The sequence below is a fragment of the Paraburkholderia sp. Cpub6 genome (assembly GCF_014201065.1).
Taxonomy (GTDB): Bacteria; Pseudomonadota; Gammaproteobacteria; order Burkholderiales; family Burkholderiaceae; genus Paraburkholderia; species Paraburkholderia tuberum.
The window spans coordinates 113949-171619 of the sequence record NZ_JACHDM010000011.1 but is presented as its reverse complement, the minus strand read 5'-3'; the positions used below and the strand labels follow the sequence as shown (position 1 = coordinate 171619).

49 protein-coding genes and 1 pseudogene (2 of these 50 cut by a window edge) are annotated in these 57671 nt (G+C 62.4%); 26 read left to right on the top strand and 24 right to left on the bottom strand.

All coding sequences use genetic code 11. The features are described 5' to 3' along the window. Positions 1–788: the 3' portion of a polyphosphate kinase 2 gene (gene ppk2 / locus HDG33_RS20095; protein ID WP_184032393.1), read on the top strand. The gene continues 28 nt to the left of window position 1, outside the view; 788 of the gene's 816 nt are visible here — the last part of the coding sequence; its start codon lies off the left edge, out of view; it ends in the stop codon at positions 786–788. A 27-nt stretch (positions 789–815) separates the two neighbouring features. On the opposite strand, the gene HDG33_RS20090 is transcribed toward ppk2, so the two are convergent. From HDG33_RS20090 to HDG33_RS20075, 4 genes are all read right to left on the bottom strand, one after another. Then, entirely contained in the window at positions 816–2600 is a 1785-nt protein-coding gene (locus tag HDG33_RS20090; RefSeq protein ID WP_184032391.1) for an acyl-CoA dehydrogenase family protein, read from the bottom strand. Positions 2601–2617: 17 nt separating this feature from the next. Continuing rightward, positions 2618–4498, bottom strand: a complete 1881-nt coding sequence (locus HDG33_RS20085) for a feruloyl-CoA synthase (RefSeq protein ID WP_184032389.1) — start codon at positions 4496–4498, stop codon at positions 2618–2620. A gap of 72 nt (positions 4499–4570) precedes the next feature. Continuing rightward, on the bottom strand, positions 4571–6022 hold the full coding sequence (locus HDG33_RS20080; RefSeq protein ID WP_184032387.1) for an aldehyde dehydrogenase: 1452 nt from the start codon (positions 6020–6022) through the stop codon (positions 4571–4573). A gap of 38 nt (positions 6023–6060) precedes the next feature. Further along, complete coding sequence (locus HDG33_RS20075; RefSeq protein WP_090810398.1) at positions 6061–6888, bottom strand: p-hydroxycinnamoyl CoA hydratase/lyase; 828 nt, start codon at positions 6886–6888, stop codon at positions 6061–6063. A gap of 214 nt (positions 6889–7102) precedes the next feature. Here HDG33_RS20075 and HDG33_RS20070 point away from each other — a divergent pair, with 214 nt between their 5' ends. Both HDG33_RS20070 and HDG33_RS20065 read left to right on the top strand, forming a co-directional pair. Further along, the gene (locus HDG33_RS20070) at positions 7103–7516 is read left to right on the top strand and encodes a MarR family transcriptional regulator (RefSeq protein WP_311539611.1); all 414 of its coding nucleotides are present in this window, start codon (positions 7103–7105) and stop codon (positions 7514–7516) included. A 33-nt stretch (positions 7517–7549) separates the two neighbouring features. Further along, entirely contained in the window at positions 7550–8449 is a 900-nt protein-coding gene (locus HDG33_RS20065) for an amidohydrolase family protein (RefSeq protein WP_184032373.1), read from the top strand. A 58-nt stretch (positions 8450–8507) separates the two neighbouring features. On the opposite strand, the gene mhpT is transcribed toward HDG33_RS20065, so the two are convergent. Continuing rightward, positions 8508–9737 carry a 3-(3-hydroxy-phenyl)propionate transporter MhpT gene (gene mhpT / locus HDG33_RS20060; RefSeq protein WP_184032365.1) on the bottom strand — a complete coding sequence of 410 codons (1230 nt, stop codon included), beginning with the start codon at positions 9735–9737 and terminating at the stop codon, positions 8508–8510. Positions 9738–9959: 222 nt separating this feature from the next. Here mhpT and HDG33_RS20055 point away from each other — a divergent pair, with 222 nt between their 5' ends. The 3 genes from HDG33_RS20055 to HDG33_RS20045 all read left to right on the top strand — a co-directional run bounded on the left by HDG33_RS20055 (position 9960) and on the right by HDG33_RS20045 (position 11750). Continuing rightward, positions 9960–10445 carry a MarR family winged helix-turn-helix transcriptional regulator gene (locus HDG33_RS20055; RefSeq protein WP_090808939.1) on the top strand — a complete coding sequence of 162 codons (486 nt, stop codon included), beginning with the start codon at positions 9960–9962 and terminating at the stop codon, positions 10443–10445. 254 nt (positions 10446–10699) lie between these two features. Further along, a complete protein-coding gene (locus HDG33_RS20050; RefSeq protein ID WP_184032364.1) occupies positions 10700–11278 on the top strand; it encodes a DJ-1/PfpI family protein in 579 nt (192 codons plus the stop codon). 133 nt (positions 11279–11411) lie between these two features. Next, a complete protein-coding gene (locus HDG33_RS20045; RefSeq protein WP_184032362.1) occupies positions 11412–11750 on the top strand; it encodes a ribbon-helix-helix domain-containing protein in 339 nt (112 codons plus the stop codon). 66 nt (positions 11751–11816) lie between these two features. Here the strand turns inward: HDG33_RS20045 and HDG33_RS20040 are convergent, their stop codons facing one another. Continuing rightward, positions 11817–13055, bottom strand: coding sequence for an MFS transporter (locus HDG33_RS20040; protein WP_184032360.1), 1239 nt, complete (start codon positions 13053–13055; stop codon positions 11817–11819). 417 nt (positions 13056–13472) lie between these two features. On the opposite strand from HDG33_RS20040, the gene HDG33_RS20035 reads away from it, so the two are divergent. From HDG33_RS20035 to HDG33_RS20000, 8 genes are all read left to right on the top strand, one after another. After that, on the top strand, positions 13473–14264 hold the full coding sequence (locus HDG33_RS20035; protein ID WP_184032358.1) for a hypothetical protein: 792 nt from the start codon (positions 13473–13475) through the stop codon (positions 14262–14264). A 12-nt stretch (positions 14265–14276) separates the two neighbouring features. Then, positions 14277–14645, top strand: a complete 369-nt coding sequence (locus HDG33_RS20030; RefSeq protein WP_184032352.1) for a hypothetical protein — start codon at positions 14277–14279, stop codon at positions 14643–14645. A gap of 521 nt (positions 14646–15166) precedes the next feature. Further along, complete coding sequence (gene ptsP, locus HDG33_RS20025) at positions 15167–17713, top strand: phosphoenolpyruvate--protein phosphotransferase (protein WP_184032345.1); 2547 nt, start codon at positions 15167–15169, stop codon at positions 17711–17713. A 22-nt stretch (positions 17714–17735) separates the two neighbouring features. Then, complete coding sequence (gene ptsG, locus HDG33_RS20020) at positions 17736–19520, top strand: PTS glucose transporter subunit IIBC (protein ID WP_184032343.1); 1785 nt, start codon at positions 17736–17738, stop codon at positions 19518–19520. A 98-nt stretch (positions 19521–19618) separates the two neighbouring features. Beyond that, positions 19619–21208: an aspartate:alanine exchanger family transporter gene (locus HDG33_RS20015; RefSeq protein WP_184032341.1), complete on the top strand. Its 1590-nt coding sequence runs from the start codon at positions 19619–19621 to the stop codon at positions 21206–21208. Between the two features lie 185 nt (positions 21209–21393). Further along, positions 21394–22707 carry a cytochrome c gene (locus HDG33_RS20010; RefSeq protein ID WP_184032339.1) on the top strand — a complete coding sequence of 438 codons (1314 nt, stop codon included), beginning with the start codon at positions 21394–21396 and terminating at the stop codon, positions 22705–22707. Next, positions 22704–23186: a (2Fe-2S)-binding protein gene (locus HDG33_RS20005; RefSeq protein WP_184032337.1), complete on the top strand. Its 483-nt coding sequence runs from the start codon at positions 22704–22706 to the stop codon at positions 23184–23186. Before HDG33_RS20010 ends, HDG33_RS20005 begins: the two co-directional genes overlap by 4 nt. After that, positions 23183–25483, top strand: a complete 2301-nt coding sequence (locus HDG33_RS20000; RefSeq protein WP_184032335.1) for a molybdopterin cofactor-binding domain-containing protein — start codon at positions 23183–23185, stop codon at positions 25481–25483. Before HDG33_RS20005 ends, HDG33_RS20000 begins: the two co-directional genes overlap by 4 nt. A gap of 111 nt (positions 25484–25594) precedes the next feature. Here HDG33_RS20000 and HDG33_RS19995 read toward each other — a convergent pair whose 3' ends face one another. The 3 genes from HDG33_RS19995 to HDG33_RS19985 form a co-directional block, all read right to left on the bottom strand. Then, positions 25595–26068: a carboxypeptidase regulatory-like domain-containing protein gene (locus HDG33_RS19995; RefSeq protein ID WP_184032333.1), complete on the bottom strand. Its 474-nt coding sequence runs from the start codon at positions 26066–26068 to the stop codon at positions 25595–25597. Positions 26069–26198: 130 nt separating this feature from the next. Beyond that, positions 26199–27701 carry a Na+/H+ antiporter NhaC family protein gene (locus HDG33_RS19990; RefSeq protein WP_184032326.1) on the bottom strand — a complete coding sequence of 501 codons (1503 nt, stop codon included), beginning with the start codon at positions 27699–27701 and terminating at the stop codon, positions 26199–26201. A 250-nt stretch (positions 27702–27951) separates the two neighbouring features. Continuing rightward, positions 27952–28620, bottom strand: a complete 669-nt coding sequence (locus tag HDG33_RS19985; protein WP_184032547.1) for a hypothetical protein — start codon at positions 28618–28620, stop codon at positions 27952–27954. Positions 28621–29553: 933 nt separating this feature from the next. Here HDG33_RS19985 and HDG33_RS19980 point away from each other — a divergent pair. Both HDG33_RS19980 and HDG33_RS37505 read left to right on the top strand, forming a co-directional pair. Then, positions 29554–29991 (top strand): response regulator, encoded by a 438-nt coding sequence (locus HDG33_RS19980; RefSeq protein ID WP_184032319.1) that lies wholly within the window; start codon positions 29554–29556, stop codon positions 29989–29991. An 88-nt stretch (positions 29992–30079) separates the two neighbouring features. Further along, entirely contained in the window at positions 30080–30634 is a 555-nt protein-coding gene (locus tag HDG33_RS37505) for a hypothetical protein (protein WP_260330521.1), read from the top strand. Between the two features lie 282 nt (positions 30635–30916). Here the strand turns inward: HDG33_RS37505 and HDG33_RS19970 are convergent, their stop codons facing one another. Then, positions 30917–32038, bottom strand: coding sequence for a sensor histidine kinase KdpD (locus HDG33_RS19970; protein WP_184032317.1), 1122 nt, complete (start codon positions 32036–32038; stop codon positions 30917–30919). 174 nt (positions 32039–32212) lie between these two features. On the opposite strand from HDG33_RS19970, the gene HDG33_RS19965 reads away from it, so the two are divergent. Beyond that, positions 32213–32497: a hypothetical protein gene (locus tag HDG33_RS19965; RefSeq protein WP_184032559.1), complete on the top strand. Its 285-nt coding sequence runs from the start codon at positions 32213–32215 to the stop codon at positions 32495–32497. Positions 32498–32703: 206 nt separating this feature from the next. Here HDG33_RS19965 and HDG33_RS19960 read toward each other — a convergent pair whose 3' ends face one another. From HDG33_RS19960 to HDG33_RS37495, 4 genes and pseudogenes are all read right to left on the bottom strand, one after another. Further along, positions 32704–32919: a hypothetical protein gene (locus HDG33_RS19960; RefSeq protein ID WP_018424494.1), complete on the bottom strand. Its 216-nt coding sequence runs from the start codon at positions 32917–32919 to the stop codon at positions 32704–32706. A 62-nt stretch (positions 32920–32981) separates the two neighbouring features. Further along, positions 32982–33221: a hypothetical protein gene (locus tag HDG33_RS19955; protein ID WP_184032315.1), complete on the bottom strand. Its 240-nt coding sequence runs from the start codon at positions 33219–33221 to the stop codon at positions 32982–32984. Positions 33222–33714: 493 nt separating this feature from the next. Beyond that, positions 33715–33986 (bottom strand): annotated as a pseudogene (locus tag HDG33_RS38330) (translation initiation factor IF-1). 370 nt (positions 33987–34356) lie between these two features. Next, complete coding sequence (locus HDG33_RS37495) at positions 34357–34644, bottom strand: hypothetical protein (RefSeq protein ID WP_260330520.1); 288 nt, start codon at positions 34642–34644, stop codon at positions 34357–34359. Between the two features lie 377 nt (positions 34645–35021). Here HDG33_RS37495 and HDG33_RS37490 point away from each other — a divergent pair, with 377 nt between their 5' ends. Beyond that, positions 35022–35465 carry a hypothetical protein gene (locus tag HDG33_RS37490; RefSeq protein WP_260330519.1) on the top strand — a complete coding sequence of 148 codons (444 nt, stop codon included), beginning with the start codon at positions 35022–35024 and terminating at the stop codon, positions 35463–35465. A 444-nt stretch (positions 35466–35909) separates the two neighbouring features. Here the strand turns inward: HDG33_RS37490 and HDG33_RS19940 are convergent, their stop codons facing one another. The 6 genes from HDG33_RS19940 to HDG33_RS19915 all read right to left on the bottom strand — a co-directional run bounded on the left by HDG33_RS19940 (position 35910) and on the right by HDG33_RS19915 (position 41216). Beyond that, entirely contained in the window at positions 35910–36134 is a 225-nt protein-coding gene (locus HDG33_RS19940; RefSeq protein WP_184032310.1) for a hypothetical protein, read from the bottom strand. Between the two features lie 276 nt (positions 36135–36410). Then, complete coding sequence (locus HDG33_RS19935; protein ID WP_012428559.1) at positions 36411–36614, bottom strand: cold-shock protein; 204 nt, start codon at positions 36612–36614, stop codon at positions 36411–36413. 436 nt (positions 36615–37050) lie between these two features. After that, complete coding sequence (locus tag HDG33_RS19930) at positions 37051–38166, bottom strand: dihydrolipoamide acetyltransferase family protein (protein WP_184032304.1); 1116 nt, start codon at positions 38164–38166, stop codon at positions 37051–37053. Positions 38167–38173: 7 nt separating this feature from the next. Further along, positions 38174–39151 (bottom strand): alpha-ketoacid dehydrogenase subunit beta, encoded by a 978-nt coding sequence (locus tag HDG33_RS19925; RefSeq protein WP_090808901.1) that lies wholly within the window; start codon positions 39149–39151, stop codon positions 38174–38176. Beyond that, positions 39144–40232 carry a pyruvate dehydrogenase (acetyl-transferring) E1 component subunit alpha gene (gene pdhA, locus HDG33_RS19920; protein WP_184032302.1) on the bottom strand — a complete coding sequence of 363 codons (1089 nt, stop codon included), beginning with the start codon at positions 40230–40232 and terminating at the stop codon, positions 39144–39146. Before pdhA ends, HDG33_RS19925 begins: the two co-directional genes overlap by 8 nt. Before the next feature lie 324 nt (positions 40233–40556). Continuing rightward, on the bottom strand, positions 40557–41216 hold the full coding sequence (locus HDG33_RS19915) for a TetR/AcrR family transcriptional regulator (RefSeq protein ID WP_311548353.1): 660 nt from the start codon (positions 41214–41216) through the stop codon (positions 40557–40559). Between the two features lie 87 nt (positions 41217–41303). Here HDG33_RS19915 and HDG33_RS19910 point away from each other — a divergent pair, with 87 nt between their 5' ends. From HDG33_RS19910 to HDG33_RS19900, 3 genes are read left to right on the top strand one after another with little or no spacing between them, the layout of a single operon-like run. Further along, a complete protein-coding gene (locus HDG33_RS19910) occupies positions 41304–44453 on the top strand; it encodes a multidrug efflux RND transporter permease subunit (RefSeq protein ID WP_184032300.1) in 3150 nt (1049 codons plus the stop codon). An 18-nt stretch (positions 44454–44471) separates the two neighbouring features. Continuing rightward, complete coding sequence (locus HDG33_RS19905) at positions 44472–45611, top strand: efflux RND transporter periplasmic adaptor subunit (RefSeq protein ID WP_260330517.1); 1140 nt, start codon at positions 44472–44474, stop codon at positions 45609–45611. Between the two features lie 29 nt (positions 45612–45640). After that, the gene (locus HDG33_RS19900) at positions 45641–47149 is read left to right on the top strand and encodes an efflux transporter outer membrane subunit (RefSeq protein WP_184032296.1); all 1509 of its coding nucleotides are present in this window, start codon (positions 45641–45643) and stop codon (positions 47147–47149) included. A gap of 238 nt (positions 47150–47387) precedes the next feature. Here HDG33_RS19900 and HDG33_RS19895 read toward each other — a convergent pair whose 3' ends face one another. Both HDG33_RS19895 and HDG33_RS19890 read right to left on the bottom strand, forming a co-directional pair. Further along, on the bottom strand, positions 47388–48494 hold the full coding sequence (locus HDG33_RS19895) for a lactonase family protein (RefSeq protein WP_409259041.1): 1107 nt from the start codon (positions 48492–48494) through the stop codon (positions 47388–47390). A gap of 66 nt (positions 48495–48560) precedes the next feature. Continuing rightward, positions 48561–50117: a methyl-accepting chemotaxis protein gene (locus tag HDG33_RS19890; RefSeq protein WP_184032539.1), complete on the bottom strand. Its 1557-nt coding sequence runs from the start codon at positions 50115–50117 to the stop codon at positions 48561–48563. Between the two features lie 494 nt (positions 50118–50611). On the opposite strand from HDG33_RS19890, the gene HDG33_RS19885 reads away from it, so the two are divergent. Next, on the top strand, positions 50612–50956 hold the full coding sequence (locus tag HDG33_RS19885; protein ID WP_184032291.1) for a BON domain-containing protein: 345 nt from the start codon (positions 50612–50614) through the stop codon (positions 50954–50956). A 270-nt stretch (positions 50957–51226) separates the two neighbouring features. On the opposite strand, the gene HDG33_RS19880 is transcribed toward HDG33_RS19885, so the two are convergent. Beyond that, positions 51227–52180 carry an SDR family NAD(P)-dependent oxidoreductase gene (locus HDG33_RS19880; RefSeq protein ID WP_409259040.1) on the bottom strand — a complete coding sequence of 318 codons (954 nt, stop codon included), beginning with the start codon at positions 52178–52180 and terminating at the stop codon, positions 51227–51229. A gap of 22 nt (positions 52181–52202) precedes the next feature. Then, the gene (locus HDG33_RS19875; RefSeq protein ID WP_260330516.1) at positions 52203–53342 is read right to left on the bottom strand and encodes a phosphotransferase; all 1140 of its coding nucleotides are present in this window, start codon (positions 53340–53342) and stop codon (positions 52203–52205) included. Positions 53343–53454: 112 nt separating this feature from the next. On the opposite strand from HDG33_RS19875, the gene HDG33_RS19870 reads away from it, so the two are divergent. The 4 genes from HDG33_RS19870 to HDG33_RS19855 all read left to right on the top strand — a co-directional run. Further along, on the top strand, positions 53455–53952 hold the full coding sequence (locus HDG33_RS19870) for a MarR family winged helix-turn-helix transcriptional regulator (protein ID WP_184032284.1): 498 nt from the start codon (positions 53455–53457) through the stop codon (positions 53950–53952). Positions 53953–54244: 292 nt separating this feature from the next. After that, complete coding sequence (locus HDG33_RS19865) at positions 54245–55489, top strand: acyl-CoA reductase (RefSeq protein ID WP_260330515.1); 1245 nt, start codon at positions 54245–54247, stop codon at positions 55487–55489. Beyond that, positions 55489–56874, top strand: coding sequence for a hypothetical protein (locus HDG33_RS19860; RefSeq protein WP_184032280.1), 1386 nt, complete (start codon positions 55489–55491; stop codon positions 56872–56874). The genes HDG33_RS19865 and HDG33_RS19860 overlap by 1 nt, the downstream gene beginning before the upstream one ends. 36 nt (positions 56875–56910) lie before the next feature. Beyond that, on the top strand, positions 56911–57671 hold the 5' portion of the coding sequence (locus tag HDG33_RS19855; protein ID WP_184032277.1) for an oxidoreductase. 91 nt of this gene lie beyond the right edge of the window; the window shows 761 of its 852 coding nt (coding positions 1–761); the start codon lies at positions 56911–56913; its stop codon lies beyond the right edge, outside the window.

Genomic DNA, 57671 nt, shown 5'->3' with positions numbered 1-57671 from the left:
AGCCCGAGCAGGACAGGGCGCTGTCGTACAAGGAATATCGCAAGGCGCTTTTCGATCTGCATGTCGAGCTCGTCAAGCTGCAGGAATGGGTCGTGCAAACGGGAAGCAAGGTCTGCGTCGTCTTCGAGGGACGTGACGGCGCGGGCAAAGGCGGCACGATCAAGGCGATGACCGAGCGCGTCAGTCCGCGCGTCTTCCGCGTCGTTGCATTGCCCGCGCCTAGCGAACGTGAAAAAAGCCAGATGTATATGCAGCGCTACGTGCCGCACTTGCCGGCCGCGGGCGAGATCGTCATTTTCGACCGCAGCTGGTACAACCGCGCGGGCGTCGAGCGCGTGATGGGTTTCTGCTCCGAGGAGGACGTGCAGACGTTCTTCAAGGCCGTGCCGCTCGTCGAGCGGGCGATCGTCGAATCCGGGATCATCCTGCTCAAGTACTGGCTCGAGGTCAGCCCCGAGGAACAGACCCGACGTCTCGAGGCACGCATCCACGACGGTCGCAAGATCTGGAAACTGACCGGGATGGACCTGAAATCCTATAGCCGATGGTATGACTACTCGCGTGCCCGCGATGAGATGCTCGCGGCGTCGGACACCGACTATGCTTCGTGGTTCATAGCGAATTCAAACGACAAGCGGCGCGCGCGACTGAACATCATCAGCGACATGCTTCAGAGGATTCCGTACAAGCAGCCTGCCCGCAAGAAGGTCTCGCTGCCGAAACGGCAAAAGCCCGACGGATACAAGGAACCAGACTATCCGTTTAAATACGTGGCCGAACGGTATTGATCAGGCAGGTGTTGCTCAAGCTGACTTTCAAACGTACGGCAGCGTTGCCTCGCAACCGGCTTCAACGAGGCTGCGGCGATAAGCGAAGGCCGCGAGCGGGTAGTCGAAGAAGAAGCGGCCCGTCTCCCGCTTCTCCACATAGAACGTTTCCGCCTCGCATTGCGGCGTCGCAATTCGCAGCGTGCGCGCCCATGCGAACGCCAGCAGCATCCAGCCAAGCATCGCGAGATAGTCGTCCGCGACCCGGTATGCCGTCTCCGGGTCTTGCGCGTGGCGTGCCTTGATCGACCGTGTCGTGCTCTCCACTGTCTGTGCGAGCTCTGCGAGCTTCGCGCCGGCGGCACGAACCGGCGGATCGGACTCCTGGCACAGCCGCGCTTCCGCGCGCACGTGGCGAAGCAGCACATCGAACGCCACCGCCCCATCGGGCAGCACCTTCCGAATCAGCAGATCGATCGCCTGAATTTCGTTGGTGCCTTCGTACAACATCGACACGCGACTATCGCGCAACGTCTGTTCAATGCCGTACTCGTGGATGTAGCCGTAGCCGCCGAACACCTGCAGCGCGTTCGATGCAGCGCCAAAACCGTTGGCCGTAAAAAACGCCTTTGCAATCGGAGTCAACAGCGATGCGAGCTGCGCCGCCTGTTCCCGTTCGGCGGCATCGGCATGACGTGCGGCGATGTCGAGCCAATGCGCGGTCCAGTAACCGATCGCGCGCTCGCCTTCGACGATCGCGCGCAGCTCCATCAGAATCCGCCGCATGGCCGGATGAAACGCAATCGGCGCAGCCTTCCCCGCTGCGACGTTCGCGCCGGGCGGCACGCTCGCTGCACGCATCTGCGCGCGTTCCTGCGCGTAAGCGTGCGCGCGTTGCCACGCGGTGTGCGCATGCCCGAGGCCCTGCATCGCAACCTGCAGCCGCGCCGCGTTCATCATCACGAACAGGCACGCGAGACCGCGATGCGCTTCGCCGACGAGCCAACCGAATGCGCGTTCGAAGCGCATCGTGCAGGTCGGGCTGCCTTTCAGGCCCATTTTCTTTTCGATGCCTTCGCAATAGACACCATTGCACGAACGCCCACCGTCGCCGTCTTCCAGCCATTCCGGCACGACGAACAGCGACAACCCTTTCGTACCGGGCGGCGCATCGGGCACTCGAGCGAGCACCAGATGAACGATGTTCTCCGTCAGATCGTGCGCGCCGCCGCTGATAAAGATCTTGCTGCCGTCGATGAAATACCCGTCGGTGCCCGGTGCTTCAGTCGCGCGCGAACGGATCAGGCCGACATCGCTGCCGGCCTGGGGCTCGGTCAGACACATCGTCGATAGCCACTCACCACTCGCGACTTTCGGCAGCAATGCCTTTTTCACGCGTTCGCTGCCATACGTCTGCAAGCATGCCGTCGCGCCGTGCGTGAGCCCGGGCGACATCAACCATGCATGGTTGGCGCCCGCGAGCATTTCCTGAAGTGCGACGTCGAGAAGCTGCGGCAGGCCCTGTCCGCCGTGCCCGGTGTCGAGCGATAACGTCGGCCAACCCGCTTCGACGAATTCCGCGTAGGACTCGCGAAAGCCCGCGGGCGTCGTCACCTTGCCCGCGTCGAAACGACATCCTTCGAGATCGGCGCTCGCGTTGAGCGGCGCGATGCGCTCCTCGACGAAACGCGCCGCTTCCTCGAGCACCTGCTGCGCGGTCTGCGAGTCGAGGTCTTGCCAGTCGGGCACGTCGCGCCACCACGAAGCGGCGTCGAGCCACTCGTCCATCACGAAGCGCATGTCGCGTAGCGGCGCCTGATAAGTCAACGTCATTTGTTCCTGTCCCTGGACTAGCTGCCTCTGCGCGCATGGATCACGGTCGCGTCGGCGGCGTCGGCTTCGTGCATCGCTTCCACGAGCGCGGCCCGGTGCTGGAGCACGGCGCGCTGATTGATCGAGCCTTTGTCGGTGATCTCGCCGAGGTCGAGCGACGGCGGCACGCTCAGCAGGTGCATGCGGGCAATGAACGAGGCACTGCCTGTCGCACTCCGATTCAGCCGCGCGACGAGCTCGCTGAAGAAGTCGCGCACGGCGGCCGTGTTGAGCACGTCCTCGGCGCTCGCATCCGCGGGCGAACCCGCCAATGAGCGACACGCGTCGAGGCGCGGAAAAATCATCGCGCCCACTTCGTCGCGATTCATCCCCGTAATGACGGCATCCTGAACGTAGGGCGCCCCTTCGCTGATGATGCGCGCGCGCATCGGCCCGACGCTGACGAACGTTCCCGACGCAAGCTTGAAGTCCTCCGCAATGCGGCCATCGAACATCAGGCCCAGTTCGGGACGTTGCGGGTCGACGAAACGCACGGCGTCTCCTGTGCGGTAGTAGCCTTCATCGTCGAACACGCTGCTCTGAAGCGCCGGCGATGCTCGCCAGTAACCGCCCATCACGTGAGGGCCGCGAAAGCGCGCTTCGAATTTGCCATCGACGGGCGCGACCTTGGCCTGGCACCCGGGCGGCGGCAAGCCGATATAGCCGGCGCACGATACCGGTCCCGTCGTGAACAGACACGACGGCGCGGTCTCAGTCATGCCGAGCCCGGCCATGATGCGGATGCGTTCTCCGCAATGTTCGAGCGTTACGCGCTCGAGACGCTCCCACGCCGCCTGCGACAGACCGGCGCCCGCGAAGAAATACATCTTCACGCGCGAGAAAAACCGCTCGCGCAGCGCCGCATCCTTTTCCAGCGCGATGGTCAGTTCTTCCCAACCCTTCGGCACGTTGAAGTAGATGGTCGGCGCGACCTCACGCAGATTGCGCAGCGTCTCGTCGAATTTGCCGGCCACGGGCTTGCCGTCGTCGATATAGAGCGTGCCGCCGTTGTACAGCACGATGCCGACGTTGTGGCTGCCGCCGAACGTGTGATTCCACGGCAGCCAGTCGACGAGGACCGGCGGCTCGATGCCGAACTGCGGAAAGGTTTCGAGCAGCATCTGCTGGTTTGCGCCCAGCATGCGATGCGTCGTCGGCACGGCTTTCGGCAGGTTCGTCGAGCCGGACGTGAACAGGAACTTCGCAATCGTGTCGCCGTTCACGCGCGCGTTGGCAGCGTCGACGTCGCGCGGGGCCGTGTCGAGCAATGCGTCGAAGCGCGTCACTCTCGACGCGTTTGGCGCGGGCACCGCGCTGACACGTTCGACGTCGCTTGCCAGCGCGGCATCGAGCGCCGCTGTGTATGCGCCGATATCGTCCGCGTAGACCAGACCCGGTTTGAGCAGTTCGAGGACATGGCGCAGCTTTCCGTAATCGCCCGACATCAACGAATAGGCCGGCGAAACGGGTGCGTAAGCGATACCCGCCCACATCGCGCCGAGTGCGAGTTGCATATGTTCGACGCTGTTGCCCGACAGGATCACCAACGGGCGTTCCGCGCTGAGATCGCGATCGAGCAGCGCCTGCCCGATCGCACGCGCGCGCTCGAGCATCTGCGCATACGTGATGCCCTGCCACGCGCCACCGGCATCGCGTCGTGCGACGAGCAGCCGGTCGGGATGCGCGCGTGCGCCGCTCAGCAGGCGGTCCGTAAAGCGCTCCGGAAACGGACCCAGAGGTTCAGGTGTCTCGAGGTACCAGCAGTCGCCGCGTTTCTCGATCCGCGCTGAAGGCGCTCCGATGGCGACGCTCCGGTATCCGGTCGCCAGAGAGCTTGCGTGGCTGTGCTCCGATTCCAAAACCTGTCTCCTAGTTGTGCCATTCCATGCAAGGATGGGGTGGCCGCAATCGTTGCGGCCGGGAGCCGACGCCTAGATCGGATAATGACGCGGACTCGTCTGCACCGTGATCCAGCGCAACTCGGTGAACTCGGGAATCGACGCCTTGCTGCCGAAGCGCCCATAACCACTCGCCTTCACGCCGCCGAACGGCATCTGCGCCTCGTCGTGCACGGTCGGGCCGTTGATGTGGCAGATGCCCGACTCGATGCGTTTCGCGACGTTCATCGCGCGCGCGATATCGCGGCTGAACACGGCGGCCGACAAGCCGTACTCGCTATCGTTGGCGACCGTCAGCGCCTCTTCGTCGCCGTCCACGCGCTGCACCGTCACCACGGGGCCGAACGATTCATCGGCATAAAGCTTCATCTCGCGCGTCACGTTCTCCACGATCACCGGCTGCATGATCGCGCCTTTCACCTCGCAACCGAGCGGCAGCTTCGCACCCTTTTCGCGGGCGTCTTCGACCAGCGCGCGAATGCGCCGCGCGGCGGCTTCGCTCTCGAGCGTGCCGAGGATCGAGCCCGGCTGTGTCGGATCGCCTGCCTTCAGCGTGCGCGCTTTCGCGACGAGCTTTTCGACGAACGCATCGGCAACCTTGCGATCGACGATCACGCGTTCCGTCGACATGCAGATCTGCCCTTGATTGAAGAACGCGCCGAACGCGATGCCCTCGACGGCAGCGTCGAGGTCCGCGTCGTCGAGCACGAGCACCGGCGCCTTGCCGCCCAGTTCGAGCAACGCGGGTTTCAGATGGCGCGCGGACAGCTCGGCGACGATGCGGCCGACACGCGTCGAACCGGTGAAATTCACACGCTTCACGGCAGGATTCGCGACCAGACGCTCGACGATCGCGGGCGCGTCTTCCGGCGCATGCGTGAGCACGTTGACGACGCCTTCGCCGAGACCCGCGTCGTTCAGCGCTTCGCCGATCAGCGCATGCACGCCGGGACAACCTTCCGATGCCTTCAGCACGACCGTGTTGCCGCACGCGAGCGGCATGGCGAGCGCGCGCGTCGCGAGAATCACGGGCGCGTTCCACGGCGCCATGCCAAGCACGACGCCGCACGGCTGACGCACGGCCATTGCGAGGCTGCCCGGGACGTCGGACGGAATCACCGCGCCGTCGATCTGCGTCGTCATCGCCGCGGCTTCGCGCAGCATGTTGGCCGCTAGCATGACGTTAAAGCCGTACCAGTTCGCCATCGCACCCGTTTCGGCCGCGCCGATCTCGATGAACTCGGCCGTGCGCGCGTCCATGCGGTCGGCGGCGGCGAGCAGGCGCTTGCGGCGCTCCGTCGGCGTGAGCGCCGCCCATGCCGGGAACGCGCGCGCCGCCGCGGTGACAGCCGCATCGGCATCCTCGACGGTGGCCGCCGCGGCGCGGGTGGCAACCGCCCCCGTCGCGGGATTGATGCGCTCGAAGGTCTTGCCGTTCGACGCGGCACGTTTCGCGCCGCCAATCAAAAGGTTCGTTTGATGCATGTGTTCGTCTCCTCAGTCGTCCTGCTGAAGTGCGCCGCTTAGCGCTTGTAGGTCTGCAAGCCCGGCTTGATGCTCTTGTCGTCGAGGAACTGCTTGAGGCCCTGTTCGCGACCGCCTTCCGGATCGCGATAGTTCGCCTGGTCGAGCTTCGCGTACAGGTAGTCTTCGTTCTGCTCCCACGTGAGTTCGCGCGAACGCTTGAAGCCATGCTTCGCGTTGCGCAGCACGACCGGGTTCTTGTTCAGCAGCTTCGCCGCGAGAGCGATCGTTTCGTCGCGCAGTTGCGCGAGCGGCACGCTTTTGTTCACCAGACCCATCTTCGCGGCTTGCGGACCCGTGAAGGTGTCGCCCGTCATGATGTAGTACAGCGCTTCACGATGACCGACGGTATCGGCCATCGCCTTGCTCACGAGGTTGCCCGGCGGAATCCCCCAGTTGATTTCGGACAGGCCGAACACGGCTTCGTCCGCGGCGATCGCGAGATCGCAGGCGACGAGCGGAGAGAAGCCACCGCCGAAGCACCAGCCGTTGACCATGGCGATCGTCGGCTTCGAGTACATGCGCAGCAATTGCCATTGCCAGCGGCTCGCGTCGCGGCGAATCCGCTCCTGCAGCACGTCCGGGCCCGCGTCCACTTCGCGGAAATATTCCTTCAGGTCCATGCCGGCCGTCCATGCACTGCCTTCGCCGGTCAACACGAGAACCTGGGCTTCGGCGTCGAGTTCGAGCGTCTCGAGAACGTCGATCATTTCCTTGTTCAGCGTCGGGCTCATCGCGTTGCGCTTATCCGGACGATTGAACGTGACCCAGGCGATTCCGCCTTCCACCGCGACCTTGACCGTTTTCCAGCGCCCTTCGTAACTCATCTGCTTCTCCGTATCAATGCCGCCCTCGCGGCTTGAGCTCAATTTAATATCAGGTGCCCTGATAAGTAAAGTACAATATAGAAGTCTTGGTACAAACCCCTAACCGCCTATGCCGACGATCACGAGAAAGCCGTCAGGGTCTGAATCGACAGCGCGCGCCACGACGCGGCGCAACCTGCGCAACCCGCGCGATCGAAGGCACGCTGCCGCTCCGGTGCGTCTCAGCTACCTGGCCGGGCAGCTCGACAAGATTCTCACGCGGCAGCTTTCCGAAGCGCTTGCCTCGCATGGTCTGACGTTGCCGCAATACACCGCACTGTCGGTGCTGCGGGCGCGCGCACGTTCGTCGAACGCACAGCTCGCGCAGCGCTCGTTGATCACGCCGCAAGCGGCCAGCGCGGTCGTCAAATCGATGGAAGCGAATGGATGGGTGACGCGCGTGGCCGGTCCGCTCAACCGTCGCGTCGGGCTGCTGTCGCTGACGAAGGCCGGCGAAACATTGCTGGCTCAGTGCGACGGTGCCGCTGACAGGGTCGAGCAATCGATGCTCGGCGAAATCGATGAACACGATTCACAGATGCTGAAAAACCTGCTGTTGACGTGCGTGCGCAATCTTCGCGCAGCCTGACGCATCAGCGTTAATTACACATAGGAGACCCCATTGAACATCGATCAACTGAAGGCCATCGACACTCACGTGCATGCCGAGGTGTCGTGCTGCCAACCACCGGACCTGTTTGCAAATGAATTCGACGAAGCCGCCGACAAATACTTCGGCACCGTGCTCAAGCAAGGGCGCCGCCCGACCATTCCCGAAACGATCGAGCACTATCGGGAGCGCAATATCGGCTTCGTGATGTTTACCGTCGACTGCGAAGCGAACATCGGGCGCCGTCGCATTTCGAACGAAGAGGTCGCGGAGTTCGCGCAGAACAACCGCGACATCATGATCGCGTTCGCGAGCATCGATCCGCACAAAGGCAAGTTCGGCGCGCGCGAAGCGCGGCGGCTCATCAAGGAGCACGGCGTGCGCGGTTTCAAGTTTCACCCCACGATGCAGGGTTTCTTCGCCAACGACCGCATGGCATACCCGCTCTACGAAGTGATTGCCGAGTACCAGCTGCCGGCGGTTTTTCACAGTGGACACTCGGGCATGGGCTCGGGCATGCGCGGCGGCGGCGGTTTGCGCCTCAAGTATTCGGAGCCGATCTACCTCGACGATGTCGCCGCCGACTTCCCCGACATGAAGATCGTGATCGCGCATCCCTCCTGGCCATGGCAGGAGCAGGCGCTGTCGATCGCGCTGCACAAGCCGAACGTGTATATCGATCTGTCGGGCTGGTCGCCGAAGTACTTTTCGCCCGAGCTGGTCAAGTATGCGAACACGCTGTTGCGCAACAAGGTGCTGTTCGCGTCCGACTTCCCACTGATCCGCCCGGACCGCTGGCTCGAAGACTTCGATACGCTCGACATCAAGCCCGAAGTAAAGCCGCTCGTTCTAAAGGAGAACGCCGTCAGGTTGCTTGATCTGCGGGCCCGAGGCACGACGAATCACGAATGACGCATGGAAAATGGCCCGGCGCGAAAACGCCGGGCCAGCTGGGTCCATCAACGAAGAGTTAGCGTTTCGCGGCGTTGGAGCGAATGACGAGCAATGCTGTAATCGCCGCGATGATCGTCACCGGCACGCTCGCGCCGATGACGAGCGCTGAGCTCTTTCCCATCGCAAGCAATTGCCCGGCGGCTACGGGGCCGACAATCGAGCCGACGCGTCCCACCGCCACCGCGGCGCCGACTCCCGTACCACGCACGCTGGTCGGATAGCTGGCGGCGGACAGCGAATACAGCATCGACTGCGCACCGACGACGCCCATCCCGGCAAACAGCACGGCAACGGACAGCGTCTCGATGCTGGCGACTTGCGAAAGCGCGACCAATGCACCGACGATGCACGCGTAGATTGCCGTGACTGACAGGCCTTGTCTGAAGCGGTCCATCAGCAGACCGATGCCCAGTACGCCGATCACACTGCCGACGTTGAAAAAGATCTGAGCAATCCCGGCCTGCGAACGGCTCATGCCGCGCCCCACGGTCAACGAAGGCAGCCAGTTCAGCAGAAAGTAAAGAACGATCAGCGTGCAGAAGAAGCTGATCCAGATACCGATCGTCGCGGCGGCGCGCCCCTCGCCGAACAGGACTTCGCGCGTCGAAAGGAGCGGCTTGTCCGCCGTCGTGAATTCCCGCGATTCGGTGGCGAATTCGCGCGACTCAGGCAGCAATGCCATCAGCAGCGGAATGATGATCAGCGGTCCGACTCCGCCCACGTAGAAGATATGACGCCACGCGGTAGCACCCGTGCTCAGTACGGCGATCAATGCGGCAAGCGCGCCGCCGAGTGGCATACCGCAATACATGACGCTAACCGCCGTGTTGCGGTGACGCGCATCGACCGCCTCGGACGACAACGCGATCAGGTTCGGCATCGCGCCGCCGAGCCCGATGCCCGTCAGCACGCGAGCAATCAGCAGACTTTCGAAACTCCAGACTTGCGCGGTCGCAATCGAGAAGATGCCGAATATCGCCATCGAGATCATCAGAACGCGCTTGCGGCCGATCCGGTCGGCGAGTCTGCCACCCATCATCGCGCCCGGCAAAAGCCCCAACATGCCGGCGCTGAAAGCGAGCCCCAACTGGCTGACCGACAAGCCGAACTCGTGCGCCATTCGAGGCGCCGCAACGCCAGTGGACTGCAGGTCGATACCCTCCAGCACCGCGACGAGAAAGCACAATGCCAACGTTAGTGCAGTACTGGAGCCCACCGCACTCGACCGATTAGCAACACTTGACATGACGTCTCCTTCACCTTTGATTGAATTGCCAGAGGCGAGCCACGCTTCGTTCTTCGACGAAGCGGCCATGGGAAGGAGAAGATTTCTGACAATGATCTTGCGCCACTTATCAGAATTCTTCCCACAGCGCCCCCGGAATTGATGATGAGTCTAGTCTCAGGAGGCCTGATATTGAAAGTAGAATATGATATGCCTGGTAGAAACACCTAAGGCAACCTGATAATGATCAAGACAATGGAGAAGCGGCGAACGCCCCTTGCCAAACAGGCCGGTTCAACGAAAACCGGTGCGCCACCTTCCCGCGTTTCCTATGTGGTCGGCCAACTCGACCGCCTGCTCAAACGCAGTTTGATCGATGTACTGGGTGAATTCGGGCTGACCTTGCCTCAGTTCACCGCGCTCTCCGTCATCAGCGCCAGCGGCGCGATGACCAATGCGAAACTCGCCGAACGCTCATTCATCACGCCGCAGTCGGCCAACGAAGTTGTCAAGACGATGGAAGCCAACGGTTGGGTCGGACGCGTGGGGCATCCTACCCACGGTCGACTGATTCATCTGTTTCTGACCGACGAAGGGCGTCGGGTACTGCAGGAATGCGATTCGGCGATCGACGCGCTCGAAGCGTCCATGCTGGACGGAGTAACGGAAATCCCGGTCGATACGCTGCGCAAGGTGCTGCAGCGATGTGTGTCGAATCTGCGCGGTTGAATGGACGTTCCCAATGATAAAAGAGTCGCACTCGAATGGAGCGCGACTCTTTTTCTTTGCTCCACCTACCGCGATCGTCTGCCGCATTCGGGCTGAATTCCGTTCAGCTCAGTGAAATCCCTGGTCGGCATTTAGCCGCGTATTACCTGGCCCACTGCGTCGATCGCTATATTGCTTCTCGACGGCCGCCGCCTTCACACCGCGATAGCGCGTCCGCCTCGCCATTTCCCACCCCATTCGAGAGGAGACGAAGCATGTCAAAGCGAATTCTTATCATCGCCGGCGATTTCGTCGAAGATTATGAGCTGATGGTGCCGTTTCAGGCACTGGCGGCAGTCGGGCATTCGGTGGACGTCGTCGCGCCAGACAAGCGCGCGGGCGACGCGATTCGCACCGCCATCCACGACTTCGAAGGCGATCAGACCTACACCGAAAAGCGTGGCCATAACTTCACGCTGAACGCCGATTTCGCGTCGGTGAACCCCGCGCAATATGACGCGCTGCTCGTGCCCGGCGGCCGCGCCCCCGAATATCTGCGGCTCAACGACGAGGTGATCGGCTGGGTGCGCCAATTCGCCGAAGCGAAGAAGCCGATTGCCGCGGTCTGCCACGGCGCGCAACTGCTGGCTGCGGCAGGTGTGATCGAAGGCCGGCGCATCTCGGCGTATCCGGCCTGCGCGCCCGAAGTGAAGCTCGCGGGCGCGCAGTACGTGGCGCTCGACTGGCCTGATGCGATCACCGACGAGAACTTCGTCACCGCGCCCGCATGGACCTCGCACGTGAACTGGCTCGCGCAGTTCCTTGCGCTGCTGGGCACGCGCATCGCGCATTGAAGGAGCGCGCCTCGCGACCGAGGCGCGGCATCGCGGGCGACCAACCGTGTTACGCTCGATCACGACGGCATGAGCGCCCGCGCCGCGCGCTTCGCGTCCTGCGACGTCATCATTAGCGAGAAAGGCTGAACGTATGTGCAACGTCTATGTCAACGCTGATCCGATCCTCTACGAGTCGCGTACGCGCGCGCTGCGCATTCATGGCGTCGTGACCACGGTGAGGCTCGAAAATCTCTTCTGGGACGTGCTTCGGGAAATCGCCAACCGCGAGAACGTGACGACGACCCAGTTCGTCGTGAAGCTTCACGACGAACTGGTCGCCTTGCGCGGCGAAGAGCCGTTGAATTTCGCGTCTTTTTTGCGCGTGTGCTGTTTGCGCTATCTATCGGCGAGCGCCGCCCGCAACGAGGCCGCTGGCGACGTGTCGCTCAACGCCCCGTTTCAACCCAGAGTCGTGAAGACGGCTGTTTGACGGCTTCCGTCGCAACGGCTGGCTAGCGCGGTGCGGTCCAGTCACGCGACGTACTGTCTCGACGCGTCAGTCAACCGACGCATCGCAGGCGCAATCAAGGGAAGCCGCCGTGGCCGGTCGTTCCAATACAGCAAGCCGTTGCAGTGCCACGAGGCCCAGTAGCGCGAGTCCAAGTCCCAGCGTGAAGTCAGCGTGAACGCCCGCACGGTCGACAATGGTGCCCCCCACTGCCGAGCCCACCGCAATCGCCACCTGGATGATGCTGACGAACATGGCCGACCCCGCTTCGGGCAGGTCTGTCGTGCCGCGCTGAATCCACACGCTGAAGCAAAGCGGAAGCGCTCCGAACGCGATTCCCCACAGCAGCATCCCCGCAGTCTCGCCGATCGGCGAATGTTCGAGCAGCAACATCGACGACATCGCGCCCAATAGCAGCAGAACCATCGCGGCGACGGATTTCTTTAGATGGTCCGAAATCACCATCGATGTCAACGCATTGGAGAAAAAGCCGATCAGACCGAATCCGAACAGCAACAGCGTGATGGCGCTCAACGAGAAGTCGTGTTCGAGCAGCGGCGCAATATACGTGTAGGTCGAGAAATGCGCGCCGAAGACGAGCGCGACCATCACCATGCTCAACCTCGTATGAGGCCGGACAAGCAGGGTTTTGAAATCGGCGATCCGCAACGCCGATGCCGACGGCAACGAAGGCACGAGGAACGCCTGCGCCAGTAAGGCGAGCGACACGAGGCCCGCGGTGGCGGCGAACGCCATGCGCCACGATGCAAACGACGCGATGAACGTCCCGAGCGGCACGCCGATCACGGTTGCGCAGGTCACGCCGGTCAGAATGGTCGCGGTCGCTTTGGCGGCATCCTTTGCTTGCACGAGTCGAGGAGCCGCCGCCGTCGCCAGAGTCCAGAAGCCACCCAGCGCGCCGCCAAGCAGAGCCCGTCCTACGAGCATGATCGCGAGGTTCGGTGCGATCGCACACACGACGTTCGCGATCAACAGTACCGCAGTGAGGAGCAGGAAAACGTACCGGCGGTCCATGCGGCCCGCGCTGACTATCAGCGTAGGCGCCAATATCGCGGCCATCACGCCGGGCGTGGTGACCATGAGGCCAGCGACACCGGTCGACACGCCGAGGTCGTGTGCGATTTGCGGCAACAGCCCGACAGGCAAAAACTCGGCCGTGACGAAGGCGAATGCGCTTACCGCTACCGCTATGACGGAGAGCCATTGACCCGCGGAGGTTGAATGTCCTTCCAACGATGCCGGGATTGCAGGAGTATCGATTTGCATGACGACCTTGATGCCAGATTGAAGTCTCGTACTTTAGGCTGGGTCTCATGTCGGAAAAAGAGTCGTCCGATGAAAAGACTAGAAGGTGTGGCTGAACAATGCCTCTGCGGCGATATCTCGCTATGAGTCAGCTAGTCCCGCGAAACGACCGCGTACGGCTCTTCCATATGCGTCGGCACGGAAGCGTTCGCCATCAGCAACCTGATGCGCATTGGCCAAACCATCGACGCTCCTACTGTTTTCTTGACAGTCTTCCACAATGTTACGAGGTCTCGTAAGTCGCGCCGCCGTGCGTTCTCCGGGCCGCCATAGAGGTATTGCAGCGTTCGCGGCGGTTTGAGGGTTTCGTTTTTTGCAGCGTGCAATGGAGCCCCTGTGATAGGTATACCAACTGATCTGATCGCACGAGGGAGGCGGATGGCGATTGACTTGAAAGTGGGGGCCCGTCGGGGCTGCACGCTCTATACGCGGCACGAATATCGCGGCAACACGTCCAGCGACGAGGTGCGCACCGGCCGCCAGTTCATTACTTCGGCAAGTTCATGGGAGCTCACGCGCGACGCGAGCCAGCTAGCCCGGCTCGCCAGGTTCATGCGCCATGCCCAGGGCGGCGCATATGCAAGCGGCCCCGCGCCTGAGCAACTCGTTCGAGCGCTACAGTGCGCCGTCGAGAGCGGCGATGTGATTGCTGTCGTGCCTAAGCCGCGAGCCTCGGGCGCACGCAGTTCGCCCATTGAGCAGACGGTCAGGCCGTACTATGCGACCGTCACGCCGTCGCAGCTCTTCCGGCGCGCGCTGGCCGCCGTGCCTGCCGCGCGGTCATTCGAGCGTCCCATACTGCCGCGGCTGGCCGCCGACGATGGTCTCGCGATCTGGTACGCTCGCCCCGGCGACGTGCTACCCGATGGGACCATCGCCACGCCGGTCTCAACGCCGCTGGGCGATGCGCAGCCGTTCGAGTACTCGCCCAACCAGGTTGACGAAGGTTCATTCGATGTAGCCAAGACTCCGAACCTCGGAGACCCGGGAACCTGGTACACAAACCCAGGTAGCGGGCAAATGCGGCTGTACGGGGATGATAGAAAGCCGGTCGTTGATCTCGACTTTGACCATGTACACAACGGATTGAAGCCTCACGCGCACAATTGGGACAACGGTGTGCGAGATGGCGGCGATTATGTTGTTCCATTCAGCCCCTGGAGTCCCTGAAGGAATTACGCGATGGACCTTATCAAGAAATTCAATGCGTTCCATGACTGGTATTTGATGGGCGTATCCGCGGACCGTGAGGCAAGCATCGTTGAGCTTGCCTTGATGTTCGACAACAGGAAAGACCGGGTTCGCGTTCAATTCAAGGGCGCGACGCGCTGTCTTGCGAACGATTTCCTCATCCAGAACGTTATTTATGAAGTAAAGGTACTCACGGATTTCCAGTCCCCTGATTATCAGCGCGCCCTCCATGCGCTGGAAAAATCATATTTCGGGAAAGAGAACCGCCCCAATATGCCGATTGCATCTGTAGGCGCCTCGTTGGGCGCGGAATTGTTCATCGAGTTCGATACGGTGGATGTCGTCACGGATCTACTCTGAACAGCAAGGGTGAACGCGTTGTCGGGCCGCCGCCTTTCGCTAAGCGAATAAAACACAGATTAATGAACCCGTCACACGCCAATTAATAAAGACCGCTCCATCTCCCGCCAGGAAATTGCAAATTTCAGGCGTTCCCGTCCGAAATCGTCTTGTCTTGCAATCTGCGCTCAGTAACATATGCTCTTTTTCAGAGCGCTTTCCGGGTCCTTTTTTCCGGGACCAAGGTGCAAAGGGTTGCGCACGGGTGCGAGGCGGCCCGGCGAACGCAAATAGCGCCGTCGGAGCGCGCCTGACGTTTCTCCATTCATCCCGGTCGAGGCTGCGCGGGCGCACACGGGCGACGTGCGCGACCTTGTTTGGTTTCCCGAGTTTTTGTCACCGACGCTTTTGTAACGTGCGCCGCTCACAAGTGGGTGAGCGGCGTGAGCGGCAATGGTGCCGACCGCACGTGTGAATGTCGCGCCCATGCGGCTCGAGTCGAGCCACCTGAGGCGAGCGTCAATGTACAAGGAGTCCTGGCGATGAAAGCTCCTCAGCGTCCTCTGCGCATCGGGTTGATGGCACCACTGTCGGGCGTACTGGTTCCTCTCGAGAGCGTGCCCGATCCGGTCTTCGCCCAGAAGATGGTCGGCGATGGCGTGTCGATCGATCCGACCTCGGATGAACTGCTGTCGCCGCTTGCCGGCAAGGTCACGCAACTCCATAGCGCTGGCCACGCCACGACGATCACCGGCGACAACGGTCTGCAAGTGCTGCTGCACATCGGGCTCGACACCGTGTTGCTGCGCGGCGAGGGCTTCACGCCGTTGGTCAAGGAAGGCGACGCCGTCGCGACGGGCACGCCGCTGATCCGCTTCGACCCAATCGCGGTCGGCGCAAAAGCAACCAGCCTGCTCACGCAAATGGTGATCGCCAATGGCGATCTCGTCACGCGCTACGTTCCCGCGAAAGGGCTCGTCGTCGCCGGCACCGACGTCGCGCTGTACGTCGAGCTGGTCGGCAGCATGGAGGACAAGGACACGGCCAGCGCCACCGGCGCGATCTTCTCCGACGAGATCACGCTGCCGAATCCAGCGGGCCTGCATGCACGGCCCGCCGCGGTCGTCGCGGTCGAGGCGAAGAAATTCAAGTCCGAGATCCGGCTGCTGCGCGGCGATGCCAGCGCAAATGCCAAGTCCGTCGTCGCGATCATGGGGCTCGCAACGAAGTTCGGCGACAAGCTGCGCGTCGAGGCCCGCGGTCCCGACGCGGCGGAGGCGGCCAGTACCGTCGCGCGTCTGCTTGGCGAGGGATCGGGCGAAAAGCCCGGCGATGCGCCCGCACCCGCGGCGGCTGCGCCAACCGCACCGGCTGCGCCGGTGCCAGCACCGACCGAAGCGGCTCCCGCCGACACCAACGAATTCATCGGCGTATCCGCTTCGCCAGGGCTTTCGGTCGGCAGGATCGTGCAGTTCCGCCAGCAGGTCATCGAGGTGAACGAAGCGGGCGAGTCGCCGCAACGCGAACGGGCGCAACTCGAAGCGGCCCAGCATCAGGCGCGTCAGCAGATCGAGGCGCTCAAGGCGACGCTCACCGATCCGTCGAAAGCGCAGATTCTCGACGCGCATCTCGAACTGCTGGACGATCCTGGCCTCAACGACGCCGCGATCAGCAGCATCAGCGCAGGAAAGGGCGCGGGGTTCGCGTGGCGCGATGCGTTCCAGAACCAGGCAAGCACGCTCGAAAAGCTCGAAAATCCGCTGCTGCGCGAACGCGCCGGCGATATCCGCGACGTCGGCCGCCGCGTGCTCGCTCTGCTCGCCGGCGTGAAGCAGGCGCAGATCGACGTGCCTGACGAATCGATCCTGATTGCCGAGGAACTGTCGCCGTCCGACACCACGTCGCTCGATCGCAGCAAGGTGCTCGGCTTTTGCACGACGAGCGGCGGCGCAACGAGCCACGTCGCGATCCTAGCGCGCTCGCTCGGCATTCCGGCGATCTGCGGTATCGACGCGCGCGCGCTGCAACTCGCCGACGGCACGCCCGTCGTGCTCGACGGTTCGCGCGGCAGCTTGCGGCGCAACCCGAGCACCGAGGAACTCGAGAAGGCGCGCGAACGCATCAGCCGCCAGGCCGCCAAACGCGAAGACGAAAAGCTCGCGGCAACCAAACTCGCAATGACGGCCGACGGCCACCGCGTCGAAGTCGTCGCGAACATCCGCAATGCGCAGGAAGCACGCGACGCGGTCGCGGCCGGCGCCGAAGGCGTGGGCCTGTTGCGCTCCGAGTTCCTGTTCGACGCGCGAGACACCGCGCCCACCGAAGACGAACAGGCCGCCGAATATTGCGCCGTCGCCGAAGCGCTTGGCCGCGAGCGGCCGCTCGTGGTCCGCACGCTCGACGTCGGCGGCGACAAACCGCTGTCGTATCTGCCGCTGCCGAAGGAAGACAACCCGTTTCTCGGCCTGCGCGGTGTGCGCGTGAGCCTGGAGCGTCCCGACATCTTCCGCACGCAGCTGCGCGCGATCCTGCGCGCGGCGCCGCTTGGGCATCTGCACGTGATGTTCCCGATGATCGCCGCGATCGAGGAGGTGCGGGCAGCGCGCAAGATCCTGCTCGAAGAAGCCGGCGATCGCGCGGCGAGCGTGAAAGTCGGCGTCATGATCGAAGTCCCCGCGGCCGCGCTGATCGCCGAGCCGCTCGCACGCGAAGTCGACTTCTTCTCGATCGGCACGAACGATCTCACGCAATACACGCTCGCGATGGACCGCGGCCATCCGCAGCTCGCGAAGCAGGCCGACGCGCTACACCCGGCGGTGTTGCGTCTGATCGGCATGACGGTCGACGGTGCGCACAAGCATGGCAAATGGGTCGGCATTTGCGGCGGGATCGCGTCGGATGCGATGGCGGTGCCGGTGCTCGTCGGCCTTGGCATCGACGAGCTGTCGGTGAGCATTCCGGCGGTCGGTTCGATCAAGGCTCAGCTTGCACGCGTGACGACCGAAGAAGCCAGGAAGCTCGCCGCCGAGGTGCTGTGTCTGGGCACCGCCGCGGAAGTCCGCGCGCATCTGTCGCGCTTTGCCGAGTGAGCGGATCAACAGGAGATCAGCCATGTTCTCGCATGCCTTCGGAGTCTTGCAGAAGATCGGCAAATCGCTGATGCTGCCCGTCGCCGTGCTCCCGGTGGCCGGCCTGCTGCTCGGTCTCGGCGCCACCGACTTTCACGGTTACGTGCCAGCCGTCGTGCTCGCGCTGATGAAGAACGCGGGCGACGTGATCTTCGGCAACCTGCCGCTGATCTTCGCGATCGGCGTCGCGCTCGGCTTCACCGAGAACGATGGCGTCTCGGGCATCGCCGCAACGATCGGATATCTGGTGATGACGGCCACGTTGGGTGTGATCGGCAAGCTCCAGGGCGTCGAAACCGACACGATCATGGGCATACCGTCGATCCAGACCGGCGTGTTCGGCGGCATCCTCGCCGGTGGTCTTGCGGCATGGATGTTCAACCGCTACTACCGGATCACGTTGCCGCCCTATCTCGGCTTCTTCGCCGGCAAGCGCTTCGTGCCGATCGTGACCGCGATCGGCTCGATCGTGCTCGGCGCGATCCTGTCTTTCGTGTGGCCGCCGATCGGCAGCGCAATCAAGGCTTTTTCGCATTGGGCGGCGGTTTCCGACCCGCGCACCGCCGCGACGGTCTACGGTTTCGTCGAACGTCTGCTGATTCCGTTCGGCCTGCATCACATCTGGAACGTGCCGTTCTTCTTCGAAATGGGCAGCTACCTCGACCCGACGACCGGCAGGACGGTTCACGGCGACATCACCCGTTTTTTCGCGGGCGACCGGACCGCGGGCATCCTGGCGGGCGCGTTCCTGTTCAAGATGTTCGGCCTGCCGGCCGCGGCGATCGCGATCTGGCATTGCGCGAAGCCGGAGAAGAAGGTGGCCGTCGGCGGCATGATGGTCTCGGCCGCGCTGACTTCTTTCCTCACCGGCATCACCGAGCCGATCGAATTCGCGTTCCTGTTCGTCGCGCCGGTGCTTTACCTGATTCACGCATGCCTCGCGGCGTCGGCGCAGTTCGTGGCGAACACGCTGGGCATGCGCATGGGCTTCACGTTTTCGCAAGGCGGCATCGATTTTCTGATGTTCAACCTGATCGGCGGGAAGGCCACGCACGCGTGGTACGTTTTCATCCTTGGTCCAATTTACGCGGTGATCTATTACGGCGTGTTCCGCTTCGTCATCACGCGCTTCAACCTCAAGACACCCGGTCGCGAAGACGACGCGGCGGAAACAGCGGTGGTTGCCGCGAGCGGCGCGGGAGGACGTTCGCGCGATCTCGTGCTCGCCTTTGGCGGCCGCTCCAATATCACGAGTCTCGACGCTTGTATCACGCGGCTGCGCATCTCCGTGAAGGATCCGGCGGGCGTCGACGAACACAAGCTCAAGGCGCTCGGTGCCGCGGGTGTGGTGCGCATGGGCAACGGCGTGCAGGCAATCTTCGGGCCGTTGTCGGAGAACATGAAAACCGACATGCAGGACTATCTGAAGACAGCGGGCGCCGAAGCGGATTTGCCGGCGGCCGGGGTGCCTGATGTGGAAGGCGCAGTGGCGGCGGCTTCAGCGGGTGTGGCCGCCTCGGCGCAAAACTCGCAGCAGGAAACGGAACGCGCGGAAAAGATTCGTGCGGCGCTGGGCGGCGCGGCCAACATCAGGAAGCTCGACGCGCTGGCGGCCACGCGGTTGCGTGTCGAGCTATCGGACGCGTCGCGCATCGACGCGGCCGCATTGAACGCGGCGGGCGTGGTCGCGACGCAAGCGTTGAAGAACGGCGCACTCGATCTGATCGTGGGTCTCGGCTCGGACAACCTCGCAGGCGCAATGCGATAGCAGCAACGAGTATCGTCAGCAACTGCCGCGCGTCGAACGCGAGGCCTGCCCGGTGGAAGCGCTCAGTCGCGTTGCTTTGTCCACCTATAGGGGGCGGCATGGAAGCAGCCAGAACTTTCCTCGAAACTCAGCCGCTGTTCGCGCTTTTTCTGACCATCGCGCTCGGCTACCTGGTCGGCGAAATCACCATCAAGGGCGTGGCTCTAGGCTCGGGGGCCGTGCTGTTCGTTGGACTGGCGCTCGGCGCGTTCGCGCCGAAATCCGCGCCGCCGGCGTTGCTGGGCACGCTCGGTCTGCTGCTGTTTCTGTATGGCATCGGCATTCAGTACGGCGCGCAGTTCTTCCGCGGACTCACGAGCCGGGAAGGCGTGAAGGCCAACGCGGCCGCATGTCTGGGCGTGATCGTTTCGGGTCTGGTGGCGTGCGCCTTCATCCATTTCGGCATCACGCTCGCCGATGCGCTCGGCATGTTCGCCGGCAGCGGCACCAGCACGGCGAGCCTGCAGGTTGCCATCGCATCGATGAAAAGCAGCGATGCCGCCGTGGCTTATAGCGTCACCTATCCGTTCGGCGTGGCCGGGCCGATCCTGTTCCTCTATGTGCTGAACGCAGTCCTGAAAGCCAAAATACCGAAACCGCCCGCGAAGGTGCTGGAGACCGCGGAAATCGCGCTGCGCAATGCCAGTCTCTTCGGTCTCAAACTGTCGGAGCTCTCGACTCGCCTGCCTGCCGGCGTAGTGATCGCGGCCGTGCGACGCGCGCATCACAATCAGTTGCCTTGCGACGACTTCACGCTGCGCGCCGACGACGTCCTCCTTGCCACCGCCACCGAGCGCGGCCCGCTCGACGAAGCAGCGGCGCTCTGCGGCGAGCTACAGCCCGGGCGTATCTCGAGTCATCGGGAAGACCTGGACTATATGCGCGTGTTCGCGTCGAGTCCGTCAGTCGTCGGCACGGCGCTCGGCAATCTGCGCTTTCCGGATGGCGTGAACTGCGCGGTCGCGCACGTGCGGCGCGGCGACGCCGATCTACTGTCGACGCCGGACCTCATTCTCGAAGCTGGCGACCGCGTCGGCCTGCTCGTCAGTAACGAGCATCGCGCGAGGGTCCGCGCGTTCTTCGGCGATTCGATCAAGGGCACGGCCGACCTCAGTTTCATCTGTCTGGGCATCGGCGCGGCAGTGGGGCTGCTGGTCGGCGCGATCCCGCTGCGCGCGCCCGGTCTCGGCGTGTTCAGCCTGGGTCTCGCGGCGTTGCTACTGGTCGCGCTGTGCCTCGGCAAGGCGCGCCGCAACGGACCGTTCGTGTGGGTGATGCCGCTCTCTGCAAATCTCGTGCTGCGCAATCTCGGGCTGACGATTTTTCTCGCGCAGGTGGGCCTGTCTTGCGGACCGAAGTTCGTCGCGACCGTCGGCAGCGCCGGACCGCTGCTGCTGCTTTATGGCGTGATCACGCTGCTGGTGCTCGTCGGCGTCACGGCTGTGTGCTGCCTGTGGGTCTTCAGACTGTCTTTCGATACATCGGTCGGCGTGATCTGCGGGGCGACCGGCAATCCCGCGATTCTCGCCTTCGCCAACCGCATCGCGCCGACGGATCAGCCCGACGTCATGTACGCGATGATTTTTCCGTCGATGACCATCGTCAAGGTGCTTTTCGTGCAGATCGCCATCGCGATCGCAGCCGGCTAGGCGAGACCGTTATCGCGACCTGCCGCTGTTCGACCCTAAAGCTTCCGTCCTCGTAGACAGCGGCGAACCGCGGAGCGGCGGACAGCCGCAGACTTCCGTGAAAATCAGGAACGCCGCTTGCGCCACCTGGAGCCGCGCGACGTAGTCTGGAACCATGATGCGGACGGCTCGGCGATGGAGGCTAGATGAAAGGACGGGTGGCGAGTGCAGGCGTGGCCGTTGTCGTGGTTGCCCTCATGGCCGCATACGGCGGACCCACGGCGCATGCACGGGAGCCCGCGTCGAGTCCCGTCACCGCGCCCATCGCGGCCGGCAGCGATACCGCGGCCGCGGCCGCGGCGCGCGGCGCGAAGCTCGCGGCCGTTGGCAATTGCGTCGCGTGCCACACCGCGACGGGCGGCCTGCCCCTCGCGGGCGGACTGCCACTGCAAACACCGTTTGGCATCATTTACTCGACCAACATCACCCCGGACAACGAGACGGGTATCGGGGGCTGGTCGCTCGACGCGTTCGCGCGCGCGATGCGGCGCGGCGTGTCCAGCGACGGCCATCTGCTCTATCCCGCGTTCCCCTATCCGCACTTCACGCACGTCAGCGATGCCGATATGGGCTCGCTGTATGCGTGGCTGATGAGCCGCGCTCCCGTCAAGGCGCCTGCGCCGCACAACGAGCTGATCTTCCCGCTCGGCTTCAGGCCCCTCATCGCCGTGTGGAATCTTTTTTACCTGCATACCGGTACCGAAGCAGCGCCGGCCCCGCCCGAAGCGCCGGACGTCGCACGCGGACGATACCTGGTCGAAAGCCTCGGTCATTGCGGTGCGTGCCACACGCCGCTCGACCGCCTCGGTGCCGAGCGCCGCGACCGCGCGCTGCAAGGCGGCACGATCGACGGATGGGATGCGCCCGCGCTGACGGACCTCGCTTCACGCCCCACGCCCTGGACGCAGGCACAGCTCGTCAGCTATCTGCGCACGGGCCTCGCGAGCGCCCATGGGGCGGCGGCGGGTCCGATGCGCCCCGTCACGCGCATGCTCGCCGACGCATCCGCCTCCGACGTAGAGGCAATTGCCGCGTATCTGCTGGCGTTGCCATCCGGGGGCCCAGGCGTGCCGGAGCATCCGGTCGCCTCGCCCTCCGCTTCCGCCGCGCCCGTGTCCACCGCGCCCGGCGGCGGCGCGAATCTATTCTCCGCGGCCTGTGCATCGTGCCATGCCGAAGGCGCGCCGATGTCGAGCGGGGGCGCTCGACCGTCGCTGTCCCTTTCCACGGCCGTCAACGCCGACAGCCCGCGCAACATGGTCCGCATCATCCTCGATGGAATCGACTGGCACGAAAGCGATAGCGCGCCCTTCATGCCATCATTCGCCAACACATTCACGGATGCCCAGATAGCGGAGCTCGCCAACTACACGCGCGAACGCTTCACCGCACGCGACGTGTGGCCCTCGCTCGACGCCGGCGCGGTCGCTCATTTTCGCAAGGACGGCCTGCCACGATGATCACGCTCAACGTCAACGGAGTCAGTCATACGGTCGATGTCGACCCGTCAACGCCGCTGCTCTACGTGCTGCGCAACCAGTTGCAGCTCGATGGCGCGAAGTTCGGCTGCGGTCTCGGTCAATGCGGCGCATGCACGGTCAGCGTCGGCGGCGAACCGGTGTTCTCGTGCCTCATGCCGGTCGTGGCCGTTGGCGACCGGCCAGTGCGAACCGTCGAAGGACTTGGCAGCGCGCAACATCCGGGACCACTTCAGCAAGCCTTCATTGACGAGCAAGCCGCGCAATGCGGCTATTGCATCGCCGGTATGATCATGCGCGCACACACGTTGCTGGAGCGAATCCCGCACCCAGGCGATGAACAGATCCGCCGCTACATGCAGCCGAACCTGTGCCGCTGCGGCACGCACATGCGCATTCTCGCGGCGATCCGGCAAGTCGCGACGGGTTCGCCGCGAACGGACGAGGGAGCGCAGTCGTGAGCGGCGGCCCCCCGTCCTCCGTCGCTCACGGCAGCGGCCCCGATGACCCCGCGCGGCGCCGCTTCCTCGTTGGCGGCTCGCTGATGGTGAGCTTCGCGATCGTGCCCGGCATGGCCGCGCTTGCGCAAACCACCACCGAAGCGGGCACCTTCAACGCGAGCGCCCCGAAGCTGCCGGGCAGTCTCAAGAGCACGCCGTTGCTCGATGCGTGGATCAAGGTCGCCCCTGACGGCCAGGTGAGCGTATTCACGGGCAAGGCGGAGCTTGGCACGGGCATTCGCACCGCGCTGCTGCAGGTCGCCGCGGAAGAGCTGGATCTCGCCCCTCATGCGATCGAACTGATCACCGCCGACACCGCCGCAACGCCGAACGAAGGCTACACCGCAGGCAGTCACACGATGGCGGACAGCGGCACCGCGATCCTCAACGCCGCCGCTCAGGTACGCGCGCTGCTGGTCGCGAGCGCGGCGTCGCAGTTGGGCGTCCACGCAGCGGTCCTGACGACGCGCGACGGCGCCGTCATTGCCGCCGACGGAAGACGCGTGAGCTATGGCGAAGCCGTGCAATACGCGGACCTCCATCAGAACGCGCAGCCCGACGCGCCGAAAAAGCCGCCATCGGCCTACGCGCTGATTGGCCATATGCTGCCGCGCGTGGATATACCGGGCAAGGTGACGGGCGGCGCGAGCTACGTCCAGGACCTGCGGCCGCACGGCATGCTGCATGCCCGCGTCGTGCGGCCGCCGTCTTATGGCGCGAGCCTCGTCGCAGTCGATAGCGGGCGCGTCGAAGCGCTGCCCGGCGTCATCAAGGTCGTGCGCAACGGCAACTACCTCGCGGTGGTCGCCGACGACGAATGGCGCGCGATCCTCGCGATGCGTGAGCTTGCGCTTGCCGCGCAATGGCAGGCCGGGCCGCCGCTGCCCGATCCCGCGAACGTTCACGCGCTGCTGATGAGTCTGCCTTCACAGGAAATCGCGGTGGCCGATCAGGGCGCAGCGACGGGCGCGGCCGCGCCTGTGGCGACGCTGCGGGCGCGCTATTCGAGGCCGTATCTGACGCATGGCTCGATTGGGCCATCGTGCGCTGTCGCGCAGCTCGACAACGATGTGATGACCGTGTGGACGCACACGCAAGGCGTCTATCCGCTGCGTGCGGGCATCGCCGAAATGCTCGCGATGCCACCCGACAAGGTGCGCTGCGTCCATGTGGAGGGCTCGGGCTGCTATGGACACAACGGCGCGGACGATGTCGCGGCCGACGCCGCCCTCGTTGCACGCGAGCTGCCTGGCCGCCCGGTGCGCGTGCAATTGATGCGCGAACAGGAACACATGTGGGAGCCGTTCGGCCCGGCCATGACAGTCGAGGCGAATGCAACGCTCGATTCGGCAGGCACGCTTGCCGACTGGCGTTACGAGCTATGGAGCAACACGCATAACAACCGCATCGAGAATGCGGGCCGCCTGTTGCCCGCGCAGCTCCTTGCGCAACCGTTCACCCCCGCGCCGCCGAAGCCGATTCCGATGCCGGAAGGCGGAGGCGACCGCAACAGCATTCCGCTTTACCGCGTGCCCAGCCTGCACGTGCAGCATCATTTCGTGCCGACGATGCCGATACGTGTCTCTGCCATGCGCTCGCTCGGCGCGCACATGAACGTGTTCGCGATCGAGAGCTTCATCGACGAGCTCGCCAGAGCCGCGCACGCCGACCGCGTGGCGTTTCGCCTCAAACATCTCGATGATCCGCGCGCGCATGGCGTCATTAGCGCCGTAGTCGATCAATTCGGCTGGCGAGCCCGCAGCGCGCGAACGGGCGACTCGAGCCCGCGCTCGCACGGTACCGGCTTTGCGTTTGCCCAATACAAGAACCTGATGGCCTACCTTGCCGTCGCGATGGACGTGACGGTCATGCGCGATACCGGCGAGCTCAGCATCGAGCGCGTCGTGGCAGCCGTCGATTGCGGACAGATCGTGAATCCGGACGGCGTGCGCAATCAGATCGAAGGCGGCATTTTGCAAACCACGAGCTGGACGCTCTATGAAGAAACGCATTTCGACCCGCAACGCATCACGAGCTATGACTGGAGCACTTATCCGATCATGCGCTTCTCGTCCGTACCCAAACGCGTGGACGTGCTGTTGATCGACCGGCCGGGCCTGCCATTCCTCGGGGTCGGAGAAGCGGCGCAAGGCCCGGCCGCCGCGGCGCTCGCGAATGCGATCGACGACGCGACCGGTGTGCGGATCCGCGACTTGCCGTTGCTCGGGACGAAGGGGAAGAACCTGCTCAAGGCATGAGGCTTTCGTTCCGCAAAAGTACAGATACTGGCGTGTAAAAGCCAAATAAGCCTATGGCCGGGTCAAACGAACCCGACGCGCGCGACCTTCGGCGCGGCGTCGGGACCGCGCTCAGTGGGTGGACGGAAACGCGAACGTCGCACGCGCGCTGCCATTGCCGCGGACGTTCACGGTCTCCCTTCTGGTCACGCTGCCGTAAGTGGCGTTGACCGTATAGCGCCCTTGAGGCAGCCGCACGAGCATGTACGGCCCCTTCGACGTGGCCTCGAACACGGCCGCGCCGCCAGCCTTGGCAATCTTCACCTGGACGTCGGCCACATAGCTCGCCCCGGGACCGGTGAACTGCAGTGACAACGGCCACTGCCTTCGTGCCTGCCGCAGCGCAGTCGACTCGTCGCGACCGACTCCGCCGGTCACGAACGATATGTCGCCCTGCTGCTGCGTCTCTGGCATGCCGGTCCTATGGATCTCGCTGGCGCTCTGCGGAGCAGCCGTCTGCGACACTGCGACGCCTGCCTGAGCCAGTGTGAACGCCGCGGCGAGCATCATGGACGCGATCCGGGGAGCGTTTCGTTGCATTTTCATCTTGACTGCTCCTTACAGTATTGCCGACGGTTCGTCGGACGGAAGAACGCTTGCAATAGGTTGGAAACGCACCGCGCGCCGGGTATCGGCCACGAGCGAGGGTGCCTCACGACTCGAGTAAGAATACCCGTCAATTCTGTTTGGCGTCTTCATGGACCGAAGTTGGGGGGCCGCCTGCCGTTGAGGTCCCGGCTTGGGCAGGAGGGACGCGTGGCATGCGGATACCCGCGTAGGCGATCGCCACCGTCAGCAGCGGACTTACCACGCAAAATACGGCATAGGGCGCATAACTGAGCGTCGGCACGCCAAGGGTCACCGCCATAAACGCGCCGCAACTGTTCCAAGGGATCAGCGCGCCTGTGGTCGTGGCCGAATCACCAACGGAACGCGATAACACGATGGGCGCGTAGCCGCGTGCCGCGAATGCATTTCTGAACATCCGGGCCGGCAGCACGACTGCGATGAACTGGTCTGCCGTAACGATGTTCGTCGCGATGGTCGCCAGGACCAGGGAGCCGACCAGCGCCCCACCGCTCCTGGCCCAATTGACTACCGGAGCGATGAGGCGTTCTATCGCACCGCACTTCTCGACCACCCCTCCGAATGCCAGTGCCGTGATGATCAGCCAGATAGTATTCAACATGCTGTCCATACCGCCGCGAGTGAGGAGCGTATCAAGCACTGGATTTCCAGTCGTGGACCTGTAGCCGCTCCCAAGCGCAAGCCATACGCCTTTGAGCATCGCAATCGGGATCGGCACGCCCTCTCGCGCGGCGGCAAATGCGAGGACTCGCGCTGGCTCGACGAAAACGGCAACCACGCCACCCGCCAATGCGCCAAGAAAGATGGTGGTAAATGGCGGAAGCCGGAACAGCGTCAGCACGACGACAAGAATGAGCGGCAGGAACAGCACGGGCGATATGTAGAATGCGCTCTGCATTGCAGCAACCTCCGCGCTCGCATCGAAGGCGCCCGGGCGGCGAAGCAGATAAAACACGGCCAGCGTGATGACAATCGCGACGAGTGATGTCAGCAGCGTCTCGCGCACGTGTTGATACAGATCGACACCCGCGGCAGCGGCCGCAAGATTCGCGGTGTCCGAGAGCGGCGAAGACTTGTCGCCGAAATAAGCGCCGGAAATCACTGCACCGGCCGTTATGGCGGGGCTCAGGCCCATGCTGTGCGCAATGCCCATCAGGCCGATTCCGATCGTACCCACGACAGTCCACGAGGTCCCAATGGCGAACGAGATCACCGCGCAGATTCCAGCCGCCGTGACGTAAAAGTAGTCCGGGCTCAGCAATTTCAGCCCGTAATAGACCATGGCGACGATCGTGCCGCTGAGCGCCCACGTGCCGATCAGCGCGCCGACTGCGAACAGGATGAGAATCGCGCCGATACCGGAACTGACACTGGCATTCGCGGCCTCCCCCAGCGAAGCGAGCGAATGACCGCGACGCCAACCGACAAATACGGCCAGCATGGTCGCCACGACGAGTGCCACCTGGTTCGGCCCGTTCGCACCACCATCGCCGAACAGGTAGAAGGACAGACTGACGAGAAAGACGAGGCCAGCGATCGGTATCAGTGCTTCGAGCATCGTGACCGGCTGGGGTGACTCGCTCCGCTTCATCGCCACGCTCCGTTCGTTTGCTGGGTAGTCCAAACGCTGCCATCCAGACCGCCGGGTAGCCGGTGAATCATCGAAACATGCGCGAACGGCTGCTTTGATTCGATGTCACGGCGCAGGCGTGCGGCCCTCGGCCCTCGGTCCTGCGATACGGCAATGGCGGCTCCGGCGGGCTCGCCGTTGCTTAAAGCATAGGAAAGAATCGTTGCTGCGTGAAGAATTGCAGGATTCGTGCCGAACATCCCGCCTGCGGTTACAGGCTGCCGTACCTACTGTCGCTCAGCGCGAGACCTGCGGTCAACGGCAGTTCACCAGGCGTAGCGGAAACCGACCTCGCCCCAGACGCTCCAGGACCGCTGATCTCGAGCGAGCTCGTCCCCGCGATGGCGCCGACAATCGTCTTCCCGCTGATCGTCACGGTGCCGTTGGACTTGATCTGCAAATCCGCAGTGCCGCTCGAACCGATCACGAGGAGCGGTGACGTGAGCAACCCACCGTTCGACACCACGATTGTTCCTGCGGATGGCGGCAGGCCGCCCGAGGCACCATTGAAGGCGAGGTAAGTCCCGATGCCACTCGTCGCCCTGCCACCGTCAGTGATCGTCAGCATGCCTACACTGCCCGGACTGACACCGACACCGACACCGAGAAAGGTTCCGGCGGAAACCGTGCTGCCGGCGCCACTGCCCACGGCCGTCGCCGTCGATCCGGCCCCGATCTGCAGAGTCCCGCTCGAACTGGAAACGGTGCCCCCATTTGTCACGCTCAGTTGCGCAGGTCCGCTGTTCCCAACAATAAAAAAGCCCGCGTTCGTATACATCGAACCTTCACCGGCAACTGTGAGTACACCGCTGCTGCCCGGGTTGTAACCGACGTAGCTCTGAGAGGCGCTGAAGACCGTGCCGCCGGCGCTGACGTTCAGCGTTCCCGATTCGTTAAAACCGATGTAATACTGCGACTACGGGTTTGTCGTCGTAATGTTCCCGCCATTCACGGTTATGAAGCCACTACTGTTGGCTGCAAAACCAGCAAAAAGGCCACTCAATGTAACGTTCGCACCTGTCGGCACAATGCTGTCGGCACAATGACGGCCGCAGACATAAACGGTATTTGCGGACTCCCTTCCGACTGCAAGTCCAAGGCTTGCCGCCGCTACACAACCCAGGTTTCAACTTTTCATAACCGATCGTGGTTATTCATGCCTTGCAAGGATTATGGTTTTTCGTTAATTAACTGTGCGCTGATTGTGTGGGTCTACCCCGCATAGACGGAACAACGACGGAAGAATCCGACACTAATTCGAGAAAAAACGACCGTTTTTCCCCAGGAAGAAGTGAATATCCATCGGGTAACCGCAAAATTCCAGGTCAGTGAAATCCCATTTTCAATGATCTGCGGCGGCAGAAAAACTCGAACTGGTCAATCGTTCCGGCCCGTAACAACTCGCCGGTTTCAATGGCGCGATTCATTTTGCATAAAGCGGCCGGATTGGGTTAATCGGCCGTCCCGCGAATTGGTCGGCGGCGCATCCACGTTCGCAGCGAGGAACTCACGTGATCGCCGACATGACCCAAGCCGTCACCAAAACACCAAATCGATTAACTTCCAGACGGAAGTTTTATGATTATCCGGTTCAAGTCGATGACTCTCACCGGTCGACGTATCCAATATAGTCAACGGGGTGCGGCGGACTTGCGCTGCTGCTTTGGTAAGAGCAAAGCGGGCGAGCGCAATGCCGCAACCATGTCACCCGACCGCCCACGTGTTGGACGCAGACTGTAGTCGAACAGGCAGCGGGCGCTACCTGGGTATGCCGCTTGCGAAACCCAGTAGGATCCTTCCACCATGTCGTGTCATGTCCACCGTACTGCTCATCGACGATGACCTTGAAAACCGATGCGCGCTGCAACTGGCGTTGGAGAGTCGCGGACACCGTGTTGTGCTCGCGGAGAACGGATGGGACGCACTGCAGAAGGCCCACACGGATTTTCCGGAACTCGTTATCACCGATTTGGAGATGCCGGAAATGGACGGCAAGGAGCTTTGCCGGCGTCTGAAGTGTCAGGCGGTGTTTTCCGGCTTACCGGTGGTGCTGCTGTCGGCTATGCCTGAACCTACGGAAGAGATTCGCTGCTGGACAGCGTTCCTGCGAAAGCCGGCCTCGATAGCGGCGTTGCTTGACGCCGTCGACAGGTTCATTGCAGCGCGCCTGACCTATGCGCGGGCGCCACGCGACTCGGAGTACCCCGTCGCGGCGCGTTGGCGAGCCATCGATTCGCGATGCTGGCCGTAAGCCCAAGCTGTCGGAATGCGAAGCCACAGGTTACACACGCAGCCAGGCGGTGTTTGCTGGACGGCCGGTCCCTTTTTTAGCGGATGGCATGCAAAGCGGCGAGATTGCTGAAACCCAGGTTGAGCCATCCACCTGGGTTTTCAGATTTGACTGGAATGATGCAACGGTCGTGACCCATCACGTCGTCAGCAATGAGCCCGTACAGGAATCGTCGCTACAGAGCAGCGCCTGCGCGCTGACACAAGGTAAAAGATGGCAAGAGATTTCGTCCCCCTTCTCGCGGGCGGCAACAGCGCACGCCTATTGTTTGCCACTTCCTCCGGGCATGTCTCATGCTGTACGCAGGTCAGAGAAAGCAGTTCCCGAACGGGAGACGATCATGAAGTTGATAATGGCAGGAATTAGCGCAATTTCCATCATCGCCAGCGCTTGCGCATTTGCGCAGACCAACACCGGCAACGCTGCGCCAGCACACCGTGATACTCAAAACGCGCAGCCGGGTGCCGCTGGCCAGAGCATGGGCCGTGCTGCGGACGCCGGCAACAGCAAGCCCGCCAGTGGCACATTGATGCAGAAGCGTGAGCACGCAATGTCGCCTCAAGGCGCCTCAAACTCGAACGCAACGGGCGCGATGAAACAATAAAGGCGACGCGAGACCCCGATGTCGTGCACGAGCGCGTTTTCTCGATGCGATCTGACCGGGTTCCAATGGTCGAGGCTGATCGCGCGCATGGAGCAGCACGAACCGAATAGGTAATCGGGGCGTGCACCCTTCCTGTTGCGACGATGCTGCGGATTTGCTTCATGCAGTCGTGGTCGGTCTGTGAGGACCGGCGATGGAATGGGCGCGTCTCGGCAGGTGTAAAACCACCAGCAGATCCCCACATAATTCGTGGCATGCCCGTTCCCAAGCCGGGCTCGCCTGCTACACCCGGCGCGGCAGACGTACGGCGAATGCGGTTTCTTCTTTATCTGAGCGCGCCTCGATCGCGCCGTGATGCGCCTTGGCGATTTCGCTCGCGATATACAGTCCGAGCCCAAGGCTGCCTTGCGCGTCCTCGTTGATTTTTCGCTCTGGACCTCGCTGAAGAGGATCAAAGATGCGCTCCAGCAACAGTCCCTCGATGGCTGGTCCGCTATTGCAGACCTCGAAGCGCACCTCGGCCTCCTCGCCAGTCACCACGACGCGAACGGGCGCGTCTCGCGCGCCATATCTGAGCGCATTCAGAACGAGATTGCCGAGCAGTTGCTGCAGACGCGGACCGTCCCAGACACCCTGAACATCACCGTGCACCTCGAGCTCGATCTGCCGGTCTGGATGGACTGCGCGCAACTGGTCCAGCTCATCAGTGAACAGGTTCGTCAGATCAACGGGAGCAGGTATGACGTTAATACCTAGCCCGAGCCTTGTTCGGTTGAAATCGCACAGATCATCCAGAAGTGCCTGCATCCGGGCGCCGCTGCGCACCAGACGGGCTGCAGCTTCTGAAACGCGCTCCCCCGCGTTGAGCGCGGACAGATATGAAGCTGTCACCTGGATCGTCTGCAGCGGGCTCCGCATGTCGTGTCCGAGCATCCCAAGCAACAGATTGCGAGCCTGATCGACTTGTGTGCTGAAAAAACCGAGTGATTCGGCCAGCGCCTGATCGATGGCCTCATTGAAGCGGATGATGTCATCCAGATGAGGCGCATCGGGCTGACACTCATCCATCCACAAACGCAGCACGCTTGCACGCAAAGCGCGGTATTCCGCGGCCAGCTGGTTGATGTTGAAACCGCCTCGAGCACGCAGGACCGCATGGGATTGCGCAGCTGTCTCCGGCGCATCCGTCAGCCGGGGTGCCCGCCCCAAGGATTTTTCGTGCTGCGCTTCCCTGGTCTGCGAAGTCTGCAAATCTCTGGCTACTGCTTCCAGAATCTGCTGCGCGTGGTCGCGCAACGCGAGGGAGCCCATGTTGCCAGCGGCTGGCAGCAGCGTGGCGGCAAACGCCTCCCACTGCGCCAGAATGGGCTCCATTTCCTGCACGATAAAATCGGACAGTCGCATGCCTACTCCGGCGAAAAAATTGAGGAGATTTTTAGCCGAACCGATATTACGCGCCTGTTCGTCGCGGGATCCATCGGGTTTACACCGTCTTGGACTACCTGGAGGTAGTCCATGTACTCGTAATGAACCGCCTGGATTTTCTCGACAGTGGTGAGCGTTCGTGTCCGGCCTTTCATGAAACGCCACAACGATTCGCCGCACGCCCCTGAGCGGGGAGAACTGGAGCGGCAGGTCGAATCGCTTCGACGCGATATCCGCCAATTGCAGCTTGAACACGACATCCGGGAGAAGACGTCGCTGGCCGGGGTGGCTCTCACGTACGCGCGACGCGAAGCTGATTCGGTCGATGTCGCGCAAAGGGTGTTCGCCCGACAATGCGGCCCACGCAATCCCGCCGATACGCTGTGTGCTCGCTCTCTATCCGACGGCTCTTTCTCTTTAGACCTGACGCTTAGGTGATCCGATGTCCGTACGGCCCCCTGCTTTTCGAGTTCTACTCTCTCGGGTACTGTGGCTGTCAAGCAAAGGCACCGGTTTACCAGAACCGATGGGCAAGCGATTGGATCGAAACGCGTGACCAACACCCCGCTGCATCTTCCTCTGATGGCGAATGGCCGGCCTGCACGCCAATCCCTCTCTCGTTGCTTCCGTAGGCGAGACGTCTGTCACCCGAAGCGCGCGTGCAGCCAGTCCTGCGCCCAGTTCTTCGCATAGGCTATCGCGTCCTCGCGTGCGTCGAAGCCTGCCAGATCGCCACTCGAATGAATCTCGTACCCGGTGCCGTCGGCACGACTGCCGCTGATGCGTGCGTGAGCCATGTACTCGCCGTCGGCCCGCCGGGGGGTCGGGTCGATAACGATCAGGGTGGAATTGAAGCGCATGGTATTCCTTTGGGGTTATCGCTCGATTGCGACTGTCGCAGAGGGGCGTCGAAAAGCGCGACCTAAGTGCTCAGCATGGCCATGATTTGTCCAGCCTCGCGATCCGAATCGCAGCTTGCCATGCCGCGTTCGCATAGAAGCGCACGAATCGACATGAACATCAGAAACGCGCCCGCATCGATCTCGTGACGGTGGTCATGGATGAGGCTATCCAGTTCGCCCTGCGCGCCGGGCGGCAGAAACCGATCGACGATGTCAGCACCATTGCACCGAATCCATTTCAGCAGGTCGTTTCTTTCCATACCAGACTCCAATGTTTGCAACGGCTCTGAGTCAACCACCAGCGGATGAAGTTCGAGCCCGCGGTAGAGACGGGAACCGGTTGTGATCGGTACCTTTGAGGCCATCTCATTGTGTAGCGGAAAAGACGGAGCGTAGCGACGTGGGCCACTGCGTCCGCAGCCCTTCAGGAGGTCGGCCACGTCTCGGTTTTGGGTGAAAGCGGATCTCCGGTTCCGTCGGGTAAGCAGCTTAGGGACGCGAGGAACGGTCGCAGGTCGAGTGACGATTTCATGCTACGCCCATTGATGGATTTGTACAGAAAAACCCGTGCTTCAGGCGCCGTCAGAGAAGCACAGGGAACGTGCAAGTCAACCCGGCACTTACGTACCGCAGCGCCGGTACGCGGCGGCGATCCGAAGATCCACATCGGACTGCCTCTCTTCTCCAGTTCATCATGTGGCGACGCAGAGTGCGCCTCCGACATGTGCGGCAAGCAGTCTCGACGTCAACAATTCAACGACGGCGAAACGAAGCGCGCGAAACTGCAGTGCAGCCCCGTTCGCCCTTTTTGGCGGAAATCGATTCACCCTTTCGTCAGGTCATAAGGAGTTGCAGCGTTACCCGGCCGCCTGCGAGGAGACCGATGCGATGTTTGCGCCTCTGGCACGACGCGGACGCGCCCGCGACCACGCCATTGCCGAGCGTGGCACGCAACGGCTATCCGGACCGACTTCATTTCGGGGGTACGTGTTCGTCGCGGAACAGCCGGGAACGCGTGGCCCGATTGGGCGACGAGACGGCGTGAGCCAGCGACGCCAATTGCTGCTCGACTTGCAGGTCTGCGGTACGTCTTTGCAGCCGGCCACATCGAATCTTCGGGGGTGGCCAAATCGCGAATCGTTCGGGAGGATGATCGCCGGCGAGCGTCCCGGGCAGCATGTCGATCGCAGCCCTGTCCCGCTATTGCGGCAATGAGGTATGCTCACCGCCGGGTAAAGGGTCCGTTGCGCAGCGGAATGCGGCCATACCGGTCGCCAAAAGCTGGAGGTGCTGGCCGCCTTTTATGTGGGAGCGGCGATCGGATCGGCCATCAGGCAGACAGTAATTCGTCGCACGATCGAGCACATCGATGGATGCTGTCCGTCAGCGGCGTTTTCATATGTCGATGACCGAAGCGCCGCTCACCTTTCCGTCGACGATGTCCTTTCCCTGCTGCCGGGCGGCTCGCCTTGCCGTACCGAAGTCAGAGAACGTACGCGTTTGGTTCAGCCTGAAGACCCGGCTTGCGGAGGGAATTGCTGTCGCCGCCGGACGACATATCCGTACTGCAATTTCGTAACCTTCCGCGTAACGGGAATGTCCGTCAAAGCGACTGAATGTGCGGGGAAAGACAAGGGGATGAAGTTCGTACCCCTTGTAGAGAAGAATCGGGTGTGTCGACATGTTGGTCACTCCACAGGGTATGGCTCACTATACGCTGGAACGGGTTGCATCGGGCGGCGCAGACGCAGAGACTGTTACCAGAATTGTATTGACCGATAGTACTGTCGCGCGTACCTTGAAACGTGGGGTCGGCAAAGCGGGGCACTGCCCGGATTGTCATAGCGTTGGCTTAGATGGCCGGCGACGGCTGCCTGCCTGGTTCCACCTCTGCGCTTACGTTGCAAACCCTTCAAGAACACCACGATCAACAGCGTCTGCTTGCCACGCGCGATGAGGCTGGCCAAGGATACGGGAGCGACCCACTTCGTGAGTTCGAGACAGTGTGGTGCCCGATCGGACAAACGTGAGCGGAATGCCGGGTGAGGGAACGCTTGCGGATGTTAAGCACGAAGCTCGGGTATCCGCGTACCGGACAGCTAGCCAGGAAACTTCGTTCCGGTCGCCTCGTCGGTGTGGCGCGGGGGCGTATCTCCTTCGGCCAAACCTGCACAACGATCAAAAACGTGCTGCTTGCTGCGGCCAAAAGGAGTGACCTGATGACAACCATTCGCCATTATCGCGGTCTCGATATCTCCCTACTCGTGTATCCGCATCGCACGACACAACCGGGATATGGTCACAATTACGAGGAAGGATTCGATGCGTCGATTCGCATCAGCGACCCGGATTCCATGACGGACAACCCGCGAAGTCGCTTATTCCGTGTGCCCGGCAAGAGGCCCTTCGTGAATGCCGGCGACGCAAGGCGCGCGTCGGTGGCCTACGCCGAAATGCTGATTGATACTGACGGCTTTGATCGCACCATCCTGGAATCCCCCTGAGCGCTAGAGCCAGAACCTGAGTCTATGCAGAAGGTACCCGTGTTCGCGCGCGCCAGCGGCACGCCATCAACAATGTGTGTGATAAAGAAGTTGACCTTCTGATCGTCAGTCGCCACATGCTCGGCAGGCTATGCCGGTGCGACCGCATTTGCTGCCAGTTCCGGTCATCGCCTCCTCAGGCGTCGACCACGAAGTAGATACCGTCATGCCCGAAGGGAAGCCATGTCCATTCCATCTCGGCCGCATAGTGACCGATGGGTGATTGCCGTCCGCCCGCGCCTGCATTCACACTTCGACCCATTCTGAAAGCTCAAAGAAGTTCGCACTGAGCGCCCGCTCAAATCGGAAAGTAACCGATCGATCGCGCGTGATGTTTGCGCGCGCCTTATTGCACGCGTCCTGACGCCTGAGATGCGTTGAGCGTGCAGAACTGGCGCGTCGCCGTTAACCGCGCGTGTCGACCCAGTTGCGTGCCCAGCGTGTCGAGTGCTGCAACGCCTGCTCCTCACTCGTGAAGTAATCGAGCGAATAGAACTGGTAGCGGCCGTCCGCGCGCTCGCTATCGGCGCGTTCGAGCAGCAGGTTGGAGGAAAAACTGCCGTCGGGCAAACGATGCGCCGAGGGCTGGACGGCATAGCCGTTGTATTGTTGAATTTGTTTGTTCTGCATTTTAGTTTTAATAATGTCGAGTGCGCGCGTGCCTTGCGAAATGTGCACAGGTACGCCGATTCAAAGGCATCTCAGGCCGAATCTGAAGCAGTCGGAAAGCGAAGACGTGGCGCTAATGCCAGAGGGGAAAATGAGCGCAATGAGACGTATGGCGCTTGGCAAGTTGCCGGCGAAACCGATGCAGCCAGGAGCGAACAAGCCACTTCGGGAAACAACGCTCCGTAAGGATGTCCCTGCAACCCGGCGTCCGTCGCGGAACGCCGGGCTCTTCAAACTTTACAGCGGCTTGATGTTAGCTGCCTGCAGACCCTTCGGGCCTTGCTTCGTTTCGAAGCTCACCTTCTGATTTTCAGCCAGCGTCTTGAAGCCGTCGCCGCTGATTTCGGAGAAGTGAGCGAAAAGATCGTCACCGCCCTTGTCCGGGGTGATGAAGCCAAAACCTTTGCTATCGTTGAACCACTTAACGGTACCGGTATCCATGAAGAATCCTTGAGAAAAAACGGGAAAATGTGCTCCGTTGAAGAGCGTATGAAGCGTCAAGGAGGGAGAGGACAACGAATACCGCTGAGGAGCGAGCAATTGATGAACAGCAATCGAACTTCTTGAACTTCATGCGACACCCTAACCGCCAAGTGGTATCAGCGTCAATACTTATCTTGTAACTGTTTCACGGGGCGGGGCCGTTTTGCAGACGAAGCGATCCAAAGACCGGGTGCGCTGCACGAAGCTGCGAACCGGCACGCCTCGATCGATTTACGGATTGGCATACGATTTCGCTGTGCCTGTATGGCCGACATGCTCTATATGCAGAACGGACGCCATATTGTCGCCGGACGCCATATTGTCGCAATCGCAGTTAGCACAAGCTGGACACAACGCATACACCTTCTGAATTTTTGAATTCACGCAGTCACAGCTACTGCGCCATCTGCAGATCCAAGATCGCCGCGGCGAGAAACCGTGCTGCTTCGCCGCCCGTGACGACCCGATGGTCGAACGTCAGACTAAGCGGCAAGATCCGATGCACGGCCGGAACGCCACTTACCGCCACGACCTGCTCGTGAATGCGCCCCGCTCCGAGGATCGCGACAGTGGGCGGCACGACCACGGGAGCTGCGTATTTGCCGGCGATCATGCCGAAGTTCGACAACGTGATCGTATTGCCGCGCAGTTCCTCCGGTGGAATCTTGCGTGCCCGGATGTCGACACGCATCCGGTCGAGGCCGCCGCGCAGATCCGCTGCGTTGCGGTGCGCAACGTCGCGCAATACCGGTACAAAGAGGCCATCCGGTAGATCGACGGCGATGCCGAGGTCGATCTTTTCCAGTACGTGGCGCCGTCCCGCATGTCCGTCGAACCATGCGTTGAGCCCGGGTTCGGCGCTGCATCCTGCTACCAGCGCACGGATCAGGCGGATCGTCACATCGGTATGTGGCGGCCACTCATGAATGTCGGCGTCGTCGATGACGGTCGCGGCCGCCACTTCGCTCTGCGCGCGCGCCATGTTCTGCGCCATCGCGCGCCGCACGCCGCGCAGCACTTCGGGCGGACCGAGCTGAGCAAGTATCTTCGCGACTCGCTGCACGTCAGCCGCCGTGACGACACCCTCCGCCCCCGACGGTGTCACCATCGCAAGATCGACATCAAGCTTGCGCGCGAGCGCCCGCACCGCCGGGATCGCCTTGATTGTGCCGACACCCGTGCCCGGGCTGCCGCCGAGCGCCGCCGGCGCTTCGTGCACCACATGCTGGCCGACCTCCATATGACCGACCACGGTACCGGCATCGGCTTCGTCGGCCTCTCCTTCGAATGCGACGAGCGGCGCCCCCAGATGCACGATATCGCCGGGCTGGCCGAACAGCTTCGCGACTCGGCCGGATTGAGGCGACGGAATATCGACGATCGCCTTCGCCGTTTCCACCGACAACAGCCGTTGATCCGCGCGAATGTCATCGCCGCTCCTGACGTGCCACTCGACGATCTCCGCTTCCTGCAATCCTTCGCCGAGATCAGGCAGTTTGAAGATTTTCATGGCATCCCTACGCTTCCAGCGCCTGCCTGACCGCGCCAACGATGCGCTCAGTGCCTGGCATGTATTGATTCTCGAGTCTGTACAGCGGCACCACCACGTCATAACCGGTGACGCGCTGCACTGGTGCGAGCAGCGAGTACAGTCCGCGCTCGGCGATGTTGGCGGCGATCTCCGCGCCGACCCCTCCTGCATGCGAGCCCTCGTGCACGATCACGCAGCGTCCGGTTTTCGCCACCGACGCGAGAATGGTGTTCATGTCGAGCGGCTTGAGCGTCGCCACGTCGATCACCTCGGCCATTACGCCTTCCTGCGCAAGCAGATCGGCCGCAGCCTGCACGTCTTGCAACGCGCCGCCCCAACTCACCAGTGTGACGTCTGCCCCATCGCGCAACGTAAAGCAACTGTCGAGCGGCAGCGCTTCGCCGTCATCCTCCACCGGCTGCCTGAAGAGCCGGTACAGCCGCGTCGGCTCGAAGAAGATCACCGGGTCCGGGTCCCGGATCGCCGCCAGCAGCAAGCCGTACGCGCGTGCTGGCGACGACGGCGTCACGACGCGCAGCCCAGGTATGTGGGTGAACAGCGCTTCAGGGCTTTCGGAATGGTGCTCCGGTGCGTGAATGCCTGCGCCGCATGGCGCACGGATCACCAGCGGACACGTCAGTCGTCCGCGCGTTCGATGCCGCAGACGCGACGCATGATTCAGGATGTGATCGATGGTCGGATAGACAAACCCGGCGAACTGGATCTCCACAACGGGCTTAACGCCCATTGCCGCCATGCCGATCGCGCAGCCGGCGAGGGCGGTTTCGGCCAGCGGCGTGTCGATCACCCGCTGAGCGCCAAAACGCGTCTGCAACCCGACGGTCGCGCGAAATACGCCGCCGTTCACGCCAATGTCCTCTCCGAGCAGCACAACGGCAGGGTCGTGCGCCAGTTCATATGCGAGCGCCTGATTGAGGGCCTCGACCATGTTGAGGTCAGCCATCGCCGTGCCCCTTAGCCGGCGCGAAACGTTGCGCCATCGCCAGTTGCTCACGCATCGCTGGGGGCAACGCCTCATACAGGTGATCGAACATCGCGGACGGGCCCGGAGGCGGTATCGCCAGGTACGCGTCGACGGCCTGCTCGACCTGCGCCCGGCACGCCTTACCGAGTTCCTCGTCCTGCGCCTTGGTCCAGACGTTCACGTGCATCAGGTAGGTGCGCAAACGAAGCAGCGGTTCGTATTCCCATTGCTTGCCGATGACCTCGGCGTCGCGATAGCGCGTCGCGTCATCGGCCGTCGTGTGATCACCAAGGCGATAGCTGAGCGCCTCGATCAGCGTCGGGCCATCGCCGCGGCGAGCCTTGGCGAGCGCCGCGTGGACAACCTGATGCACGGCGATCACGTCGTTGCCGTCGACCTGCAGCCCCTCTATTCCTGCAGCGATCGCCTTTTGCGCGAGCGTTTGCGCAGCGCTCTGGTGGCTGCGTGGTACCGAAATCGCCCACTGGTTGTTATTGACGACGAGCACAAGCGGCGCCTGCCAGACGCCGGCCATGTTCATCGCCTCGTAGAAATCGCCCTTGGATGTGCCGCCGTCGCCGAAGATCGCCACCGCAACGCGCGGCTCGTGACGCAGCAGGAACGCGTAGGCTGCGCCGGCCGCATGGCACACCTGTGTGCCGATCGGCACACAGTTCGGAAAATCGTTACGGGGCACGCTGAAATCGCTGCCGCGCTCGTCGCCGCCCCAATACAGGAGACTTTCCGTCATCGTGACGCCGCGCAGCAATTGCGCGGCGTGATCGCGATACGAAGGGAACAGCACGTCGTCGGGCTGCATCGCGCTGGCGACACCGACACCGATCGCCTCCTGGCCGACCGACGACGCAAAGGTGCCGAGCTTGCCGGTACGCTGCAGCGCGACCGCCTTCGTGTCGAACGCCCGTGTCAGCACCATCGCGCGATAGAGCGGAATCAGCGCCGCGGGGTCACGTGCGAAGGCTGGCAATGACTGGACAGGCTCGCCATCGGGGCCAAGGTATTGCGTATAGCCGATATGAAAGCTGACAGCCGTCGTCATGTCCGCCCCCCATGTTCTTTCAGATTTCAAATACGTGCCGGAGTTCGCGCGCGAGCGCTACCGCACTTGTGCCGTCAGAGTCCGGCGCGTACCAACTTGAGTTTAGGCAAGGGAAACACATACAGGGGGCCAATTCCTCGCCGCCTCAACCACGCGCGGCACGGCAACCGGGAATACGAACGCCCGATTGTCGCAATGCAGCAGCGGGTGGCCGGTTGCGCGGCCCGGCAAGCAGACGGGAATTGGGCCGGCATCCCGCCGGCCGCGGCCGCTCCAGGCGAATATCGGCCGGGCAGAATCGGACGAAGACCGGAACGCGCTCGCTCAAAGCACCTTGCATCCAGCGAGGAAGATGCGGACCGCCTCACGCGCGATTCTGTTGCGCTCCGATGCGCCGGGGCGCCTCCTGGTGGCGCCAAGCAGCAGCCGCGCGCGGACCCCGCCGAGTACCAGGTGTAGAAACTGCTCGGTAGCCAGCGCAACGTCATCGAGTTGCAATGCGCCATCGGCGACTGCCGAACGAAGATAGTCCGAAAGCGGCTCCATGCCGCGTAGTCCACCCGTCTTGTTGTAATACCCGCTGATGAGTTCGGGAAAACGATAGGCCTCGGTCAGAAGCAGGCGATGCAATGCGATCATGTCAGGCCGCGTGCCCACATCCAGCAGATGGAGCGCGACCTTCTCGAGGACGTGCTCAGGACGGCGCGCATCGAGCACGATATCGCCGAGCTGCGTGATCCATGAACGACGCAGCGTCTCGACGATTGCGCTGAACAGGCCCGCCTTGCTGCCGAATCGATCGTACAGCGTTTTTTTTGCAATACCCGCCTCTCGCGCGATGCCTTCAAGGCTGGTCTCGCGATATCCAGCGGCAAGAAAATGGCGCTGCGCAACATCGAGCAGGCGCTGCAGACGAATTTCGGACTCTCGCAGCGTAGGACGCCCGCCTGATCGGATAGGTTGAGTCTGTGTTTCGCGCGTCACGATCCAGGCCTATTGACAATGTCTACCGACGGCGGAAACTATACCGGCGCGTTTCCGTCAAGCTACCTGGGACTCGGGGCGAGGTCAATGGTCGATTTCTTTATCGAGCGTCCGATCTTCGCATCGTCGATCGCCATCATCATGGTGCTCGCGGGGCTCATTGCCTGGTTCAACCTGCCGGTGGAGCGGTTTCCGCAGATCACGCCGCCACAGGTTCTGGTCAAGTCGACCTATACGGGTGCGAGCGCGCAGGTCGTGGCGGACACCGTCACCGCGCCGCTCGAAGAGCAGATCAACGGCGTGCCGGGTATGAGCTACCTGTCGTCGGTGAGTGCCAACGATGGCACGTCCACGATCACCGTCACGTTCAACGTCGGCTACAACATCGACATCGGCGCGGTCGACGTGCAGAACCGCATCTCGCAGGCGACGGCGCAGCTTCCCAGCATCGTCAATCAGGCCGGCATCACCATCCAGAAGCAGAACCCGAACTTTGTTCTGGCGGTGAATCTCTATTCGCCAGACGGCTCGATCGATCCTGTCACCCTCAGCAACTACGCTTATCTCCAGCTCGTCGACTCGCTCAAGCGCCTGCCCGGCGTGAGCGATGTCACGATCTTCGGCGAACGCCGCTACTCGATGCGCATCTGGCTCGACCCCAACAAGCTCGCCGCGCTCGGCATGACAGCCACCGATGTGCAGCATGCGATCGCCGAACAGAATGTGCAGGTCGCCGCAGGCAAGTTCGGCGAGGCGCCGGCGCCGGCGGGCACGACGTTTCAATACCAGATCAACACCCACGGCCAGTTGGCGGACGCGCAGCAATTCGGCAATATCGTGCTGCGCGCCGGCACGGCGAGCGACGCAACTGTGTATCTGCGCGACGTGGCGCGCATCGATCTGGGCGCACTTCAGTACACCTCTAGCGCCTCCGTGAACGAACACCCGGCGGCGCTGCTCGCCGTCTTCCAGTTGCCGAGCGCTAATGCGCTCGACCTCGACCAGCGTGTCAAGGACACGATGCAGACGCTTGCAAAGCGCTTCCCGAAAGGGATGGCGTGGGGCATCACCTACGACACCACCATGTTCGTGTCCGCCTCGATGGTCGAGGTGATGAAGACGCTTAGCTTTGCGCTGCTGCTGGTGCTGGGCGTCGTGTTCCTGTTCCTGCAGAGCTGGCGGACCACGTTCATTCCGATGATCGCCATTCCAGTGGCGCTCATCGGTACCCTCGCGATCATGCTGGTGCTCGACTTTTCGCTGAACACGGTCAGCCTGCTCGGCATGGTCCTCGCTATCGGCCTCGTCGTCGACGATGCGATCGTCGTGGTCGAGAATGTCCAACGCCAGCTCGAGAGCGGGCTTACGCCCATGGCTGCGGCGAAGGCGGCGATGCGGGAAGTGACGGGGCCGATCGTTGCCACCTCGGCAGTGCTCGGCGCCGTGTTCGTGCCGATCGCCTTCCTTCCGGGCGTGACGGGCCGTCTCTACAATCAGTTTGCGTTGACCATCGCCATTTCGGTGGCGCTCTCGGCGTTCAATTCCCTGACGCTCAGTCCGGCGCTCTGCGCGTTGCTGTTGCGACGGGACAGGCCGCCACGGTTCATCCTGTTTCGCAAGTTCAATCAAGGCTTTAACTGGGCGCGCAGCCACTACGCGAATTCGCTGCGCGACTTGATCCGGCTGCGCTGGCTCGCGCTGGCGGTCTTCGCGTGCGGCCTGGGTGTGACCTGGCTGCTCCATTCGACGATCCCTTCCGCCTTTTTGCCGGTTGAAGATCCCGGCTATTTCTATGTGATTACGCAACTCCCGTATGGCGCTTCGCTGCAACGCACCGAAGCCGTGGTGGAGAAGACCCGCGCGATCCTGAGGGCGACACCCGGCGTGGCGAACGTGCTGTCCATCAGCGGTCTGAATTTCATCACTCGCAGCACGACGTCGAACAGTGCGGCCCAGTTTGTGATCCTGAAGCCGTGGGACGAGCGAGGTGCGAAGCAGAGCGTCGCCAACCTCATCGCCACAGTACAGCCGAAGCTCAATCAGATTCCGGAGGCGGTGGCGCTTGCACTGATTCCACCGACTATTGCCGGCCTCGGCACCTTCGGCGGCTTCGATTTCGAAATCGAGGACCTGAGCGGCCGGGGCAGTGCCGCACTCGGCGAGGCGACCCAGGCCTTTCTCGCCCAGGCGCGGCAACAGCCTGAACTCGAGCGGCGCACCCTGCTCACCAGCTACAACACCTCGACGCCGCAATACGATTTCAATCTCGACCGCGTGAAGGCGAAGCTGCTCGGGCTCAACCTGAGCGATGTGTTCAACACGATGCAGATCTATCTCGGCTCGCTGTACGTGAACAATGTGACGCTGTTCGGCCGCACCTTCGAGGTGTTGCTCGAGGCCGACGACAACGCCCGCGGGAACCGCAGCGACCTGTCGCGGCTCTACGTGCGCAACGCCGCGGGAAGCATGGTGCCGCTGGGCACGCTCGGCCGGCTCGAACCGACGGTGGGGCCGGACACGGTGCCTCATTACAACCTCTACGGTGCCGCGGAGATCACCGGCAGTGCGGCGCCGGGCTACAGTTCGGGCCAGGCGATCGCGGCGATGGAGCGCGCGGCGCGCGTTTTGCCGGCGGATTTCGGCTATGACTGGACGGGCATTACCTATCAGGAGCTGCAGGCCGGCTCGGTCGCGGGCATGGTCTTCGCGCTCGCGCTGTCCTTCGTGTTCCTGTTCCTCGCCGCGCAATACGAGAGCTGGACGTTGCCGTTCACCATCATCCTCACGGTGCCGCTAGCCCTGTTCGGCGCGCTGGGGCTGCTGTGGCTGCGCCACATGCAGGTCGACATCTATGCGCAGATTGGTTTCGTCCTGCTGATCGGGCTGGCGGCGAAGAACGCGATCCTGATCGTCGAATTTGCCAAGCGGCGCCGCGAAGCCGGCCTCGATATCGTCGCGGCGGTGACCGAGGCGGCCCGCCTGCGTCTGCGCCCGATCCTCATGACCGCGTTCGCGTTCATCTTTGGCGCCGTCCCATTGATGATCGCCTCCGGCGCGGGCGCCGCGAGCCGCCGCTCGATCGGGACGACGGTGGTAGGCGGCATGCTCGCCGCCACCCTGCTCAGCCTCGGATTCGTGCCGATCTTCTACACGGTGATCGAGCACTTGCGTGAAGCCGTGCTCAAACGTATCGGTCGCGCGCCTCGCGATGGCGGCGAGGCGGCGTCCGGGGATTGATCGGGGAGCAACGGCGCAATGAGAGTCGGCAAACTTCGCGTTGTAGCCACAGGCCTGGCGATCGCCGTAGTCGTCTGCGTCCTGTCGTTCACAGGTGGGGGAGCGCGACAGGCTACCGGCAGCCCGCCCGCGCCGGACCCAGCCGCCCCCACCGAGGTGCCCGTAACCCAGGTGGTCGAGCATACCGTGCCGGTTTACCTCGAATATGTCGGCACCACGGACGCGATCCGCACCGTCACGCTTCAGGCGCAGGTGACCGGCTACCTGGCGAAGCAGGGGGTGTCCGATGGCTCGGACGTGAGCAAGGGCACACTCCTGTATGAGATCGATCCGCGCAGTTATCAGGCGGCGCTCGATCAGGCGAGGGCGCAGGCGGCAAAGGATGCGGCGGCGCTCGAATATGCCATCGCCAGCCATCGCCGCAATACGCTGATGAGCGAGACGGGCGACGTGTCGATCGATACGCTGCAGCAGTCCGCGAGCACCGAGCATCAGGACCTGGCCGCGCTCGCGGCGGATCGTGCGCTCATCGAGACGGCGCTGCTCAATCTCGACTTTACGAAGATCCGCGCGCCGTTCTCCGGGCGTCTCAGCCTGAGTCAGGTGCATGAAGGTGCGCTCATCAGCAGCACGGGGACCCAGCTCAACACCCTCGTGCAGCTCGACCCGATCTATGCCACCTTCAATCCGCCGGACACCGATCTCGCCACTATCCAGCACGATCAGGCGAAGGGGACCATCGCGGCCGAGGTCATCGTCGGTCAGGGCGCGAGCCCGCAGTACCGTGGCAGGCTCACGTTTCTCGACAACAACGTGGGGCGCAGCAGCGGCACCATCACCGCGCGCGCGACCGTCGAGAACCCGGATCACACGTTGCTGCCGGGGCAATTCATCCGCGTACGCCTGCACGTCGCGGACGCACCTAACACGCTGCTGGTGCCACAAGTGGCCGTCGGCTCCAACCAGCTTGGCAAATACGTCTACGTCGTCGGCGCAGACAAGCGGGTCGAGCAGCGCTATGTGACCCTCGGCTCGGACTACGGGCCACTTGTTGCGGTCAGGAAGGGCGTCGTTCGGGACGATTCGGTCGTTGTCGGCAATCTCCTCAAGCTCAGCCCCGGCATGGCCGTGAAACCGGTTGCGGCGAAGCCTTCGTAAACGGCCCGTAACATGAGGAGCGCGCAGCAATGACATCGAACCCCGGCTTTGCGCGTCACCCCCGGGCAGCATGTTGCCGCAGCGCCGCCTGCGCGGCGCTTTCGGCGGCGACGCTGCTTGGCGGCTGCGAAGTCGGACCTGACTTCGCGCCACCCGGGCCGCCGCAGCTCAGCGGCTATACGCGGGAGCCGCTGCCGGAGCGAACCGTCGCGTCGGACGTCCACGGCGGCGAGGCGCAGCGCTTCGTGCAAGCTCTCGATATTCCGGGGCAATGGTGGACGCTATTCCACTCGGCTGCGCTGAACGCACTCGTAGAACGTGCGCTTGAGGCCAACCCGAGCCTGCAGGCAGCGCAGGCCACCCTTCGCGAGGCCAACGAAGCGCTTTACGCAGCACAAGGGGCGCTGTTCCCGACGGTGAGTGCGGACATCTCGACTGCTCGCGAGAAGATTTCGGGCTCGCCGTTCGGGATCTCGACCACGGTGCCGGTCTTCAGGCTCAACAACGCCTCGGTGAGCGTCACCTACCTGCTCGACATCTGGGGCGGTACGCGCCGGCAGATCGAATCGCTCGCCGCGCAAGCCGAGTACCACCGCTTCGAACTCGAGGCGAGCTATCTGAGCTTGACGTCGAACGTCGCCACGGCCGCCGTACAGGAGGCGTCGTTGCGGGCGCAGATTGCAGCCACAGAGGAGATCGTCGACATCGAGACGCAGCAACTCGCGGGATTGAAACGGCAATTCGCGATCGGCGCCGTCGCCAATGCGGCGGTACTCGCGCAGGCGGCCACGCTGGCGCAAACACGCGCGCAGTTGCCGCCGCTGCAAAAGCAACTGGCGCTGACCCGCAATCAGCTCACGGCCTATCTTGGCCGCTTCCCGAGTGACGAGCTGGTCGAGACGTTTGATCTCGCGTCGCTGCAGTTGCCCGACACGTTGCCGGTCAGCCTGTCGTCGACACTCGTCGAGCAGCGTCCGGACATTCGCGCGTCGAAAGCGCAACTGCACGCCGCAAGCGCAGAGATCGGCGTCGCGACCGCCAATATGTTGCCGCAACTCACGCTCAGCGCCGCCTATGGCAGCGAGACCAACGATGCGCTGTTTTCGCCGGGAAGCGCGATCTGGAACCTGGGAGCGGGACTCACGCAGCCCCTCTTCGAAGGTGGAACGTTGCTGCACCGGCGCCGCGCCGCAATTGACGCTTTCGATGCGGCAGCGGCGCAGTATCGCAACACCGTCATCTCGGCGTTTCAGAACGTGGCTGATGCGTTGCGAGCGCTGCAATCAGATGCGGACGCAGTGGTGGCCGAGGCAGCAGCCGAGCGGGCGGCGGCGGACAGCCTCGCCGTGTCCCAGCGCGAGTTCCACGTTGGCGCGATCAGCTATCTTGCGCTGCTCGACGCGCAGCGGACGTACCAGCAGGCCCGCATCGGCCTCGTCCAGACTCAGGCCACCCGGTATTCCGATACCGTCGCACTCTTTCAGGCTGTCGGCGGCGGATGGTGGAACCGCAGCGATGTGGTGCGTGACCGCGGCTAATGATCCTCATCGCGGGGGCATGCCCTCCGGTCGCCCGGAACCATGCGGCACAGTCATGGTGCTGGCAAGCCATTCCGGACCGCTCGGATTGTCATCCTGTCGGCCCGCAAGCAGACCGTGGCAAATCTGGCTCGAGTGGTTCAGAGTGGCCGTAAGTGGAGGGTCGACGTTCTGCACCGGGGCGCCGGGTGCTTTCCAAGGCAGCCCCGTTCAAGCCTGGCAATCCGGGAATCAAACCTCAATCGGCGTTTGTGCCATCAAACTCCACGAGTTCAACCCAGTTCGCGCCCTTGCCGACCGGATACTGTCCGATCGCACTCAACTTGCCAGTCTTACGATCGATGTTGTACACGCTAAGGCTCGTCGATAATTGCCCGACAGCCAGCAAGTACTTGCCGGACGGATCGATATTGAATCCACGCGGTTGCTTTTCGGTCTGGTATGTACCGATACGCGTCAGCTTGCCAGAGGCAGCGTTCACCTTGTACGCCGCGAGCGTGCTCGATGTGCGCTCCGATGCAAACAGGAATCGCCCGTCCGGGGTCAGGTGGAGATCGGCCCCCCATGGCTTGCCGCCGGAGAAATCGGGCGGCAGGATCGAGACTGTTTCGACCGGCTTCACGGTGTCGCGGGTGCTATCGAAGGCGAGTACGTGCAGCTTGCCGTCGAGTTCATCAATCAGGTACGTGAAGCGATGATCCGACGAGAATACGAAGTGACGTGGTCCCGATTTCGGCGGCAACGAATAGGCGGGCGCGGTGTCCTCGGTCAACTGCCCATTCGAGGCGTCGAACTTGAGACGAAGCCAGGCGTCCGAGCCGAGAACCGACGCGAATACGAAACGGTTGTCCGGAGCGTTGCGGATCGCATGAGCCATCGGGCCGGTCTTGACGGTCTGCTGTACGTTGCCGACCACACCATCCGCGCCGATCTGGTTCACCGCCAGAAGGTTGCCGCCATATGACGCGGAAAAGAGGTAACGGCCGTTTGCGTCCGTCGAGATATACGCCATGCTATCCGCAAGCGGCGCCCTGCCGAGTTCGATCAGCCGGCCATCGAGCGGATTGACCGCAAAGCTCACCACGCGATAAGGCTTCGAGCGCAGTCCTGCGTAGAGCCGGAGGTGATCCGGCGAAAACGCCATCGGCATCACCGTTGCACCGACAGACACAGTCTCCACGGGCGCCAGCGAGCCGTTCGACTTGTCGAGACTGAAAACCGAGATATCCTGGCTATCAGCATTCGATACATATGCGTACGTCGCGGCCTGTGACACGCAGGAGAGGGAAGCACCGGCAATCAGAATTGCGGTGGCGCCTAGCACGCCCTTAACGTTCATGTTCATACTCCAGTTAGAAATGGTTTAGATTGTCTGAATCGACCAGCGCTTTGCGTCGGTCAATCGGAGCATCTATTGCGCGGCGAGGCGGAATGCCGAGACTGCATTCGTCATTGACTGCGCCTGCTGTTCGAGCGCACTAGCGGCAGCGGCGGCTTCTTCGACGAGTGCCGCATTCTGTTGAGTCACCTGGTCCATCTGCGTAACCGCCTGGCCGACCTGTTCGATGCCCGTGCTCTGCTCGATCGTTGCCGCCTTGATTTCATTCATGATGGTGGCCACGCCGCGCACGGCGCTAACAATCTCCTTCATCGACTGACCCGCCTGCGCGACCAGGCTATTGCCGTTAGCCACGTCCTCGACCGAGGCGCCGATCAAGGTCTTGATCTCTCGGGCGGCGTCCGCGCTGCGCAGAGCTAGACTGCGAACTTCGCTTGCGACCACGGCGAAGCCGCGTCCCTGCTCACCGGCCCGTGCCGATTCGACCGCCGCATTCAGCGCAAGGATATTGGTCTGAAATGCGATGCTGTCGATCATCCCGGTGATCTCGGCGATCCTCCGCGAACTCTGGCTGATTGAATTCATGGTCTGGATGGCGCGCTCGACCACTTCGCCGCCCTGCTCGGCGACATCGGCTGCGCTCGAAGCCTGTGCACTTGCCTGCTGCGCGTTATCCGCGTTCTGTTTGACGGTGGACGTCAATTGCTCCATGCTGGCCGCGGTTTCTTCCAGTGCCGCTGATTGCTGCTCTGTGCGGCTCGACAGATCCACATTGCCCGCGGCAATCTCGCGCGCGCCGCCGTAAATGGCCTCGCAACTGTTGCGCACGTTCGCCACTGTCTGAGCCAAACCACGCTGCATCCGCTGCATCGCCGCGAATAGCTGACCGATCTCGTTGCCGCTCGCCTCGGGGATGCGCGCTGTCAGATCATTCGCCGCGATTCGATCGAGCAGATTGGCGGCGTCGTTCAGCGGAGTCGTCACGATGCGCCGCAGCGCGAAATGCGCAGCGACGATCAGGACCAGCGCCGCGCTCACTCCGAAAATGACCAGGCTGACGACCCACGTATATTCGCGATCGACCTGCGCGATGGCATCGTTCGACAACGTGTTAGCTATGCTCTGGAATTTCTCGACATTCACCGAATACGCCACACCGGTTGACGTAATGTCGTGATCGTTGATAGCGGCGTAGGCGTTCGTATCGCCGGCACGCAGAGCATCGGAGGCTTTCTTCAGAATCGCGGCGAGGTTGACTGACGATTCGATCAACTGCTGCTTCAACCCGTCGTCCTGGCCACGAAAAACGGCGGCGCTTCGAAACGACTCGGTTTCCGCAGCCGCCCGGTTCATCGTCGTTTCGGCGCTCTTCAATGCCGAGTCTCGCGTCGTCTCGTCGTTGCGCTCCTTTAGAGCTGAGTAGGCTCGTGTCAACGCGGCTCGAGTGCGTGTGGAGTCCTTGTATGCGTCGTTGACGAGAATTTCCTGCGTCGCAATCTGATGGATGCGGTTGAGATTGGCATTCGCGCGGCTGAGCGTGGCGACACCGATCACGCCGCCCAGCAAAATCATCGCCGCAAAGATCAGGAAGACAGTCAGGAGACTATTTCGAACCGATACGTTTCTCATCCCGCTTTTCAACCCGGTGTTGTACGATGACCTGTTTATCGGCAGATTCCGCGATCTCTTTAGAAAATGGGCATGCAGATAAACTTTATGCCGGGACATCAGACTTCTGGCGGGGCGCTTCAAGGGTCTTCGTTGCCCCCGTGCGGCGCTTTGACCAGCGCACCGATGACAGTGCGACCCTCCGCGTGACACCTTGAAACGCGCTCGCCCGGGTATTGGGAGGATGGACAGGCTCAGACATGGGAAAACTTCTTCAGATACCGTCTTCGGCATAACGCATGCAGTTCGTGGGAAACTGCAATGGCGATAGTCAGATACTCGTTCTCTCGTACCTGCGCAATTGCTACGCCTGATTCGCCTCGCCAAATCGACGCGAAGGGTTGCCCTGCCAATACAGGTAGCTTGTAAGCCGAGATGCGCCGTATCCCTTCGCCACTCGGCCCGCTTTTCAGCCCACCATTTAGCGCTTATCGAATCAGGATTTCATAGCCGACATGCGAAACGCGCCATACATCAAAAGCCGATTGCTGATCGTCGCGGCGTTCGCATTGCCAGCGTTCGTGTTCACCAGCGGCTGTAAGTCCACGGTGACGCCGCCCTTGACAGCGCCGGGGAAGATCGCCGCTGACGACGCTGCGCTCGCCGCCCGGGTGAAGCAGGCGCTCGTCGCGAACCCGGAACTGAGACCCTTGCCGATGAGCGTCGCGACGTATCGAGGCGTCGTGCAGTTGTCAGGATACGTGGATTCGGAGGCACAGATTCAGAAAGCGCTTGCCGTGACGCGCGGCGTGCCGGGGGTGCAATCCGTGAGCAACGATCTGCACCTCAGGCCGCAATGACGCGCGTTTGCCGGAAAACAGACGAACCAGGCGCGGACGACCTGGACGAACATCGACAGATCGTTCGGATCGAACGCGATATTTATCCAAGGCCGAGCAAAGCGGCGATTGGCATGAACCGCAATTCGACGGCCATGCCAGTGCAACCCAGGTGCCGTTTCCTGTAGCGCGGGTCAAATTCGGCCCCGCTAAGTTACGAGAAAATCAGGCCAGGAAAGCACAGCGGAAAGTGACGCTTTGCCGCCCGACGTACCCCGCCCGATACGGTGGCTATTGCTGGACCAGATCGTACGCCGCAAGCGCCGCAATCTGCGTCACGCCACCGTCCACGGGTAAGCACGTGCCAGTAATGAATCGCGATTCGTCGCTGGCGAGAAACAGCGCGGCGGCCGCGACGTCCCATGCATCTCCCTCCAATGGGAGGGGCGCGATCTTGCGGCGACGTTCGCGAGCCTTATCGTCAAGCATGCTTTCCACCATTGGCGTAAAAATATGCCCCGGAGCAATCGCGTTGGCACGAACCTGATCGCGGCCGTACATCACCGCGAGTTCACGCGTAAAGCCGACCATTCCCGCCTTTGACGAGCCATACGCGGCCGACCCGTGGCTGCGGATGCCTGCGACCGAACCGATGTTGACAATGGCCCCGCCCCCGCGCGCCACGATATTCGGCACCGCACTTCGGCTCATCAAGAACGCACTTTTCAGATTGACGTCGATCACACGGTCCCAGGACGCTTCGTCGACGTCCTGCAATCTCCCCGGCGCGCCTGAGATACCGACGTTGTTGACGAGAATGTCCAGACCTCCATACCGCTGAACGGTCTCTTCCACAATGCGCGCACAGACAGCGCCGTCCGTGATATCGCCGGTCGATACGAACGCTCTGCCGCCCGCTTCCGTGATCAGCGCGAGCGTTTCCGCCGCCCGCTCGTACTGCTGATCGACGAGACAGACGGACGCGCCCTCCGCCGCAAAAAGACAGGCAATGGCCTTGCCCGTGCCAAAGCCCTGACCCAGCGATCCTGCGCCGGTCACGATCGCGATCTTGCCGCTTAAACGTTGATGAAAGATTTTCGGAACAGGCATGCTGTAACCGGTTGATGAAAGTCGATTGTCATCTTGAACGTTCGAGCGAGCACCGGCACGTTCACGTTCAAGCCATAACTCGCCAGGAGGCTGCCGATGGTCGAGCTTAGTCTCGCGAAGCCAATAATGCAACATACGGTTGCATTATTGGCCTGGATCATGTCGATTCGCGCACCGTGCCGTGATCCAACAATGCCGCGCCAAAGCGTGCCGCATACGCGGTGTTCACTGCTTCGGTCTGGAAGCGGGTTTCGTTAATCGCAAAGATGAAGTATCCATACGCGAGATCGCGTCGATAGTCGTTCCACGCTTCGTCGAAATCAGGCGCCTCGACCCCGCCAATCGCCAGCTGCGAAAGATAGTGTTCGAGCAGCGACCGCTCCCATGAGCGACGGTCCTCGATATCGAGTGCACACCCTATGTGGTAGGCGACCTCGAGGCTCCAAGGCGCCCGACTGACCTGGGCATCGAAAAAACCTGGCGTCCCGTCAGCTTCGACGTACAGATTTCCCAGATGCGTATCGCCGTGAATAAGGCATACCGGTTTGCTCTTATGTTCGCGCGCAATGCGCGCGAGAGATGCCATCATCCAGTCCCGATCGTGCAGATACCGGCTTACTGCCGCTCCTCTCGGCAGCGATATGTAGTGGGCCCAGACGTCCGGTTCGAGGTATCGGTTCTGGTATTCCAGCGACCAGTCCGAAAAGCGCTCTCCCACCCATTCGAGCCGACCGCCCTTGTCGAACTCCCGGCTGTTCCATGTTTGCGCGTGATAGCGCGCCATCGCACTCAACCGTAGGGCGACTTGTTCGTAGCCCTGCGATTGCTGGGCACGGCAAAACTGAACGTTACGCTCGCGCAGGTCTTCCATCACTACGACCGATTGCCAGGCATCAGGATCCGTGCCTGCAAAAAAGCATCCAGGCGCGTTCATGTTGATGAACGGGAGAACGTCGCGATAAAAACGCATTTCATTGCGATACATGTCTCTCATCGAAGGACTGTGATCCTCGAAACCGCCCTTGACGATCATGCGCGCCGGCAGCGCCATTGCCTGTCCCGCGTCGTTGTACTCGAGCGCGACGCGTACCTTGGTCGACGTACCCGGCAATACCTCCACGTGCCGGCACGAAGTTACTTCGGCCCCGGGAAAGCGGAACGCGATCGCGGAGGTTAGCCACTTTGCGGTCACTTCCTCAACAGCGACAGGCAACGCCATGTCACTTACCACACCAGATTCCGACAAGGTTCCTCCCGAAGATTGCAAACAAAAAGACGCGTGCGCATCGTCGCGCATACCTGCTCCCCGTCGCAACATGGGGAAAACCACACCTCGCCTATCGTTGCATATTTTGAATGCCGTGCATATAGTTGCTTGCAAATGCAGCTACTTTTTTGGCAGGAAATCGATGAATCTATCCGACTCCGTCACGCTCGAGCGAGAACCGGCTGGCGCCGAACTCGCACAGAGACTTGCGCCAGGGGAATACCGTACTGAAGAGAGTGTCGCGTTCAAGATGAACCTGGTTCATCTTCTGCTTGGCGCGGAAATCGACGGAAAGCTCGCTGCGAGCGAGCTTTCAGCAATACAGTGGGGAATCCTGAAAGCACTGTCCGACGGACGTGCTCGCACACCTACTGCCTTGTGCCGGGTGCTGCTCGCTGACAGCAGCATCATGACCCGCAAGCTCGATTCGCTTGAAAAAAGAGGATTGATTAAACGAATTCGCAGCACTTCCGACCGACGCTGTGTCGAGCTCACACTGACTACAAACGGCCGCCAGTTGTTGCGCGGAACCCTGCCGCACATCGTCGATGCAAGCAATCGGCAGCTTCGCGGCTTCACGGTCGAAGAAGTCCGAACCGTCAAACATTTACTCGATCGGATGATCGTCAATCTGAGCTGACTAGCGATAGCAAGCTCGGAATGGACCAGCGTCTGCGCCCCAGGTCAACGCGTATCGATATTTGAAAGGAGCTTTTATGGAGCATCCCGAAACAACAGAAAGGCAACGCGGGAACCCGGCGCAGGAGCCCAGCCTCGTGCCGCTGCCGGTTCCTCACGTATACCGCGGCCGCACTGTCACCGGAAGCGCCATCAGGCACGTGTCGCGTGATCTTGGCCAAGGTTTCTGCACGCCCAGGATCGACCTTGACGACCTCGTGTGGCCGCGAGCTGAGTCAGGCCCCGCCTTCGATATGCCGATTGCGAAGGTTATCGACTTTCTTGTCGAGCTGGGGCCGCGTTTGCATCTGGACGTCAATCCGCTGATGCAGGCCGCGCTCGAGTCAATGATCAAAGTGAGTCCACTCGGGCGACGGATTCTCGAAAACTGCTATCGCGACATTCCCAACCTTTTCGCACGCGAGGTGATCGAGGACGAGTTGCGCGTAAGTCTTGGCGACGCGCGCCTCGTCGACGGTTGGGTGGCACGCACGCTGCGCGGGCGCCCGAGTCGTCTGCGCGCGTTTGCACCGCGCCTCGTACATGTGCTCGCAGGCAACTCGCCGATGGTGGCAGCCATGACGGTCATGCGCGCGGCGCTGACGAAAGGCGTCCACCTGCTCAAACTGCCTTCGAACGATCTTTTCACGGCCACTGCAATTCTGCGCACGATGGCCGACATCGACCCGGATCATCCCGTCACCCAGTCGTTTTCGGCTGCATATTGGCGCGGTGGAGACGAAAATGTCGAGTCGATTCTTTATCGTCCGCAGTACTTCGACAAGATTGTCGTATGGGGCGGCGACAGCGCGGTTCGGCACGTGATGCGCTACGCTGGCCCCGGGCTCGAGCTGGTCGCGTTCGATCCGAAGGTATCTATCTCGCTGGTCGGCCGTGAAGCCTTTGCATCCGACGAGGTGCTGCGCGACGTCGCGCGTGCCGGCGCAGCCGATGTGCTGTCGTTCAACCAGGACGCGTGCAATGCGAGCCGGTATCAATTCATCGAAGGCGACGAAGACGACGCCGACCGCTATGCCGAGCAACTGGCGCTGGCACTCGGCCAGGACTTTCGCTATGGCGACGGCCAGGGCCCGCTGGTGCCCAGCGACATTCGCGAAGCGGTTGATGTGCTGCGTGAGATGGAGCCGCTCTACCGGGTGTTCGGTGGATACGACGGCAAGGGGCTCGTCATTCGCTCGGAAGAAATGGTCGATTTTCATCCCATTTGCAAGACCGTCAACGTCGTTCCCGTGGCAAGCCTGCGCGACGGCGCGCGCTATGCGACCGTCGCCACGCAAACGGTCGGCATCTATCCGCCGCACCGGGTCACAGAGGTGCGCGACGCGCTCGCGTGCGCTGGCGTCCAACGCATCGTGGCGCTGGGCGAGTCGATTTCAGATGGGGTTGGCGGCTATCCGCATGACGGCATGTTCCCGATCCATCGATTCATGAAATGGGTCTCGGAGGAATCGGGCCCGAATCCGGAGGAGACGCAATAATGCAAGCCCTTTCCACGCTGCTTCAACTCACGGATCTTCAAGACCCCTTCCGCAACGCGCCGGAAAGCCTCCATGCCGCGCAACTGCAAGCCGTGCGCGAGCGCTTCGCGCAGCGCCGGCAGCAGATTCGCATTCTCGACAAGCGAGCCAGCGAAGCCGGGGTGACGGAAGTGAAGAGCATGAGCGACGCCGTGCCATTGCTTTTTGCCGACTCCGTCTACAAGAGCTATCCCGATTCGTTCATCGAGCAGGGAAAATGGCGCCACCTCACAGCGTGGCTTCAAACGCTCACAACCCGCAAGATCGACGGATTCGACTACGGCACGATCGCCGATCTCGACGACTGGATCCATGCGCTGCGTCGAAACGGCCATTATGTGATGAGCTCGAGCGGGACCTCGGGCAAGCAGTCCTTCATTTACCAGAGCGAAGCCGACCGCGAACTCGGCTGGCGCCTCCTCTCCCAAGGCATTCGCTGGGCGGCGAGCGGCATGCGCGATCCGTCGCGTCGCTATCCCGTGTTCCTTCTGACGCCCTCCTCCGGCTCTTACACCGGAACGGAGCGCATGGCGAAATTCGCCGAATCGATTGCGATGCCGGGCGACCTTCACTACATGTCGGATGTGCCGCAAAGCGCCGCGCACACCACACGCATGGCGCGCATGCGGCGGGCCATCGCGGACGGCACCGCGCTCCCCAGTGAAATCGAAGCCATCCAGAACGAAAGTCGAGAACGCAGCGAACGCGTACAAGCCGATTTCCGGCAGTTCATCGACCACCTTCTCGAACGGCGTCACGAGCCCATGTTCATCATGGGCATGATGGGCATGCTTTATCAGATCGTCGCCACGGCGCGCCAGCGTGGCATTCCCGACGCCGACTTTCATCCCGACACGATCATTAGTATCGGCGGCGGCAAGAAAGGTGCGAACCTGCCAGAAGATTTCCAGCAACAGTGCGAGCGCTTCTTCAACTTCAACGCGACCAACTTCAACGACGGCTACGGCATGGGCGAAGTATCGGGCTTTTGCCCGTGGCTTCACGAAGCGAAGGCGTGGACGGTCCCGCCCTGGCTCGTCCCGCTGGTGCTCGACTCGACCGGCGAACAACTGCTTAATCCTGCGGACGGGAAAGGCATCGTCGAGGGACGGCTCGCCATTATCGACCTGCTCGCGGATGGGCGCTGGGGCGGCGTGATGAGCGGCGACAAGGTCACCGTGGAGTTCGGTCACGGCATCGACGGCGTGCGCACGCCCATCATTCGCGACGTGGTGCGCTACAAGGATTTGCCCGGCGGCGACGACAAGCTGTCCTGCGCGGGAACGATCGACGCCTACGTCCGCGGAGAGATCGCCGACATGACCGAGGCCCGGACCCCCAACTAAATCGATGTTTGCTACTCATCTGAAGGCCAATCGACAATGACTGAAACACAGACAAGCCCAGCCGTGTGGTTCATTACCGGCGTTTCGTCCGGCTTCGGCCGCTCGCTTGCGCAAGCGGTCCTCGCCCGTGGCGACAAAGTGGTCGGGACCGTTCGGAATGACGCACAGATCACGCCGTTCGAAAATCTCGCATCCGGACGCGCGCACGGCGTGCTGCTTGACGTGACCGACGCGGCAGCCGTGCCTCGCGCCGTCGCGCAGGCCATCGAGCGCGCGGGACCGATCGACGTACTCGTCAACAATGCGGGCTACGGTCTGTTCGGCGCATTTGAAGAGGTCTCCGACGCGGAAGCACGTCAGCTGTTCGATACCAACGTGTTTGGAACGGTCAACGTGATACGCGCCGTACTGCCTCATTTTCGCGAGCGCAACCGCGGTCATATCGTGAACTTCTCGTCGGTTGCCGGGGTGATCGGCATCACGGGCTGCAGTTTCTATTGCGCTTCGAAGCATGCGATCGAAGGGCTTTCGGAATCGCTCGCTCGTGAACTGAGCCCGTTCGGGATTCGAGTGACCGTGGTCGAGCCGGGTGGCTTCCGCACCAATTTCGCAGGCGGATCGCTGAAGTGGAGCGAGGTCGAATCACCCGTCTATACGGAGACCGTGGGCAAGATGCGTCGTTACATGAGCAGCTACCACGGCACGCAAACGGGCGATCCGGCAAAGGCTGCCGACGCCATCGTGCGCGCGGTTTCCGCAGACAGCCCGCCGCTGCGGCTACCACTAGGTCCGGACGC

Coding starts and splice junctions, on each gene's coding strand:
- HDG33_RS37495 (WP_260330520.1), bottom strand. CDS start 34,644: ATGTCGACACACCCGATTCTTCTCTACAAGGGGTACGAACTTCATCCC.
- HDG33_RS19890 (WP_184032539.1), bottom strand. CDS start 50,117: ATGAGAAACGTATCGGTTCGAAATAGTCTCCTGACTGTCTTCCTGATC.
- HDG33_RS19875 (WP_260330516.1), bottom strand. CDS start 53,342: ATGCGCGACGATGCGCACGCGTCTTTTTGTTTGCAATCTTCGGGAGGA.
- HDG33_RS19990 (WP_184032326.1), bottom strand. CDS start 27,701: ATGAAGCGGAGCGAGTCACCCCAGCCGGTCACGATGCTCGAAGCACTG.
- HDG33_RS20010 (WP_184032339.1), top strand. CDS start 21,394: ATGAAAGGACGGGTGGCGAGTGCAGGCGTGGCCGTTGTCGTGGTTGCC.
- HDG33_RS19970 (WP_184032317.1), bottom strand. CDS start 32,038: ATGCGACTGTCCGATTTTATCGTGCAGGAAATGGAGCCCATTCTGGCG.
- HDG33_RS19980 (WP_184032319.1), top strand. CDS start 29,554: ATGTCCACCGTACTGCTCATCGACGATGACCTTGAAAACCGATGCGCG.
- HDG33_RS19995 (WP_184032333.1), bottom strand. CDS start 26,068: ATGAAAATGCAACGAAACGCTCCCCGGATCGCGTCCATGATGCTCGCC.
- HDG33_RS19925 (WP_090808901.1), bottom strand. CDS start 39,151: ATGGCTGACCTCAACATGGTCGAGGCCCTCAATCAGGCGCTCGCATAT.
- HDG33_RS19935 (WP_012428559.1), bottom strand. CDS start 36,614: ATGGATACCGGTACCGTTAAGTGGTTCAACGATAGCAAAGGTTTTGGC.
- pdhA (WP_184032302.1), bottom strand. CDS start 40,232: ATGACGACGGCTGTCAGCTTTCATATCGGCTATACGCAATACCTTGGC.
- ptsP (WP_184032345.1), top strand. CDS start 15,167: ATGAAAGCTCCTCAGCGTCCTCTGCGCATCGGGTTGATGGCACCACTG.
- HDG33_RS37505 (WP_260330521.1), top strand. CDS start 30,080: ATGCAAAGCGGCGAGATTGCTGAAACCCAGGTTGAGCCATCCACCTGG.
- HDG33_RS20090 (WP_184032391.1), bottom strand. CDS start 2,600: ATGACGTTGACTTATCAGGCGCCGCTACGCGACATGCGCTTCGTGATG.
- HDG33_RS19895 (WP_409259041.1), bottom strand. CDS start 48,494: ATGAACATGAACGTTAAGGGCGTGCTAGGCGCCACCGCAATTCTGATT.
- HDG33_RS19940 (WP_184032310.1), bottom strand. CDS start 36,134: ATGCAGAACAAACAAATTCAACAATACAACGGCTATGCCGTCCAGCCC.
- HDG33_RS19900 (WP_184032296.1), top strand. CDS start 45,641: ATGACATCGAACCCCGGCTTTGCGCGTCACCCCCGGGCAGCATGTTGC.
- HDG33_RS19930 (WP_184032304.1), bottom strand. CDS start 38,166: ATGAAAATCTTCAAACTGCCTGATCTCGGCGAAGGATTGCAGGAAGCG.
- HDG33_RS19955 (WP_184032315.1), bottom strand. CDS start 33,221: ATGGAAAGAAACGACCTGCTGAAATGGATTCGGTGCAATGGTGCTGAC.
- HDG33_RS20080 (WP_184032387.1), bottom strand. CDS start 6,022: ATGCATCAAACGAACCTTTTGATTGGCGGCGCGAAACGTGCCGCGTCG.
- mhpT (WP_184032365.1), bottom strand. CDS start 9,737: ATGTCAAGTGTTGCTAATCGGTCGAGTGCGGTGGGCTCCAGTACTGCA.
- HDG33_RS19880 (WP_409259040.1), bottom strand. CDS start 52,180: ATGTTGCATTATTGGCTTCGCGAGACTAAGCTCGACCATCGGCAGCCT.
- HDG33_RS20040 (WP_184032360.1), bottom strand. CDS start 13,055: ATGCAAATCGATACTCCTGCAATCCCGGCATCGTTGGAAGGACATTCA.
- HDG33_RS20005 (WP_184032337.1), top strand. CDS start 22,704: ATGATCACGCTCAACGTCAACGGAGTCAGTCATACGGTCGATGTCGAC.
- HDG33_RS20050 (WP_184032364.1), top strand. CDS start 10,700: ATGTCAAAGCGAATTCTTATCATCGCCGGCGATTTCGTCGAAGATTAT.
- HDG33_RS19860 (WP_184032280.1), top strand. CDS start 55,489: ATGCAAGCCCTTTCCACGCTGCTTCAACTCACGGATCTTCAAGACCCC.
- HDG33_RS19910 (WP_184032300.1), top strand. CDS start 41,304: ATGGTCGATTTCTTTATCGAGCGTCCGATCTTCGCATCGTCGATCGCC.
- ptsG (WP_184032343.1), top strand. CDS start 17,736: ATGTTCTCGCATGCCTTCGGAGTCTTGCAGAAGATCGGCAAATCGCTG.
- HDG33_RS19865 (WP_260330515.1), top strand. CDS start 54,245: ATGCCGATTGCGAAGGTTATCGACTTTCTTGTCGAGCTGGGGCCGCGT.
- HDG33_RS20015 (WP_184032341.1), top strand. CDS start 19,619: ATGGAAGCAGCCAGAACTTTCCTCGAAACTCAGCCGCTGTTCGCGCTT.
- HDG33_RS20035 (WP_184032358.1), top strand. CDS start 13,473: ATGGCGATTGACTTGAAAGTGGGGGCCCGTCGGGGCTGCACGCTCTAT.
- HDG33_RS19960 (WP_018424494.1), bottom strand. CDS start 32,919: ATGCGCTTCAATTCCACCCTGATCGTTATCGACCCGACCCCCCGGCGG.
- HDG33_RS19965 (WP_184032559.1), top strand. CDS start 32,213: ATGAAACGCCACAACGATTCGCCGCACGCCCCTGAGCGGGGAGAACTG.
- HDG33_RS19905 (WP_260330517.1), top strand. CDS start 44,472: ATGAGAGTCGGCAAACTTCGCGTTGTAGCCACAGGCCTGGCGATCGCC.
- HDG33_RS37490 (WP_260330519.1), top strand. CDS start 35,022: ATGTTAAGCACGAAGCTCGGGTATCCGCGTACCGGACAGCTAGCCAGG.
- HDG33_RS20055 (WP_090808939.1), top strand. CDS start 9,960: ATGATCAAGACAATGGAGAAGCGGCGAACGCCCCTTGCCAAACAGGCC.
- HDG33_RS20030 (WP_184032352.1), top strand. CDS start 14,277: ATGGACCTTATCAAGAAATTCAATGCGTTCCATGACTGGTATTTGATG.
- HDG33_RS20075 (WP_090810398.1), bottom strand. CDS start 6,888: ATGAGTTACGAAGGGCGCTGGAAAACGGTCAAGGTCGCGGTGGAAGGC.
- HDG33_RS19870 (WP_184032284.1), top strand. CDS start 53,455: ATGAATCTATCCGACTCCGTCACGCTCGAGCGAGAACCGGCTGGCGCC.
- HDG33_RS19885 (WP_184032291.1), top strand. CDS start 50,612: ATGCGAAACGCGCCATACATCAAAAGCCGATTGCTGATCGTCGCGGCG.
- HDG33_RS20045 (WP_184032362.1), top strand. CDS start 11,412: ATGTGCAACGTCTATGTCAACGCTGATCCGATCCTCTACGAGTCGCGT.